This is a genomic window from Leptospira weilii (assembly GCF_006874765.1).
Taxonomy (GTDB): Bacteria; Spirochaetota; Leptospiria; order Leptospirales; family Leptospiraceae; genus Leptospira; species Leptospira weilii.
The window spans coordinates 2,657,501-2,715,050 of record NZ_CP040840.1; the positions used below are offsets into that span (position 1 = coordinate 2,657,501).

At 41.7% G+C, this 57,550-nt stretch carries 56 protein-coding genes and 2 tRNA genes (2 of these 58 cut by a window edge); 24 read left to right on the forward strand and 34 right to left on the reverse strand.

Going from position 1 to position 57,550, the window contains the following annotated elements:
- The 5 genes in view from bioA to FHG67_RS12790 are tightly spaced (at most 27 nt apart) and all read right to left on the reverse strand, a layout consistent with a single transcriptional unit that may run on beyond the window.
- A protein-coding gene (gene bioA / locus FHG67_RS12770; protein WP_004499898.1) for an adenosylmethionine--8-amino-7-oxononanoate transaminase crosses the window boundary here: on the reverse strand, positions 1–484 show its 5' portion. It extends 818 nt beyond the left edge of the window; only the first 484 of its 1,302 coding nucleotides appear in the window; it begins with the start codon at positions 482–484; the stop codon falls past the left edge of the window.
- Entirely contained in the window at positions 481–1,146 is a 666-nt protein-coding gene (gene bioD, locus FHG67_RS12775) for a dethiobiotin synthase (RefSeq protein ID WP_004501443.1), read from the reverse strand. The genes bioA and bioD overlap by 4 nt, the downstream gene beginning before the upstream one ends.
- Positions 1,146–2,276, reverse strand: a complete 1,131-nt coding sequence (locus tag FHG67_RS12780) for an aminotransferase class I/II-fold pyridoxal phosphate-dependent enzyme (RefSeq protein ID WP_004501464.1) — start codon at positions 2,274–2,276, stop codon at positions 1,146–1,148. The genes bioD and FHG67_RS12780 overlap by 1 nt, the downstream gene beginning before the upstream one ends.
- 19 nt (positions 2,277–2,295) lie before the next feature.
- Complete coding sequence (locus FHG67_RS12785; protein ID WP_002623513.1) at positions 2,296–3,276, reverse strand: malate dehydrogenase; 981 nt, start codon at positions 3,274–3,276, stop codon at positions 2,296–2,298.
- 27 nt (positions 3,277–3,303) lie between these two features.
- On the reverse strand, positions 3,304–4,350 hold the full coding sequence (locus FHG67_RS12790; protein WP_002623536.1) for a DsbA family protein: 1,047 nt from the start codon (positions 4,348–4,350) through the stop codon (positions 3,304–3,306).
- Between the two features lie 272 nt (positions 4,351–4,622).
- Between FHG67_RS12790 and FHG67_RS12795 the strand changes: the two genes are divergently transcribed.
- Positions 4,623–4,934, forward strand: coding sequence for a hypothetical protein (locus FHG67_RS12795; RefSeq protein ID WP_004503530.1), 312 nt, complete (start codon positions 4,623–4,625; stop codon positions 4,932–4,934).
- A 67-nt stretch (positions 4,935–5,001) separates the two neighbouring features.
- Complete coding sequence (locus FHG67_RS12800; RefSeq protein WP_172616532.1) at positions 5,002–5,592, forward strand: hypothetical protein; 591 nt, start codon at positions 5,002–5,004, stop codon at positions 5,590–5,592.
- A 22-nt stretch (positions 5,593–5,614) separates the two neighbouring features.
- On the opposite strand, the gene thrB is transcribed toward FHG67_RS12800, so the two are convergent.
- On the reverse strand, positions 5,615–6,580 hold the full coding sequence (thrB, locus tag FHG67_RS12805) for a homoserine kinase (RefSeq protein ID WP_036086726.1): 966 nt from the start codon (positions 6,578–6,580) through the stop codon (positions 5,615–5,617).
- Positions 6,581–6,814: 234 nt separating this feature from the next.
- Between thrB and FHG67_RS12815 the strand changes: the two genes are divergently transcribed.
- Entirely contained in the window at positions 6,815–8,290 is a 1,476-nt protein-coding gene (locus FHG67_RS12815; protein WP_004498232.1) for a sodium:solute symporter, read from the forward strand.
- Here FHG67_RS12815 and FHG67_RS12820 read toward each other — a convergent pair.
- The 4 genes from FHG67_RS12820 to FHG67_RS12835 are packed head-to-tail and all read right to left on the reverse strand — an operon-like array spanning position 8,247 to position 12,982.
- Positions 8,247–9,077: an alpha/beta fold hydrolase gene (locus tag FHG67_RS12820; protein ID WP_004499928.1), complete on the reverse strand. Its 831-nt coding sequence runs from the start codon at positions 9,075–9,077 to the stop codon at positions 8,247–8,249. The two genes, FHG67_RS12815 and FHG67_RS12820, sit on opposite strands and share 44 nt — an antisense overlap.
- Positions 9,065–9,997, reverse strand: coding sequence for a hypothetical protein (locus FHG67_RS12825; protein ID WP_002623519.1), 933 nt, complete (start codon positions 9,995–9,997; stop codon positions 9,065–9,067). The genes FHG67_RS12820 and FHG67_RS12825 overlap by 13 nt, the downstream gene beginning before the upstream one ends.
- A gap of 3 nt (positions 9,998–10,000) precedes the next feature.
- Complete coding sequence (locus FHG67_RS12830) at positions 10,001–11,218, reverse strand: pyridoxal phosphate-dependent aminotransferase (protein ID WP_004498237.1); 1,218 nt, start codon at positions 11,216–11,218, stop codon at positions 10,001–10,003.
- A gap of 54 nt (positions 11,219–11,272) precedes the next feature.
- A complete protein-coding gene (locus FHG67_RS12835) occupies positions 11,273–12,982 on the reverse strand; it encodes a DNA repair helicase XPB (protein ID WP_002623540.1) in 1,710 nt (569 codons plus the stop codon).
- Between the two features lie 246 nt (positions 12,983–13,228).
- Here FHG67_RS12835 and FHG67_RS12845 point away from each other — a divergent pair.
- Positions 13,229–14,301 (forward strand): IS3 family transposase gene (locus FHG67_RS12845; protein ID WP_250185454.1). Its coding sequence is split into 2 segments (ribosomal slippage): positions 13,229–13,466 and positions 13,466–14,301, totalling 1,074 coding nucleotides; the frame shifts between segments, so codons are not numbered across the junction.
- Between the two features lie 96 nt (positions 14,302–14,397).
- Here FHG67_RS12845 and FHG67_RS12850 read toward each other — a convergent pair.
- Complete coding sequence (locus FHG67_RS12850; protein ID WP_002623493.1) at positions 14,398–15,297, reverse strand: aldose 1-epimerase; 900 nt, start codon at positions 15,295–15,297, stop codon at positions 14,398–14,400.
- A 189-nt stretch (positions 15,298–15,486) separates the two neighbouring features.
- Here FHG67_RS12850 and sppA point away from each other — a divergent pair, with 189 nt between their 5' ends.
- The 6 genes from sppA to FHG67_RS12880 all read left to right on the forward strand — a co-directional run bounded on the left by sppA (position 15,487) and on the right by FHG67_RS12880 (position 21,278).
- The gene (gene sppA, locus FHG67_RS12855; protein ID WP_004498119.1) at positions 15,487–16,479 is read left to right on the forward strand and encodes a signal peptide peptidase SppA; all 993 of its coding nucleotides are present in this window, start codon (positions 15,487–15,489) and stop codon (positions 16,477–16,479) included.
- A 39-nt stretch (positions 16,480–16,518) separates the two neighbouring features.
- On the forward strand, positions 16,519–17,940 hold the full coding sequence (locus FHG67_RS12860; RefSeq protein WP_142499812.1) for an MBOAT family O-acyltransferase: 1,422 nt from the start codon (positions 16,519–16,521) through the stop codon (positions 17,938–17,940).
- A 47-nt stretch (positions 17,941–17,987) separates the two neighbouring features.
- Positions 17,988–18,611: a hypothetical protein gene (locus FHG67_RS12865; protein WP_002623501.1), complete on the forward strand. Its 624-nt coding sequence runs from the start codon at positions 17,988–17,990 to the stop codon at positions 18,609–18,611.
- Complete coding sequence (locus tag FHG67_RS12870; RefSeq protein WP_002623526.1) at positions 18,608–19,588, forward strand: PP2C family protein-serine/threonine phosphatase; 981 nt, start codon at positions 18,608–18,610, stop codon at positions 19,586–19,588. The genes FHG67_RS12865 and FHG67_RS12870 overlap by 4 nt, the downstream gene beginning before the upstream one ends.
- 2 nt (positions 19,589–19,590) lie before the next feature.
- A complete protein-coding gene (locus FHG67_RS12875; RefSeq protein ID WP_002623534.1) occupies positions 19,591–19,884 on the forward strand; it encodes a hypothetical protein in 294 nt (97 codons plus the stop codon).
- A gap of 98 nt (positions 19,885–19,982) precedes the next feature.
- Positions 19,983–21,278, forward strand: a complete 1,296-nt coding sequence (locus FHG67_RS12880) for a hypothetical protein (RefSeq protein WP_016760747.1) — start codon at positions 19,983–19,985, stop codon at positions 21,276–21,278.
- On the opposite strand, the gene glpK is transcribed toward FHG67_RS12880, so the two are convergent.
- The gene (glpK, locus tag FHG67_RS12885; RefSeq protein WP_002623523.1) at positions 21,272–22,762 is read right to left on the reverse strand and encodes a glycerol kinase GlpK; all 1,491 of its coding nucleotides are present in this window, start codon (positions 22,760–22,762) and stop codon (positions 21,272–21,274) included. The two genes, FHG67_RS12880 and glpK, sit on opposite strands and share 7 nt — an antisense overlap.
- 67 nt (positions 22,763–22,829) lie before the next feature.
- Entirely contained in the window at positions 22,830–23,786 is a 957-nt protein-coding gene (locus FHG67_RS12890; protein WP_002745677.1) for an MBL fold metallo-hydrolase, read from the reverse strand.
- A 198-nt stretch (positions 23,787–23,984) separates the two neighbouring features.
- Between FHG67_RS12890 and FHG67_RS12895 the strand changes: the two genes are divergently transcribed.
- From FHG67_RS12895 to FHG67_RS12940, 9 genes are all read left to right on the forward strand, one after another.
- Positions 23,985–24,299: an STAS domain-containing protein gene (locus FHG67_RS12895; RefSeq protein WP_002626623.1), complete on the forward strand. Its 315-nt coding sequence runs from the start codon at positions 23,985–23,987 to the stop codon at positions 24,297–24,299.
- Positions 24,300–24,464: 165 nt separating this feature from the next.
- On the forward strand, positions 24,465–25,118 hold the full coding sequence (locus FHG67_RS12905) for a hydroxyacylglutathione hydrolase C-terminal domain-containing protein (RefSeq protein ID WP_139356630.1): 654 nt from the start codon (positions 24,465–24,467) through the stop codon (positions 25,116–25,118).
- A gap of 68 nt (positions 25,119–25,186) precedes the next feature.
- A complete protein-coding gene (locus tag FHG67_RS12910; RefSeq protein ID WP_039941571.1) occupies positions 25,187–26,569 on the forward strand; it encodes a dihydrolipoyl dehydrogenase in 1,383 nt (460 codons plus the stop codon).
- Between the two features lie 18 nt (positions 26,570–26,587).
- The gene (locus FHG67_RS12915) at positions 26,588–27,505 is read left to right on the forward strand and encodes an ABC transporter ATP-binding protein (RefSeq protein ID WP_142499813.1); all 918 of its coding nucleotides are present in this window, start codon (positions 26,588–26,590) and stop codon (positions 27,503–27,505) included.
- A complete protein-coding gene (locus tag FHG67_RS12920) occupies positions 27,502–28,275 on the forward strand; it encodes an ABC transporter permease (RefSeq protein ID WP_002626637.1) in 774 nt (257 codons plus the stop codon). The genes FHG67_RS12915 and FHG67_RS12920 overlap by 4 nt, the downstream gene beginning before the upstream one ends.
- Positions 28,276–28,290: 15 nt before the next feature.
- Positions 28,291–28,560: a BolA family protein gene (locus FHG67_RS12925; protein ID WP_004498227.1), complete on the forward strand. Its 270-nt coding sequence runs from the start codon at positions 28,291–28,293 to the stop codon at positions 28,558–28,560.
- A 97-nt stretch (positions 28,561–28,657) separates the two neighbouring features.
- The gene (locus tag FHG67_RS12930; RefSeq protein WP_002626639.1) at positions 28,658–28,885 is read left to right on the forward strand and encodes a BolA/IbaG family iron-sulfur metabolism protein; all 228 of its coding nucleotides are present in this window, start codon (positions 28,658–28,660) and stop codon (positions 28,883–28,885) included.
- Positions 28,882–29,199 (forward strand): Grx4 family monothiol glutaredoxin, encoded by a 318-nt coding sequence (gene grxD / locus FHG67_RS12935; protein WP_002626627.1) that lies wholly within the window; start codon positions 28,882–28,884, stop codon positions 29,197–29,199. The genes FHG67_RS12930 and grxD overlap by 4 nt, the downstream gene beginning before the upstream one ends.
- Complete coding sequence (locus FHG67_RS12940; protein ID WP_002626641.1) at positions 29,199–29,447, forward strand: glutathione S-transferase N-terminal domain-containing protein; 249 nt, start codon at positions 29,199–29,201, stop codon at positions 29,445–29,447. Before grxD ends, FHG67_RS12940 begins: the two co-directional genes overlap by 1 nt.
- Here the strand turns inward: FHG67_RS12940 and gshAB are convergent.
- The 7 genes from gshAB to FHG67_RS12975 are packed head-to-tail and all read right to left on the reverse strand — an operon-like array spanning position 29,444 to position 38,133.
- Entirely contained in the window at positions 29,444–30,475 is a 1,032-nt protein-coding gene (gene gshAB / locus FHG67_RS12945) for a bifunctional glutamate--cysteine ligase GshA/glutathione synthetase GshB (RefSeq protein WP_004499949.1), read from the reverse strand. The two genes, FHG67_RS12940 and gshAB, sit on opposite strands and share 4 nt — an antisense overlap.
- Positions 30,463–32,025: a glutamate--cysteine ligase gene (gene gshA / locus FHG67_RS12950; protein ID WP_004498220.1), complete on the reverse strand. Its 1,563-nt coding sequence runs from the start codon at positions 32,023–32,025 to the stop codon at positions 30,463–30,465. The genes gshAB and gshA overlap by 13 nt, the downstream gene beginning before the upstream one ends.
- Positions 32,022–33,755 carry a gamma-glutamyltransferase gene (gene ggt, locus FHG67_RS12955; RefSeq protein WP_002626646.1) on the reverse strand — a complete coding sequence of 578 codons (1,734 nt, stop codon included), beginning with the start codon at positions 33,753–33,755 and terminating at the stop codon, positions 32,022–32,024. Before ggt ends, gshA begins: the two co-directional genes overlap by 4 nt.
- 20 nt (positions 33,756–33,775) lie before the next feature.
- Positions 33,776–36,013, reverse strand: coding sequence for an ATP-dependent Clp protease ATP-binding subunit ClpA (gene clpA / locus FHG67_RS12960; RefSeq protein ID WP_004498198.1), 2,238 nt, complete (start codon positions 36,011–36,013; stop codon positions 33,776–33,778).
- Positions 36,010–36,345 carry an ATP-dependent Clp protease adapter ClpS gene (gene clpS, locus FHG67_RS12965; RefSeq protein WP_002626657.1) on the reverse strand — a complete coding sequence of 112 codons (336 nt, stop codon included), beginning with the start codon at positions 36,343–36,345 and terminating at the stop codon, positions 36,010–36,012. The genes clpA and clpS overlap by 4 nt, the downstream gene beginning before the upstream one ends.
- Before the next feature lie 3 nt (positions 36,346–36,348).
- Positions 36,349–37,545, reverse strand: coding sequence for a GNAT family N-acetyltransferase (locus tag FHG67_RS12970; protein ID WP_002626635.1), 1,197 nt, complete (start codon positions 37,543–37,545; stop codon positions 36,349–36,351).
- 33 nt (positions 37,546–37,578) lie between these two features.
- The gene (locus tag FHG67_RS12975) at positions 37,579–38,133 is read right to left on the reverse strand and encodes a sigma-70 family RNA polymerase sigma factor (RefSeq protein WP_004498195.1); all 555 of its coding nucleotides are present in this window, start codon (positions 38,131–38,133) and stop codon (positions 37,579–37,581) included.
- A gap of 310 nt (positions 38,134–38,443) precedes the next feature.
- Here FHG67_RS12975 and FHG67_RS12985 point away from each other — a divergent pair, with 310 nt between their 5' ends.
- Positions 38,444–39,070, forward strand: a complete 627-nt coding sequence (locus FHG67_RS12985) for an NrsF family protein (protein ID WP_004498138.1) — start codon at positions 38,444–38,446, stop codon at positions 39,068–39,070.
- 1,103 nt (positions 39,071–40,173) lie between these two features.
- Here FHG67_RS12985 and FHG67_RS13000 read toward each other — a convergent pair.
- From FHG67_RS13000 to FHG67_RS13040, 9 genes are all read right to left on the reverse strand, one after another.
- Complete coding sequence (locus FHG67_RS13000) at positions 40,174–42,087, reverse strand: AAA domain-containing protein (RefSeq protein WP_004499880.1); 1,914 nt, start codon at positions 42,085–42,087, stop codon at positions 40,174–40,176.
- Positions 42,084–43,085 (reverse strand): PLP-dependent cysteine synthase family protein, encoded by a 1,002-nt coding sequence (locus FHG67_RS13005; RefSeq protein ID WP_002630937.1) that lies wholly within the window; start codon positions 43,083–43,085, stop codon positions 42,084–42,086. The genes FHG67_RS13000 and FHG67_RS13005 overlap by 4 nt, the downstream gene beginning before the upstream one ends.
- Before the next feature lie 15 nt (positions 43,086–43,100).
- Positions 43,101–43,721, reverse strand: a complete 621-nt coding sequence (gene leuD / locus FHG67_RS13010) for a 3-isopropylmalate dehydratase small subunit (protein WP_016758886.1) — start codon at positions 43,719–43,721, stop codon at positions 43,101–43,103.
- Between the two features lie 22 nt (positions 43,722–43,743).
- Positions 43,744–45,141, reverse strand: coding sequence for a 3-isopropylmalate dehydratase large subunit (gene leuC, locus FHG67_RS13015; RefSeq protein WP_004502017.1), 1,398 nt, complete (start codon positions 45,139–45,141; stop codon positions 43,744–43,746).
- 169 nt (positions 45,142–45,310) lie between these two features.
- The gene (locus FHG67_RS13020) at positions 45,311–46,750 is read right to left on the reverse strand and encodes an FHA domain-containing protein (protein WP_004499943.1); all 1,440 of its coding nucleotides are present in this window, start codon (positions 46,748–46,750) and stop codon (positions 45,311–45,313) included.
- Positions 46,751–46,770: 20 nt separating this feature from the next.
- Positions 46,771–47,538: an ATP-binding cassette domain-containing protein gene (locus FHG67_RS13025; RefSeq protein ID WP_004499866.1), complete on the reverse strand. Its 768-nt coding sequence runs from the start codon at positions 47,536–47,538 to the stop codon at positions 46,771–46,773.
- Positions 47,539–47,548: 10 nt separating this feature from the next.
- A complete protein-coding gene (locus tag FHG67_RS13030; protein WP_002630958.1) occupies positions 47,549–48,136 on the reverse strand; it encodes a D-sedoheptulose 7-phosphate isomerase in 588 nt (195 codons plus the stop codon).
- A gap of 1 nt (position 48,137) precedes the next feature.
- Positions 48,138–48,911: an LBBP_01157 family protein gene (locus tag FHG67_RS13035; protein ID WP_004499888.1), complete on the reverse strand. Its 774-nt coding sequence runs from the start codon at positions 48,909–48,911 to the stop codon at positions 48,138–48,140.
- Complete coding sequence (locus tag FHG67_RS13040; protein WP_004499953.1) at positions 48,901–49,773, reverse strand: glycosyltransferase family 2 protein; 873 nt, start codon at positions 49,771–49,773, stop codon at positions 48,901–48,903. Before FHG67_RS13040 ends, FHG67_RS13035 begins: the two co-directional genes overlap by 11 nt.
- A 108-nt stretch (positions 49,774–49,881) precedes the next feature.
- Here FHG67_RS13040 and FHG67_RS13045 point away from each other — a divergent pair, with 108 nt between their 5' ends.
- Positions 49,882–52,059 carry an O-antigen ligase family protein gene (locus FHG67_RS13045; RefSeq protein ID WP_004499884.1) on the forward strand — a complete coding sequence of 726 codons (2,178 nt, stop codon included), beginning with the start codon at positions 49,882–49,884 and terminating at the stop codon, positions 52,057–52,059.
- Positions 52,060–52,232: 173 nt separating this feature from the next.
- Here the strand turns inward: FHG67_RS13045 and FHG67_RS13050 are convergent, their stop codons facing one another.
- From FHG67_RS13050 to FHG67_RS13060, 3 genes are all read right to left on the reverse strand, one after another.
- Positions 52,233–52,856, reverse strand: coding sequence for a hypothetical protein (locus FHG67_RS13050; RefSeq protein WP_004499876.1), 624 nt, complete (start codon positions 52,854–52,856; stop codon positions 52,233–52,235).
- Between the two features lie 100 nt (positions 52,857–52,956).
- A tRNA-Leu gene (locus FHG67_RS13055) sits at positions 52,957–53,042 on the reverse strand.
- Positions 53,043–53,433: 391 nt separating this feature from the next.
- A tRNA-Cys gene (locus tag FHG67_RS13060) sits at positions 53,434–53,504 on the reverse strand.
- A gap of 121 nt (positions 53,505–53,625) precedes the next feature.
- On the opposite strand from FHG67_RS13060, the gene FHG67_RS13065 reads away from it, so the two are divergent.
- A complete protein-coding gene (locus FHG67_RS13065) occupies positions 53,626–54,066 on the forward strand; it encodes a DUF4505 family protein (RefSeq protein ID WP_004499934.1) in 441 nt (146 codons plus the stop codon).
- Positions 54,067–54,203: 137 nt separating this feature from the next.
- Here the strand turns inward: FHG67_RS13065 and guaA are convergent, their stop codons facing one another.
- Positions 54,204–56,015, reverse strand: a complete 1,812-nt coding sequence (gene guaA, locus FHG67_RS13070; RefSeq protein ID WP_036075985.1) for a glutamine-hydrolyzing GMP synthase — start codon at positions 56,013–56,015, stop codon at positions 54,204–54,206.
- Here guaA and queF point away from each other — a divergent pair.
- Together queF and FHG67_RS13080 are read left to right on the forward strand one after the other, a co-directional pair.
- Entirely contained in the window at positions 55,971–56,513 is a 543-nt protein-coding gene (gene queF / locus FHG67_RS13075) for a preQ(1) synthase (protein ID WP_016758882.1), read from the forward strand. The two genes, guaA and queF, sit on opposite strands and share 45 nt — an antisense overlap.
- 16 nt (positions 56,514–56,529) lie before the next feature.
- Positions 56,530–56,796, forward strand: coding sequence for a SemiSWEET transporter (locus FHG67_RS13080; protein WP_002630953.1), 267 nt, complete (start codon positions 56,530–56,532; stop codon positions 56,794–56,796).
- A 420-nt stretch (positions 56,797–57,216) separates the two neighbouring features.
- Here the strand turns inward: FHG67_RS13080 and lsa33 are convergent, their stop codons facing one another.
- Positions 57,217–57,550 carry the final stretch of a surface adhesin Lsa33 gene (gene lsa33, locus FHG67_RS13090; RefSeq protein ID WP_004499929.1) on the reverse strand. It continues 596 nt past the right edge of the window, so the window shows 334 of its 930 coding nt (coding positions 597–930); its start codon lies beyond the right edge, outside the window; the stop codon is at positions 57,217–57,219.

Here is a 57,550-nt window from a genome sequence, read left to right on the forward strand (position 1 = left end):
CCGTCGGAAACATCAGCCCTTGAAAAACCCGATTGAACACCGAATTTCCGCCTACGCTCATAGCTCCTATCGTATCTCCGTGATAGGAAGTATTAAACTTTATGAATGTTCTACGATCCGTTTCTCCCGTATTCTGAAAATATTGATATGCAAGTTTTATCATGATCTCGACGGCTGTGGAACCGTTGTCCGAGTAAAGAACCCTATGAAACAAACCATCCGTAATTTTTAAGAGTTTACTCGCGAGTTTTTCAGCCGGGTCGTGCGTAAATCCGGCAAGTAAAACGTGATCGAGTTTATCCAATTGATTTTTAACGGCTTGAATCATTTTAGGATGGTTGTGTCCGTGAATACTGACCCACCAAGAAGAAACCGCGTCTATATAAGAGTTTCCGTTTTCGTCATACAAAAATTCCCCTTTTGCTCTCTCGATCTTTAAGGGAGGATCGGGTTCGAACTGAAGCGTAAACGGATACCAAATCATACAAACATTTTCTTTATTATTTCGCACTGATCGAATCGGGAAAGGCATTCGATTTGAAAACGTTCCCGGCTCATTTTCTCTTTTGAATTTAGAAAGAAATTTCCAAGCAAAGGCACTCCGCTCCATTCCGTAATCGTTCGAATATTATCTTCCGTGGTTTTATCAGGAACACCTATGAAATAAATTCCTTTTAGATCAATCTTTCGATTTTGCACAGCTTCGATTGAAAGAAGGGTTTGATTGATCGCACCCAAAGAAACAGGAGCCACTAAAATAAGAGGAATATCGGATTGTCGGATCAATTCCAGGGTAAGAATTTTTCGAGTTAACGGAACGAGCAGACCACCAGCTCCTTCCACGATGATTTTTTCGTCTCGAATGCTGTAGAGATGTCTGGAAAGTTCATCCGAATCGATCTCAATCCCTTCCAATTCGGAAGCATAATGGGGAGATCCAGCAAAAGACAAGGAATAATAGTTTTTGAGAAAATAACTTTCGTGAAGACCCGTAAGATTCATCAAAGCGACCCGATCGCTATCATGTCCGGTTTGAACAGGTTTGAAATACTTGAGCCCTAAGGACTTTCCGTATTTTCCCAAGATGAGAGAACTAAAGAGAGTTTTACCTATATCCGTTCCAGTAGCTCCGATAAATACTGCCATCAGAACTCCGGCAAAAGAGAAATCAATTTTTCTAATACAGATTCCGTCGTATCGGAATGAATACTGATTCGAAGTCTGGGAACACTCACGGTCGGAGGACGAATCGCTTTAACATAAAGTCCGTTGTTTTTACAAATTTCTGCGGAATCCAAAACGGTTCTTTCGGAAGGAAATAGAATGGGAACAATCTGAGATTCTGAAGTCGTCTTCGGATAATTTTTCACCTCAAGAGAAATACGAAAGCGATCCGCGCGTTTTAAAAGATCCTCTCTTTCCTTCTTCATGGACCGCACGATTGAAATGGAAGTCGGAACCGCATGTGCGATCGCAGGCATAGGCGCCGTAGAATAAATAAAGGTCCGCATCTTATTGATCAGAAACTCTTTTCCGATCCGGGAAGTTCCAATCCAAGCACCTTCCAAACCCAAAGACTTCCCGCCCGTATAAGTAATAAAATCCACCTCTTCCATTCTTTCGGGACCTAAAACCTGAGCCACTCTACCTTCTCCACTTTGCCCAAAAACTCCGATTCCGTGAGCATCATCCAAAATCAAAACCGCGTCATATTTATTTTTGAGATAAAGAAGATCCAAAATCGGCGCGAAATCTCCATCCATACTGAAAACGCTTTCGGATATGATAATCTTTTCCTTTTTTTTGGATTTCCGGAGAAGCTCTTCGAGATGATTTAAGTTTAGATGTTTATAATATGTTTTTTCTGCGCCCGAAAGACGAATCCCGTCCAAAATCGAAGCGTGATTGAGTCGATCCGTGAAAATCTCCGACTTCGCATTCGCGATACAAGAAATCAACCCTAGATTGGCGGCATAACCATTGGCAACCCACAGAGAAGCTTCCGTTCCAACCCATTCGGAGCAAGTTTGTTCCGCAATTTCAAAGGAATTTCTATGTCCACAGACCAATCTGGAAGCGCCGGAACCGGCCCCGTAAAGATCCAAACCTTCTTTCAGACTTTCGACAAGCTTAGGGTGGCGGGTAAGACCAAGATAATCGTTAGAGGATAAATCAACCCCAAAAGGAACTTCCAGGGATCGAAAAAGAAAATTCTCTTTCAGAGATTTCAAAACAAAAGAGGTTTTCTGAAGAAACGTAGACGGATTCAGGTTCAAAAAACCTCTCTTTTGAATTCTATAACATTTCCTTCACTTCATTTCTTTCCGAAATGAGTTCATCGTGAGTGATTTTGAATTTTTCCTTCGCAAAATCGTTGAATGAAAGGCCCTGGACGATTTCCACTTTTTTTCCGTCCGACTTCAAAGGAAATCCGAAGATCAATCCTTTTTCAGTTCCGTAAGATCCGTCGGAAGCGATAGCCGCCGAAAAGGCGTCTCCGGAGACGGTCGGAGTGATAATTGCACGAACGGTATCCACAACCCCGTTTGCCGCACTTGCCGCTGAGGACGCCCCTCTCGCTTTGATAATCTCAGCTCCCCTTTGTTGAACATTTTTAATGAAATCACCCTTTAACCATTCATGATCGGAAATTACGTCAGTGACCGGTTTACCGGAAATTTTTGCATTGTAGAAATCAGGATATTGGGTAGAAGAATGGTTTCCCCAAATTCCCAAATGGGTTACCTCTTTTACCGAGACGCCCGCTTTGGAAGCAAGCTGCGACTTCGCTCTGTTTTCATCCAGTTTAGTCATTGCGAACCAACGATCCGCTGGTATTCCTTTTGCGTTGTTCATTGCGATCAGACAATTCGTATTACAAGGGTTACCAACCACGAGAACTCTTACATCGGAGGCAGCGTTCTTTTCGATCGCCTTTCCCTGATTTACGAAAATTCCTCCGTTAATTTTGAGAAGATCCGCTCTTTCCATTCCCGCCTTTCTAGGAACGGAACCGACTAACAACGCCCAATTGATATCCTTAAAAGCAGTATCCAAATCGGAAGAAACGGTTACTTTTTGCAGAAGAGGAAATGCGCAGTCTTCCAGTTCCATAATCACACCTTTTGCCGCGGGTAGCACCGCTTCTAACTCAAGCATTTGAATTTCCACCGCAGTATCGGTGCCGAACATCTGTCCGGAAGCGATTCTAAAAAGAAGCGAATATCCAATTTGTCCCGCAGCGCCTGTAATAGCGACCTTCACCGTCTTACCCATATTTTGACTAGCTCCTATTTTCCAATTTTAATTTTTAAGTTCCTGATCGATCACTTTCGTAAACGCTTCCATCGGTTGCGCGCCTTCTATCATAATTCCATTGATAAAAAAAGCGGGAGTTCCACTGACACCGTATTTTTCACCTTCGGCTATATCAGCCTCCACTTCTTTACGAACCGAGGCATCGTTCACACATTGGCTGAACGTTTTCATATCGAGACCCAAGCCTCTTGCCAAATCCAAAACTCGTTCTCTCGAAAGGTTTCCGGAGTTATCAAAAAGCACTTTGAAAAATTCCCAGTATTTGCCCTGAGATGTGGAACAATTTGCGGCGATATGCGCAAACATTGCGTTTGGGTGAAAAGAAAGCGGATAATCTCTAAATACCCAACGAATCTGATCCTTGTATTTTGCCCTTAACTGAGCGTTCACATCCTGACTTCTTTTGCAAAAAGGACATTCAAAATCGGAAAACTCGATGACGGTAACTTTTGCGTTTTCCGGTCCGATGGAAGGGTTGTTACCCGCAACAATCGTATCGTCTCTGAGAGGAGGCAACTCTTTGACTTTTACGGAAATATTGTATTGATTTCGGAGTTCAGAAAAAAGAGAATTTCTCGCTTCTTCCTTCTTTTGGGAAATAAGATGATTTTCAATTTCGGTTTTAACCTGATCGAAAGACTTGCCTTGAAGCGCTGGAGAATTTTTATATTGCTCATAGATAGCGCGCATTTCCTCGACGCTCGGAGGTTGGATCGAAGGTTCTAAAAGATCTTTTTCGGAAACTTTTCGCTCTTTTGCGGCGAGTGAAACTACCTTTTTGCTCGCAAATTCGGAAAGTACACGGTAAAGACGATCGTTCGTTTCCGCATAAAACTTACGAGCGACTCGAGGATTGTCTTTTTCGACATCTTTGATGGTATAATTTTTACCGTTAATTTGAACGAATCCATCCGAAGAAAAATAAGCAACAAGCGGAAAAATTGTAAGCAGGATGTAGATAAAAAAAACGGCTGAGAGAATGAGAATAGGCCTGAATTCTCTTGCTTTTAATTTTTCGATTATGTCTTGCATGGAACCATTCCCCTCCAAAGGTTGAGAAACAGCGACTTAGTTTCCCTTACTGCCAATTTAGAAATTCGAGGCAGAGTGGCAAACGATAAATTCAGACTCTTTTTTTCACTCTTCTCTGAAATTTTTCTTTCTCTTTGGGCTTTGAGATTCCGATGGAAAATAATTCTAAAGAAATAAAAAATCCGAAAAAAAGCTAAAGTGAATCCTCTATTACCGATAGTTTTAGTAGAGAGATTTTCGGATCAATCCGGATTTCAAGGAGGTTCGGGTTTATGAATGTAACAGGAATTTCAATCCAATCTTTTTCGTTTTCCTGGCCCCAGTTTAGCAAAGAAGTGGAACCGGAAATACAAACCCAAGAAAAGGACGCAAAAATTCCAGAATCGATTCCGCGGGCAAAACCCAAATCGACAGTGAATGAAATCAAACCGGAAGAGCTTGTCATGAAACCTTCCCCCGTATCCTTTGAAGAAAGAATGAATCAGGTAATCAGTCCCGAACAGATGAAAGACCTTCTTTCCATGATGGTACGTTCCAGAATGAGTGAAAATCCGACCGACCACAAAATCGACGTAAAAAGATAGAGAAGAAAATTTGTTTTTTATTCCCGGTCTCATCTACACAGTCGGTTTAGACGTTTTTTTGATCTCCATGGGTTTGATCGCGTTTACCGGTCTCGCCTTTCTATTTTTCAAGGAAATCATCTATCCCGCGATAAAAAAAGAAAGCGCCGGAGTCGGGAGTCCTCCCGAAGAAGGAGATAGATTTTTACTAGTAGTTTCCGAAAGTCAGAGGAACGTTCGATTCAGCATTGGTCAAACGTCCGGAAACATTCGAACCTACTGCAATGCGATCTCCGACAATCATCTTGTATTTAATCTAAAAAAAGCGAAAGATTCGGAAGATTATGAAATTCAAATATTACGGAATTCTTTCGTATTGTTCAAACCTCCTGGAATGCCTACGTTCTCCAAAATGGAATCCGCGGAAAAACTGGATAGTTACGAAGTGATCGGTAAAAACGCGGACTTTCGAATTTCAGACAAGGTGGTCAAAGAAAGAATGATCCAATATTTCGAAATCAGTCTTTCCTCTGAATTTTTTATCAATAATTTCGGAAAAGAAAGAATGCGATTCATTTTCACGATCACAAAAATACATCCCGGTCTCAATCGAAGAACTCCGGTTAAAAAAGGGTTATATGGATTTGGGAAAGAAGAAAAGGAAGAACCGGAGGAATAGATTGATTTTAGTGCGTATCACTTTATAAAATTTGAATATTTTTCCAGGATTCTAAAATTCCGTCCTCCTCCACTTTTAAGGAAAGGAGTTGACAATCGAAATGAGTTTTTTGAACGAACTCGGCGACTTTTTCTTTGAGAATCTTTTCTATTCGAACCGCTTTGTTTCTCTCGGAAAACAAAAGAACGGAAGGACCGCTTCCGGAAAGCGAATGTCCGATTAAATTTTTACTTATCTCGGTCAAAAGAGGCTTCAGTTCAAACCCGGAATGTATTCGATACGGAGTATGAATTCGATCTTCCAAAGCGAGTTTCAAAAGAGAAATTTTACCCGAATCTAAAAATTCCATCCATGTAGCGATACGGCTCATATTAAAAATCACATCCTCGGCGGAATAAGAACCGGGAAGAGCTTTTCTAGATTGATGTGTGGACGTTTCCAAATTCGGTACGATCAAAAAACAACGTATCTTCTTTGGAAATTTCTTTTTGACATATTCCAAACGGTTTCCATTGAAATAGGCAAATACAAAACCGCCCAAATAAGCAGGGATCGTATTATCCGGATGTCCTTCGATCTGACCGAGATGAAACAGAAACTCGTTTTCTTTAGGGAGAGGAATCCTAGAATAAAAATTCTTATGTGCAAATCTCGCGGCACAAACTCCGGCTACGGCCGCACTCGCACTAGAACCAAGCCCCCCTTTTATCGGAAGTTCTAGATCCATAAGTAGGGAATATGGGAGCGGTTCAATGCCAGGTAAAAATCTTTTAAAATAGGATCGGTACGAAAATAGAACAAGATCCTCATCGGGACCGAAAGGAAGTGTCTCCATCCCTTTTACAGAGGTTTTGAATTCCCTTTCGGGAACGAATTGAAAGTGAAATCGGTTATAGACCCGAAACGCAAGACCAAAAAGATCAAAACCCGGTCCTAAATTGGCCGAGGTTCCCGGAACCCGAATGGAATATTGTCGAATCGAAGACATAAAAAAATGAAGGCAGATCGACAAAACGATCGTAAAAAGCTACGACCACAATTTCTCTACGAATCAAACCGTCATTTGATTTTCGCCTTCCGAAATCCAGATTTTCGAATCGATTCACTTCAAATAACTGTAAAAACGAAATACATGAGTGATGCTCAATTCCGAAATGTTAAGAAGCGGATTCTAAGGGAAAAAGAGTTTTCTTGATCTTATCGGAGCGCATTCTGCCTGATTATGCACTTTTCAGTTTTGGATCTAATCGTTCTGCTTTTGTACATAGCATTGGTTCTTTTTTCTGGATGGCTCACTTCCAGAAAAAAAGACAAAGATTCCTCTTCTTATTTTCTCGCGGGTAAAGAAATTTCCTGGATCGCGTTGAGTTTTTCGATTGTTGCCACAGAAACTTCAACTCTTACCTTTTTGAATATTCCTGGACTGAGTTATTCTGGCAATCTCGCCTTTCTCGGGCTCGGTTTGGGTTTTGTTTTGGGAAGAATCATCGTAGCCGAACTTTTTATTCCAATGTATTACAAATCTGGATTTATTTCCGTGTACGAATGGGTGGGAATCCGTTACGGAAAAATTTCCCAAAAAACGGTTACCTTTCTTTTTAAACTCACTCGAATCTTAGGAGATGGAGTGAGAATGTACGCATCCGCGATTCCGGTCGCGATCCTATTGAAAATGTTCTTAAAACAATACAGTGCGATGGAGATAGTGACTCGTAACGCAGAAATTCTGAGCCTTCTTTTAATTTCGGGAATTACGGTTCTTTATACGGTTCAAGGTGGGTTTCGTTCCGTAGTTTGGGTGGATTCGATTCAATTTTTAATTTACGTTGCGGGAGGAATCTTTACATTTTTCTATTTAGGAAACTTACTTGTAGAAAAAGGTTTCAACGTTTCCGACCTGATTCAGAATGCGTTTCAGGCAAATAAGTTCAAAATTTTCGAATGGAATGATTTTTCTTCCGCATACTTTGCACCGATTGCGATTTTAGGAGGAATTCTTTTGACTTTAGGAACCCACGGAGTGGATCAGATGTTCGTACAAAGAGTTCTTGCTTGCCGATCCGAATCGGATGCCAAGAAGGCGATGATCTTTTCGGGAGTTTTTGTTTTCTTTCAGTTCGTATTATTTTTAAGCATCGGAATTTTATTATATTTTTATTATGAAGGTTTCGTTATTCCCCAAGATAAGGTTTTTTCCAAATTCATTATGGAAGAAGTACCTTCTCCGATCACTGGATTTTTGTTGGCCGCCATTTTGGCTTCCGCAATGTCTACCTTATCGAGTTCGATCAATTCGCTTTCCTTAACGACCAAGGTAGACTTAGGAATTGATAGGTTCGGTTCGGGAACATTGAGTTTATTTTGGGGAACGATTCTTCTTTTAAGTTCCCTCCTTCCGCTCTTTTTAACAACGGGAAAAACGGGTCTAGTGGAACTAGGTTTGTCGATCGCTTCCTATACGGTCGGTCCGATTATCGCGATTTTTTTAAGCGGGAAAATCCGAAGATTTTCTTATATGCAGAATTTAAAAGATAGTTTCGCGTCTCTGTCCATAGGATTGACTCCTGTTCTGACTTTGATCTTCGGAAAATGGACCGGCTTCGGTTTTACTCTGCTCGTTCCTTTTGGAATCGGAACCTGTTTCTTGATTGGATTCAGTTTATTGCGAATTCAGAATCGTCCAATTTCTCAAAAATAGATTCTAAAATTCTTTTAAACTCAGACATCTTCGTGAAGTGGATATAATGATCCCCACCCGGAATTGCGTAAAATTGAGAGTTCGGGAAAAAATTTCGAGTAAGTTCAATATCTTCCTTACGAAAATATTCCGAAGCTCCGCCGGTTATAAAATACGTTTGCCCCGAATACGGACTTTCTACATATCTGCTGAAAAAATCCTGCAACAGTCTGGGAGAATTTGCAATCCCCTCTACGTTCAGCTTCCATCGATAACCGCCGTTTTCAAGTCGTTCCAAATTCATCTCTAAAAAGTTTCTAATAAACGAATCGGGAAGAATTTCCGTCAAAGCCGCATCAATCTCCTGTCTGGATTTAAAACCGGAAACGTCAGTCCGAAGACAAGCAAGCTCGCTCTCATAATGAAACGGATAATCCTTAGGTGCGATATCCTCCACAAATAATAAAGACGGAATATTCTGATTTTTTAATGCAAAGCCCATCGTCACGAGCCCGCCCATGGAATGCCCCAAGATCGCCGGTTTTTCGATTTTTTGCTTTGTAATCCATACTTCCAAGTCTTCCACCATAGAAGCAAGAGAATGCTCGCTCGAATGAGGAGAATCTCCGTGATTTCGAAGATCCATCAGATAAACGTCTGCATATCGACTTAGAAAATCGCCCGCGCTTAACCAATTTTTAGAGGAACCGAAAAGTCCGTGTAAAACTAAAATCGGGCCACAAATCGGAGAAAAAAACTTCCCGCTTTGAAAATCAATCTTACGAAAACTTAAATCTACTGCAGGCATTCTTTCTGGATTTTTTTGAGAAAACCGTGGTATTTTTTGCCGTATCGATAAGGAAGAAATTGCAAATCTCTGCGAAAAGACTCATAGATTTCCTTCCGCGCTTCTCCCTTGCCGCATTGAATCGTTTCGAGATCTTTTGTTAAGACTTCGAATCTTTTGGAAATCTGATTGGCAAATATGCTCGCATAGTTTCCGTTCGGATTGAGTTGCAGATAACGAATCCTTCTCTTTCTTTCGTCGCCGATAAAACAAAAAACGTCCCTTTTACAATTTGCCTCCGGAGTGTGTTTGACTCCTAAAAATGCGGCAAAATCTCCGGGGCCCTTGTCTTTGAATTCTTCCGCGATCTTCCAGAATACATTCGGATTGATTTTTGCATGGGTTCCTTTTTCTCCGGGAATGATGTCCTCGGGGTTTTTGGAAAGATATCCTAGTAACTTGGATTCCATACGTTTGTTTTCGCCTTCTTGCAATATTTCTAATATTCTGGACAAAACGATCGCCCTTCTGATTTTTAGATAAAGATATTCGTCCGAATGATAAATCCCGTTTTCTTCCAGGGAATTTAAGTAGTGAAAAACGGATTCGAATTCGTTGAGGCCGGTACTCGCAGAATATAACATACGATCGATGGAACGTAAAACCGTCTTATACGCGCCCTTTCCCTCCAAATCGAAAAGCACTTGGGCCTCCACCCAACCGCTCAATCCGGAAGAATCGGATACGAAACGAAAGTTACGATCGTTTTGTTTTTCGTTTTTGCTCTGAACGATTTCCCCAAAACCTAGGCGACGAAGAATTTCCGATTTTTTATCCGGAAATAAATAAAGGGGGGAATTCGGCTTAAGAACCAACCGATCCCCTCCCCAAAGATACGGGACAGCCATAAAAAAGATGAGGACCAGAACGATCCGTCTCATTGTTTACTTGCTCAGATCCCGTATCATTTCGGCGATTCTTTCGACTCCGCGTTTTATATCCGTTTCACCCATCGCATAGGAAAGTCTAAGAGCGTGGTCTTCTCCGAAGGCGATTCCCGGAACTCCCGCTACTTTATACTTTTCTAATAGAACACTGCAGAAGATTTTACTCAGAGATGTTTCAGAAGTTTCCTTTTTTAGTTTTTCAAAACCTGGAGTTTTATATACTTCCGTTAAATACGGAAACACATAGAACGCTCCTTGGGGATGATTGCATTTCACACCCGGAATTGAATTTAAAAGGGAAACGATCAAATTTCTTCTCTCTTCAAAAGCCTTTCTCATCTCTTCCACACAAACCTGATCTCCTGCAATCGCTGCTTCCGCCGCCGCTTGGGAAACCGAAGAAGGATTGGAAGTGGACTGACTTTGAATCGTTTCCATATTCTTTACGATGTCGATATCGCCCGCGCCGTAACCGATTCTCCAACCGGTCATGGAATAGGTTTTGGAAACCCCGTTGACGATAAAAGTTTGTTTTTTAAGTTCGGGAGACAACATTGCAAGATTGGAAAACGTAAATCCGTCGTAGACGATCTTTTCATAGATATCGTCACTCATCACTTGAATTCCAGCAGAAAGTACGATTTCTCCCAAAACTTCCAAATCCTTTTTAGAATAACCGGCCCCCGTCGGATTGGAAGGGGAATTTAAGATCAAACATTTTGTCTTAGGAGTGATCGCCTTCTTCAATTGCTCCGGAGTGATTTGAAAGTTACTTTCCGGAGTGGTAGTAACAATCACAGGGACGCCCTCCGCCAAACGAACGATATCCGCATAACTGACCCAATACGGCGCCGGAATAATGACTTCGTCTCCCGCGTTTAAAGTTGCCAAAAAATAATTGTAGATAACTTGCTTTCCGCCCGTTCCAGCGATGACTTGATTTTTTTCGTAATTGAGCCCGTTATCTCTCTTGAATTTATGAACGATGGCTTCTTTAAGTTCAACCGTTCCAGAAACAGCCGTATAACGCGTCATTCCCTTATCAATCGCTTTCTTTGCGGCGTCTCTGATATGGGACGGAGTTTCGAAATCGGGCTCCCCAGCTCCGAAACTGACAATATCTTCTCCCTTTTTTTTCAACTCGTTCGCCTTAGCGGTAATCACGAGTGTGGGAGAAGGTTCGATGACGTTCAGCCTTTTTGCGCTGAGATCCATTCTGTTCCCCTTTTTATATTTTTGACTTTGATTCTTTTTTTCTAACGGAAAGAATCAGACATTGTTCAGTTGCAGCTGAGCCAATTCTTCCTGAGCTTCTCTAAATTGATCCAAAGTATAAATTTCGTATTCGTATCCCTGTTCGGTGAGAAACAACTGGCGATTCTGACCGAAACGCTCCTCATTCGTATCCCTCGATATAAGAGAATAAAATACGGCCGTGTTATCATGTCCCTTGGGTCTCAGAATTCGGCCCAATCTCTGTGCCTCTTCCTGTCTAGAACCGAAAGTGCCCGAAACCTGAATCGCAATATTCGCATCCGGAAGATCGATCGAAAAGTTTGCCACCTTACTGACTACGAGAGACTTGATCTTACCGGAACGAAAAGAATCGTACAAAGTCTGTCTCTCCGGAAGCGGAGTTTTACCCGTAATCAAAGGAATATTAAATTTCTTTGATATTTCTTCCAACTGATTGATATATTGTCCGATCACAAGCAAATGAGACTCGGAATGTTTTTTCATGATGAGATCGATTGCTTTCATCTTTTCTGGATTTTCGGAAGCGAGTCTGAACTTCTCGCGGTCGTCCGCAATGGAATACTTCAAGCGTAGATCATCTTCCATACTCACTCGGATTTCCTTACACTTCGCCTCCGCGATCCAAGATTTACTTTCGAGCTCCTTCCAAGGAACGTCGTATTTTTTCGGCCCAATAAGAGAGAATACGTCTTCTTCCAGACCATCTTCTCTTACGAGAGTCGCGGTCAGTCCGAGTCTTCTTTTTGCCTGAAGCTCAGAAGTCATTCGGAACACCGGAGCGGGAAGCAGATGGACCTCGTCGTAAACGATAAGTCCCCAGTTATTCGCACTGAATAGATGAAAATGTGTAAAATCCCCGCCCTTCTTTTTTCTATGGGTGAGAATGTTGTACGTCGCGATTGTAATTGGACGGATTTCTTTGACTTCACCGGAATATTCCCCGATGTCCTCGGGAGGAATATCGGTTTTATCCAAAATTTCGTTTCTCCACTGACGGATCGAAAGTGTGTTCGTAACCAAAATCAAGGTCTCGGCTCCGACGATTTGCATTACACCAATTCCCACGATGGTCTTACCGGCCCCGCAAGGAAGTACCACAACGCCAGAACCTCCCTCGTTACCGCCTCCCGCATGGAATACTTCCACACAGGCTCTTTGGTAATCTCGCATCCCAAACTTTTTACCGGTGTTACTCGTAGGTTTCAGGTTAAAGCCGTATTTATTTCCCTCGTCGTAACCGGCAAGATCTTCCACGGGAAAACCGATTTTGATCAACGCTTGTTTTATGTGACCGCGGTATTCTTTTTTGATATAAATTTTATCGGGAAAAACAGTTTCAATAAACGGTTGTACCGCTCTATGATTTCCGATCTCTTGAAGAAATCCTTTTTCATTCGATAGGATTGCAAGCTCTCCAGACTCTTCCTTGACGAGTTTTACCTTACCGTACCTACTAATCTGTTCGCGGATTTCATTTACGATGTTTTTCGGGACGGAATATCTGGAAAACTTCTCCAAACATTCTACAATTTCATCCGCAGTCATTTTGATCGATGCCGCATTCCAAAGGGAAAGTGGAGAAATTCTGTATGTGTGAAGGTATTCCGGACTTTTTTCTAACTCAGCAAATTTGGAAACTATACTTTGGCAGGCTTCAAATTCCGGATTATCTACCTCCAAAAGCATAGTTCTATCACTCTGAACGATTAAGGGTTTACTCATTTGTGTCTGGTTTCCTGTTTGTTTAGACTGAAAATCGACCCCTTTCTGTCAAGAAGAATGCGAACATAAGAATCCTCACGGAATTTATCGAAAACCCGTAGAAGCTTTTGAGTTACTCCCGAGTTTTCTCAATATGTCATAACATCTTTTTCATTCCATCGACAAAGAATCTGACCTAGCCCCCGAATTTAGAACCAATTAGAATGTTTGAAATCCTCTGAAAAGCATATAATTTTGGAGGAAAATATGAAGAAACGTTTCAGTGAAGATCAAATTCACAAGATATTGAAGGAATCGGAATCAGGGGCATCGACCTCTGATGTTTGTCGTAAGTATGGAATCAGCGGAAATACTTTTTACCGTTGGCGTTCGAAATACGGAGGTTTAGAACTGAGCGATCTGAAGCGAATGAAGACTTTAGAGGAAGAGAACAGTAAGCTAAAGAAACTATATGCAGAATTAGCTTTAGAAAATGAAGCGATCAAGATGTTACTCGAAAAAAAGTGGTGAGCCGCGAGCAGAAACGAGAGGCAGTTATGTTGATCAAAACGAAACTTGGAGAACGAAAATCCTGTCGTCTCTTGCAAATTTCCAGAACCGTCTTTCGGTATCGTTGCGGACTTCAAGACAAAAACAAGGAATTAAAGGATCGAATTCGTTCTTTAGCGTATAAACATAGAAGAGCGGGATATAGGCAGATCCATTCTTTCATTCGTCAAGGAGAGCATGTAAATCATAAACGAATCTATCGCCTGTATTCCGAATTGGGCTTAAAATACCGAATCAAGCGAAAACGAAAGAGGCTGTCATTGCCTACTGTTCCAAAGATTGTTCCTAAGAAATCGGAGGAAAGATGGTCAATGGATTTCATGTCGGATTCGCTCTATTCGGGAAGAAGATTCAGAATTTTGAATATTATCGATGACTTCGGTCGATTCGCAGTCGTAACGAAGGCGGAATTCTCAATTACTTCAGAAAGATTAGTAAGGATTTTGAATGAAGTATCCGAAGTCCGTAGTCTACCAAAACAAATTGTTGTGGATAATGGTCCCGAATTCACATCAAAAACATTTTTACGATGGGCTTTCGAAAAAAGAGTCGATATTCATTTTATCACACCGGGCAAGCCTACTGAAAATGCCTTCATCGAGAGCTTTAACGGAAAAATGCGAAACGAATGTTTAAATGAAAATTGGTTTAAAGATATCGAAGAAGCCCGGCGCCTCATCGAAGAGTGGAGAATCTTCTACAATTCAGAAAGGCCACATAGCTCACTCGGGGGATTAACTCCGGAGGAATATTTAAGACGCTCTGCTTAAGAGGATTTTCACACATTACGCTGGTACTAAAAATGGGGGCATGTCAAATCGAAGAATACAGAAAGTGATTTCTTTCGCGGAAGTTCTAAGAAAAGATCACAGTATGGAAAGCAGAATTTGAAAACTTCCGCTCTTTTCTTCTTCCGGAAGAACAGTCGTCAAAGCAAAATCGTTTAAAAACGCATTCCCCGGAGCGCTCATCGGTTCGATTGCGATTCGATTTCCCGCAAAGTCCGTATAAATTTGAAAATACGAAAGCCGTATATCGTTTCCCCTCGAAACGTTCGATCGAATTCGAACTTGATAGGAATCATCCGGAACTTCCAATAACACCCACGCATCTTCTCCAAAAAATAAAGAATCCAACACGGGGATATTCTTCAAAGTAAATCGATCCGTTTTCGTTCCGTAAATGGGATAAACCGGAGTTAAATCTTCTTGTAAGGGAATCTGTTTCCTAAGGTTAGACCGGAGAAGACACTGATCGGATTTCATTCTAAAATAAGGATGATAACCGTAACAAAATCGGAACGGATAAGAATTGAGATTTAAAAAAGAAGTTTCGAGAGTAAGAACTTCTTCGTTCAAAATTCTCCTCAGTGAATACGTTTCCCGAACGATTACCTTCCCCAAAGAAGATCCTAATAAAATTTCTTCCGGACAAAGTTCGAACTCAATCAAATCATTCGTCTTTCGAACGATCCTGCGTTTCCAAGAATAGGCAAGCCCATGAGAAGGGTATCCGTTCCTATCTTTAGTTCCGATAGAAGAAAGTGAAATCCACTCTTCTCCTAAACGAATCCGATCATCGGCGTGACGATTGACCCAAGGATACATCAAATACGAACCGGAACAAAAAAACGGTTCTTTTGCGTCATACCCGGAAATAATCTCAAGCCATTCGCCACTTAAGGAATGCCTCCAACTCCAGGAAAGAATTTGTTCCCCGTTATCCGTAAATTTTAATCGGGAACAATCGCTAAAAATTTCCGACACTTCCGCACACTTCCTGAAAATTCCGAATCTTTTCCATCTATTTTTGGACTCCCTCGTTTTAATATCGCATGTAGAATTCCTGAACATTCAAAGCCTGGCCGCGAATCATTCAAAAGTGTTCCTTTAAAATAGATGGAAAGGAATTGAAAGCCTGTTCAACTAGGGAAAACTGACGGTAGGAGAATTCCTTTGAAACACTCGATTCTAACTTGGACCCATATTCTTTTTTTAAGTCTTTTTCTTTCCAATTGTTATATTCCGGTAAATGCGAACTTAGGCGCTCCCTCCTCGAAAACCGCTGAATTGAGGGAAAAACTCCTCTCCGGTAAAAACGAAGACAAAATTCTCATCATTCCCATAGACGGGGTAATCAGCGACGAAGGAGAAAAAACCTTTTTCGGAGGCCAAGAAGATTCGATCTTAGCCGGAGTCAAAAAACAACTCGAACTCGCCGAACTGGATCCAGAGATCAAAGCCGTGATCTTGAAAATCAATTCACCAGGAGGTTCAGTAACCGCAAGCGACATTCTTTACAAAGAGATTCTTAAATTTAAAGCGAAAAAGAAAATTCCTGTGGTCTCTTTGTTTATGGATACTGCGGCGAGCGGTGCGTACTATATTTCGATGGCGACCGATCTCATAATCGCACATCCTACTTCCGTAACCGGTTCCATCGGAGTGATTCTTTCCGGAATCAATGTGAAAGAGGGTTTGGACAAACTCGGAGTTAAGGACCAGTCGATCCGTTCCGGAGGAAATAAAACCATCGGCTCTCCCTTGGAAGATCTATCTCCCGAACAAAGAAAATTGCTTCAATCTATCGTGGACGATCTATTCGAAAAATTCTTCGAAGTCGTAAAGAACGGAAGACCCGGAAAAAATCCCGCTGAACTTCGTAAGATTGCCGACGGAAGAATTTTCACCGCGTCTCAGGCCCTCGGGCACGGGCTAATCGATAAGATTGGTTATTTTGACAACGCGGTTCAAGAGACGATGGCCCTCCCGAGTTACAGGAAAACTCCGGGAAGCAACAGCCCGAGAATCATTTACTATTCTCAGAGCACGGATAAAAGAGCGAACTTTTATCAGATTCAATCTCCCGAGTTAAGACAGGATTCCACGATCTCGAAAATTCTCGGAACAGGAAGACAGGTTCGTTTTCTATACATCTGGTCTTACTAAGTTCCATTAGAAATTTAGAATCCATTTTCCGGTATATCAATGTTATTCAATTCTTTACCCTTTCTTTTCTTATTTCTAATCACATATTTGATCTACTGGAACGTAGACGGACCCGCGAAAAAAAGAGTACTTCTCGTTTCGTCGATCATATTTTACGGATATTCCCACATTGCGTTTTTGATTCATTTTCTTCTCGTGATCGGAATGAATTATTATTTCTCGCTCAAACTCTGGAAAAACAGGGAAAATGGAAAACCGACAGGTCAACTTCTGAAGTGGGCGGTTCTTGTAAACGTAGTCAATCTCGCTTTCTTCAAATATTATTATTTTTTAATGGATTTCATGGGTTCCCTTACGGGAATGGAATTTTGGCAAAAACTCGGAACCTCAGTCGAAATTCTTCTTCCTTTAGCGATCAGTTTCTATACGTTTCAGCTGATCGCCCTCCAAGTGGACATCCACAGAGGAATCATTCCGCAAAAAATCGGCGCAAACGATTATTTTTTATTCATCCTATTCTTTCCCCAATTGATCGCGGGTCCAATCATGAGATCGACCGACTTCTTGCCAAAACTCGATCATCCCGAGATCGACAAACATAGGATGACACAAGGGATCTTTTTATTGATCTTCGGTCTGTTTAAAAAATCGGTTCTCGCAGATTCCATCGCCGGGATCATATCTCCTCTTTATCTAGAGCCGGGGGAATATCATGCGGCCTCCGTTTATATTTCGATCCTCAGCTTTGCTTGTCAGGTTTACTGCGATTTTTCCGGTTATACCGACATAGCCCGAGGCTCCGCATTCCTACTTGGATACGAGATTCCGGAAAACTTCCGCGGTCCTTTTTTATCCCTCTCTTTTCGCGAATTTTGGGGCAGATGGCACGTGACTCTTTCCACTTGGTTACGAGATTACATCTACATTCCTCTCGGCGGAAGCAAAAAGGGAGAATTTAGATCCCAGTGGAATATGTTTCTTACGATGTGTCTGGGAGGGCTTTGGCACGGAGCCAATATCGCATTTGTTCTTTGGGGAGCGTATTTGGGTTTGATCCTTGCGGTGGAAAGAATCTTAGAACCAAAACAAGTTGAGAAAATTGGCTCAGGTTCTTCCAAAATAGTCCGACTATTGAGAACCGCAGTGACTTTGAACTTATTCGCGTTTTCAGGTATTTTCTTCCGAGCGGGCTCTGTGGGAAAGAATTCGGTTCCGTTTTTGCTGGATCTGATCGGCGGTTTTAAGAACTTTTTTTCCGGAAAAATTCTCCCTCGTTGGGAAGAACTGCTTCTGTTTATATTTTTAACCATCGGCTTAAATTCTTTTCAGTATTTTCCACAACTGATGGAAAAGATTGAAAAACGTTCCAAAATCTTAATTCCCGCTTTGAGTATCCTATTACTTCTACTTCTGGGAGTTTTCGGAGACGGCGGTGGGGAATTTATTTACTTTCAGTTTTGAAACCTCCCTTTAAAAAAGGGGATTAGAACGCCGAAAGGAGGGCTTATTTGGATCTTAGAAAACTCTCTTTTCTTCCAAATCTAAAACCTCTTTTTCTTACATCCGTCCTTTTGTTTTGCTGTTCCCCCGAATGGATTCGAGAACTTCCTCCAAATTCCACTTTAGAAACGGATTCCGGAAAAATTCCGGGCGGAATTTATGTACGAAATCGACCGGAAAGATCGCATCGAAATACCCTCTTTTACAAAAATACGGTTCGGGAAAGAATTTTTCTAAACCCGGAAGACCGCACGTTCGAAAAATCTATGAGGCGGGAAGTGAAGGACAGAAACGAGTACACAACTCATATCATAAGCGGAAAAGGAAAGTATTCCGTATCGGGAAATTGGGTCTTACTCGAAACAAATCGGAAAGGCGAAGTATTCTTTCAGGGAAATGGAGAAGCATTTCAAATCGAATATCTTCCGTTTCATCACAAATTGTTGTATCATTATGATTCTTCTACAAAAACTCTCGTCCCATTATTGTATGAGTCGGGATATCAGGAAAAAAGATACGGGCTCTTGGACGGAGTAAGTAGGCCTTATTTAGAAGATAAATATTTTCAAATAGCGAGAAAAAACTTTCTTAAGAAGGAATTTCAATTTCACGCTTATTTTTACAAACCATGAATTTAACGGATCATATCAAAAGCTACTTTCAAAGAGTCGGCTGGCTTTTGCTTAGTATAAATCTGATTTGTTTGACAATCGCCATCGTCTTTCTGCAAACCCGATCGTTTTCTTCGAAAGTAAGAATCGTCCTCTATTTGATCATTCTCATTTTTATTTATTTAGTAAATTATGTTTCTTTTATATTATTTTCAACCGAAAAAATACTTTCGAAAGATGAAGTCCAGGAAAAGACAACGAAACGTTACCGTAAAGGCGACTATAGAATGCAGAATTATCTGTTTCCTATACCGATAGACGATGAAAACTACGAAATCCAAGGAAGAACCCTCACTTATAATCCGATCGGAGGCGATTTTTATAATTTTTTAACCGATCCGCAAGGAAACTATTGGATCGGAATCGGAGATTCCGTCGGACACGGTTATCAGGCAGGAATTTTCAGTATGATGATTTTCCAAAAGATGGCCTTATTGGTAAAACACGACTCAAATCCTTACAAAGTGATAGAAGACATCAACGAAGATCTTCTCAAAAGGACAGAACAAAATCCAACGATCAATTCCAATTTATATGCGACTTTTCTTTTGATCAAAGCCGATAAACAGGGAAACGTGGAATATTCGGGTCTCCATCCGAGTTTTGTGATCTATAAAAAAAGAACCGGAGAAAACCGAATTATGGAAACCGACGGGAAATTCATATCCACCACCATGAACGCATGTTTGAAAAACGTGCAAAGCAAAAACTGTTTTCATCTGGAATCCGGAGATATCGTATTTTGCTTTACAGACGGACTCTACGAACAGAAAAATAACGGAAACTTGTATTTCGGAGAAAGTTTGTTTCGCTTTTTGGAAGAGGTTCCCAAAAACCATCTCGGAGAAATCGCCGATGATCTTTTTGCCGAAATTTTAAAACATACAAACGGAAGAATTCAAGACGACATGACCATCCTAATGATTCGCAAGAAGTGATAATGCTTGAACTGAACGAACTTGAAATCAAAATTCTAAATCTGATCCCGCTCGAAGTAAGGGATGTGCGCAAATTGGGAAGAATTCTCCACGACGTTACCTTGGTTACAGGAATGACTGAGGAAGAAATCATAGAATTCATTCCATTTGGGTTGGAGGATGAAGTTCGCATTCTAAAAGTTGAATACAATTTCAACGATTTCAAAAAAGCGCTCGTGTCCAAACTCACAAAAAAGAACTACCACTCTCCGGGGCTTTCCGCTCCCATTCCAGATACGTTACGCCAATCCTTTTAAAAATCTGTTTATCCCGTAAAACGGGGCCCGTAGTTTTTCAATAAAACGGATTTTCCAATTGAAATCGCAAATCAATGACAAGCCTTCAGTAAACTAACGTGCTTTTAGAAGAAGGAACAAATTACATTTTCGTTCTGGCAAATCCAGACTCGATCGTCCGATTGAAATCGAAAATAGATCCTTTTTACGATTTTCAATCCGAGGAAATCGAGGAACTTCCATTTTTATTTGCATCCCCCGCCATCATTCCTCGATTTTTATATTTTTTAGAATGGAATCGGATTTCGTTTTCCCACAAATCGATCGATTTTATGGCTTACCTGAGTTTTGAAGAAGGAAAAATTTTTTCCAAAGGCGAACGTTTCCCCGAACCGTCCTTTGAAATCGCAAACAATACAAAATATCCGATTCAACAAAATCCATATCTTCCAGTCGGATCTATTCCTTTTCGAATTGCGAGGGGAGAATCGAATCTTACTTCCATCGGCACCGTAAAAACCGGAAACTTCAGCTTGTATCGACAAAGAAGAAACAAGATGGTTTCGACACGTTATCTGTCTTTGAAAGACATCGTAAATCCGGAATTGTCCGAACTCGAAGTGGGGAAAAAGATAGAATCCCTCTACTTCAATCCAAAACAAAAATCATACCTTTTTCGTTTGATCAAAATTCTTTTTGCGGGAACTCCCGCCGAAGAACAAACGATCGTATCCAATTTATTCAGTCACGAACCCGATTTCGCGTCATTCCTAAAGGACCAAATATTTCAGATCGAAATTCTTCCTTTGATTCACGGCCCTTTTCTAAACCGGATTTTGAATACGATGGACGAAAGGATCATCCGCTTCTCCTATTCCAAACTTTCTGTGCCGGTCAAAACAATGATTGAAAAAAACATATCCAAGAATAAGCTGAAATCCATCCTCAATTCTCCGATTAAAAAACCGGAAGCGGGGGAATCTCTGGAGGAAACGATCGAAAAGGAGATTTTTAAGAACTTTTCAAGAAAAATATATTATGAAAATGGAATATTTAAGATTTATCAAGAAAATACAGACGACTCTAAAATCGTCCCCAATCAAAAAATAAAAATCGAATTTCAAAGTCTTCCTCAAACATCAAAATTTAATTTTCAAGTCTCGGGAGTCCGTGCGATCGAGCTTTATGCGGTTACCGAAAAAGAAATCTTTTTTCAAATTTTAGAATGGGTGGAAATTGTTCGAATGGATACGCTTATTTCCAAACGAGAAAGGGACGAGCAATTCTTTTTAAAGATACCACCTGGAAGAATCCTTGAAATCCCTCTCTTTTCGGAGTTCCGAATTCTTTGCGGAGCCGGAATCAATTCCCAAAGAAAAACATTCGAATTTTGTTTATTAGGGTTCGACTATTGATCGGTGCGGATTCTTCGAACGGAATCCTTCCAGATCCGAATTTCCTTTTCCCTCTGTGCCACTTTCATCTGAGGGGAAAACTCTTTACTTACTTTGATTTTTTTCTTCAGATCCGCAACAGAGGGAAAAAATCCTCTTTCAAGTCCAGCTAAAAAAGCCGCACCCAGTACAGTCGTATCCACATTCAAAGGACGAATTACGCGTTTTCCCAACACATCGGATTGATACTGCATCAGCCAGGAGTTTCCGGTGGCTCCCCCATCCACTTTGAGAACTTTTAATTTTGAACCGGTATCGTTCTCCATCGCTTCCACAAGTTCATACGATTGAAGTGCGATCGATTTCAACGCCGCTTTCGTAATTTGTTCCGCGGTCGTATCTCTCGTCAGACCCAAAATCGCACCTCTTGCATTCATATCCCAATACGGAGCGCCGAGTCCAGTGAACGCGGGAACAAACACAACCTCGTCTTCCTTCTTAACGGAGGAAGCGAATTTTTCGGAAACCTTGGACTCTTTGAAAAACTTCAGATTATCTCTTAAAAATTGAACGACGGCACCTCCGATAAAAACGGAACCTTCCAAACAATAAACCGTCTTTCCTTCCGGGCCACATCCAAGAGTCGTAAGTAGATTGTTCCTTGAAATCTGAAAATTATTTCCAGTGTTAAACAAAAGAAAACATCCGGTTCCGTAGGTGTTTTTCGCTTCCCCCGGCTCTGTGCAAAGTTGACCGAATAAGGCACCCTGTTGATCTCCAACCAGAGAAGAAATCGGGATTCCGTCCGGAAGCCCTTTCACCTTCTCCGTTCTTCCGAAAAGAGAACTAGAGTTATGCGCTTCGGGAAGAATAGAATCCGGAATTCCAAGGATCTGAGTCAATTCCTTGTCCCATTCCTTCTTTTCTATATTGTAGATTAAAGTCCTACTTGCATTCGTATGATCCGTTTTATGCGATTTTCCGTTGGTCAGCCGATGGAGCAAATACGTATCGATGGTTCCAAAAAATATTTTTCCCTTTTCGGCTCTCGCTTTCACGCCTTTCACATTTTCCAGGATCCATTGAATTTTTGTTCCGCTGAAGTATGCGTCCAAAACGAGTCCCGTTTTTTTGCGGAAAAGCGGTTCCAAACCCTTCGACTTTAGATCCGTGCAAATTCCGGCCGTTCTCCTACATTGCCATACGATTGCATTATAAACCGGCTTGCCCGTATCCTTATCGAACAGTACGGTGGTCTCTCTTTGATTGGTGATCCCGATCGCGACCGCCTTGGAAGGACTTAATTTTCCATTACGAATCGCTTTGATGATCAGTTTTTCAGTTTTTGCCCAAATCTCTTCCGCGTCATGCTCCACCCAACCCGATTCCGGATAGTACTGTTTGAATTCGGAATAAGAACTCGAAATCACGTTCCCGGATCTGTTAAAACAAAAAATTCGAATTCCAGTGGTTCCAGCATCAATCCCGATGATATAATCGCTCATGAAAGATTCTCCCAAAAGTTTTAAATGAAAGGTTAAATCCGAATTTTAATATTAGAAAAATTGCAAGTTATACTTCCAGTTCCAGGCCTTCGTACGCCATGATGATCTCAAGCTGATTGTGCGGATCGAACATCTCTTTGTATTTTAAGGCTCTCAAATAAACCGCATCCAATTTTTCGTCGTCATAGGAAGGATCGTGATGAAACATCACAAGTTTTTTCACGTTTGCACGCAAAGCGATATCTGTGGCCATAGAAGCGGAACTATGACCCCAGTCGATTTTTTGTAAGGATTCTTCGAACGTATATTGGGTATCGAAAACGAGAACGTCCGCCCCCCGGAAATAATTTAAATAGTCCTGAATATTTTCCATCTCATCTAAATTAAACTCCGCATCCGAAGCGAAGATGAGAGATTTTCCTTCCTCCTCGAAACGGTAGGAAAAACTTCCTCCCGGATGACGAACCGACTTGGAAATCGCGGAGATGGATTCTGTTACCGGAAACGCTTTTCCTTCCGGAATAAACTTAAAATTTTTCGTGGCTCGAAATCCGTCATAAGGAACCGGAAAATGGGTAAAACTATGCTGGTACTTAAGTCGCTCTTCTAAATTGTCTACGGAACTCAAAATATCGAATGTATTCCCCGGAGCATACAGAGGAACAAAAAAAGGAACTCCTTGAATATGATCCCAATGTGTGTGAGTGAAAATCCACTTTGCCTTTCCCTTCCCTTCTAAAAAACCTTCGTGTAAAATGGAATTTCCTAATTCTCTGATTCCAGTACCGCCGTCTATGATAACTAAATTGTCTTTCTTGTCTCGAATTTCGATACAGGTCGTATTACCTCCGTAAGTGCTCCAACTGGAAAGGGAAAGAGAATCGAGAAAAGTATCGATCGCGTCGGGACTTTGTATATCTGCGGGAGTCGCGAGCCCGAGAATCTTCTGTACCTTATTTCGAATCGATTCTCCTCGAACAGAGGAGGAAATCGAGCCGCGTACACCCCAAAATTTTATGCGCATAATTTTAAAAGACAATTCCGATAAGCGGATGATTTTTAGGAAAATGCTATCCAGAATTATCGATTCTATCAGGATTTCCAGCGAATTCTTCTTTATTTACGAAAAATTTCTTATGAGTTAAGGTAGGATTAGGAAAAATTTTGTTTACCGAGTACGTCGGTCGAATAGGATTTATAACAGATTCTGGGTAATACAAACGTGGAAAGCTTTAATACAGAAATTCTCACAGAAGGCACAACTTGCACGATTCGAATTCAAGGGAGTATCAGCCTTAAAAACGCATTCGCTCTCAAAGAACTCATCATTAAAAAGCACGGCGAAGGTTTTATCGATATCGTCCTTGATTTTTCGGGAGACGCGTATCTGGATTCTTCCGGGATTGGGGCCATTTTCAACTCCCAAAAATACGTAACGGAACGGAACGGTTCTCTCAAGCTCAAAAACATCAGCAGAGACGTTATGACGATTTTGAAAATCGCGAATCTCGACAAACACCTGGATATCATTCATTAAGGTCGTTTTCTGGAAGTCTTTCGGATCTATACAAACAGTCCTCTCCGAAACTTCACCTACATTCTCAGAAACTCCGAAACCTCCGAAACCCTTTCCATCGATCCTTACGATTCCGAACAGATCGAAAAATTTCTGGATTCCAAAGGTTGGAAATTAGACCTTCTTCTGAATACACACGAACACGGAGACCATACGTCCGGTAACACGGGGCTTGTTCAAAGATACGGGTGCACGGTATATTCTCATCCCGGAGGCATCGGCAAAATTCCACACGCAACTCATCCTCTCAAGAAAGGAGATCGCCTTCTTCGTTCTTCTAAAGAATATTTGGAAATTCTAGATACGCCCGGTCATACATTTTGTCATGTATGTTTACTTCTCGTTGAAAATCAAAAAGCGAAGGCGATTTTTACAGGGGATACAATTTTTAACGCGGGAGTCGGAAACTGTCATCGAGGCGGCGACCCGGAAGTTCTTGCAAAAACGATTTTGGAACAATTCTATCCTTTGGGAGAAGAGATTCTTCTCTATCCCGGCCATGATTATCTCGAAACGAATTTAAAGTTCACACTTTCCCTTAATCCTTCCAACCAAGATGCAATTCGTACTTTGGAAGAATGTTCCCGTCTACCCAAGAATGTGGAATTCCTCACAACCAACCTCGGAAAAGAAAGAAAAATCAATACGTTTTTTCAGTGTGATAAACCTTCCCTTGAACTTCGAGAAAACGTTTCGAAAAAGATCGCTTCTAAGCAGCTTCTCGATAATGATCCGACTTCCTTTTTCATTTTCCTTCGTTCTTTACGAGATCAATGGTGAATTTACTCTAGAAATAGTTTGCCCTCTTGGCCACAAGGTTAGAATCTGTAACCGAGGCGGTTCTTTTTATGAAAGAATATGACATTATCGTAATTGGTACGGGAGGAGGAACCAAACTAATCACACCTCCTTCCAAAATCGGTTATAAAGTTGCGGTAATCGAAAAAGAATCTCCCGGAGGAACCTGCCTCAATCGCGGATGTATTCCTTCCAAGATGTTGATTTATCCAGCTGAAATTCTTTCTCTTGCTAAGAATTCGGAGAAATTTCAAATCTCATTTCCCGGCAAACCTAAAGTCGATTTTAAATCTCTCATAGAAAGAGTTTCAAAAACGGTGGACGAAGAATCTGCATCGATTCTTCCGGCGTACGATAAAAATCCGAATATCACCTACATCCAAGGGACCGCAAGTTTTGTTTCAGATAAAGTGATCACCGTAAACGGAGAACAACTGACCGCAAAAAGAATTTTTATCGCGTCAGGTGCAAGACCTTCAATCCCGAATATTCCGGGCCTTGCCGGGACTCCTTATATGACAAGTAGAGAAGCCCTTCGCAGAACCGATCTTCCAAAATCCTTGGTCGTAATCGGAGGCGGTTTTATCGCTTTGGAATTGGGTTTTGCGTACTCTGCGTTCGGAAGCGAGGTTACTTTTTTAGTTCGAAGTAAAATCCTCAAAAACGAAGACGGGGATATCGTAAACGAGTTTGAACGGGTTTTTACCAAAGAACACAATGTCCTACTCCACACAAATATTCATAAATTAGAATATAAAGAGAAAATGTTTCATATCGAAGTCGAAGCGAATGGAAAAAAATTACAACTTCAATCAGAAGCGCTTTTGGTCGCAACCGGAATCCGACCCAATACTGATCTTTTGAATTTGTCGAATACTAAAATCCAAACCGATGCAAACGGTTACATTATCGTAAACGAATACTTAGAAACCACTTCTCCCGAAGTTTACGCATTAGGTGATATCACCGGAAAATATTTTTACAGACATTCCGTAAATTTCGAAGGAGAATTTTTATTCCGCACCTTATACCAAGAAAAGAAAAAGACTCCGATCAATTATCCTCCGATTCCGCACGCAGTTTTTACACATCCTCAGGTAGCCAGAGTAGGAAAAACGGAAGAACAACTCGTTCAAGAAGGAATCGATTATGTCGCCGCTAAAAATCCGTACAGTGCCAGCGCGACCGGAATGGCGCGGCTTTCCGATTCCGGATTCGTGAAAATTCTCGTGGATAAAAAATCGAGAAAAGTTTTAGGAGCACACGCGATCGGAGACGAAGCTTCCAATGTGATTCATCTTTTTATCCTCTTGATGACTATCGACGGAAATTTAGACGACCTTTTAAGAATGATATATATACATCCTGCGTTACCCGAAATTGCACGTAATGCGGCCAGAAAAGCAAGTGAACTTTTACAAATAAAAGAATAATGGGAAAATTTAGAATCTATGAAATTTGCTCTGCAAATTGAGAATTTAGTCAAAACGTACGCAGGTGGAGTCACCGCCCTTAAAGGAATCAGCCTTAACGTGGAAAAAGGGGATTTTTTCGCGCTTCTTGGCCCGAACGGAGCCGGAAAATCCACAACGATCGGAATCTTGAGTTCTTTAGTGAACAAAACTTCGGGGAAGATTCAAATTTTCGACGCCAATATAGATACCGACCTTGCCAAAGCGAAAGCATATATCGGAGTCGTCCCTCAGGAATTCAACTTCAATGTTTTCGAAAGAGTGGATCAAATCGTAATCAACCAAGGCGGTTACTACGGTATGGATCGAAAGATCGCCACCGAAAGCGCATTGAAGTATCTGCAACAACTCGGACTCTACGAAAAAAGAAAAGAATCAGCGGGCAAACTTTCCGGTGGAATGAAACGGAGGCTCATGATCGCAAGAGCGCTCATTCACAGCCCGAAAATTTTGATCCTGGACGAACCGACCGCAGGCGTGGATATCGAACTCAGAAGATCTCTTTGGGAATTTCTTCAAAAACTCAACGTATCCGGAATCACGGTTATTCTCACGACCCATTATTTAGAAGAAGCGGAAAGCCTTTGTAGAAACATAGCGATCATAGACGAAGGGAAGATCGTGGAGAATACTTCTATGAAAGATCTTCTTCAAAAGTTAGATCATGAGACTTTTATCTTGGATTTTACGGGTCAACTCAATTCGCACAAAACGATTCCAGGTATAGATATTAAACAAACGGATAATTCCACGCTCGAAGCCTCCATCTACGGAGACGCTTCTCTCAACGATTTATTTAAGCTCCTTGATGGAAACGGGATCAAGATCAGTAGTATGAGAAATAAATCCAACCGCTTGGAAGAACTCTTCCTTAAATTAGTGGAGAAAAAATTATGAATTTAATCGAAAAATACAACGCATTCAAGACAATCGTCATCAAGGAAACGATTCGAATTCTACGCATCTGGATTCAAACAATCATTCCTCCAGGAATCACAATCACGCTTTACTTCATCATCTTCGGAAAATTGATCGGTTCTCAAATCGGCAGTATTGGAAATCACACCTATATCCAATTTATCGTTCCGGGCCTTGTGATGATGTCGGTGATCATCAATTCGTATAACAACGTAGTTTCCTCCTTTTTCGGGGCAAAGTTTCAAAAGAACATAGAGGAGATTTTGGTTTCACCCACTCCTCCCTCTTTGATAGTACTCGGCTTTACGGTCGGCGGAGTCATTCGAGGAATGTCGATCGGAGTCCTCGTGATCGCGATTTCCCTCTTCTTCACAGAATTGGAAGTGTATCATTTCCCGATGTTAATCGCCACCGTGTTTTTAAGTTCTCTTTTGTTTTCTTTAGGGGGATTGTTAAATGCGCTCTACGCAAAAAAGTTCGACGACGTGACAATCATCCCAACTTTTATTTTAACTCCTTTAACGTATTTAGGGGGAGTTTTCTATTCGATCCAAATGCTTCCTCCATTTTGGCAGAACGTTTCCAAGTTGAATCCGATTTTATATATGGTGAACGCGTTCCGTTACGGATTTTTAGGAGTGAGCGATATTGAACCGTGGTTCGCTCTTTCTATGATTGGAGCAGCAACCTTATCGTTATATATTCTCTCCGTACATTTATTGAAAAAAGGGATCGGAATCCGAAATTAACCAATCCTCCAGGCTATGAGCGTCTCCGAAGAAATCCGTTTCCTTTTAAATTCTTCCTTGAATCCTCACAGGTTGGAAGTCGAAGATTTGAGCGCGGAACACGCAGGCCATACTGGAAATCCGGAAAATAAACCGGAAGGAACTCATATGAAAATCGTATTGGTTTCCTCGAAATTTTCGGGAAAATCAAAAGTAGAGCAGCATAGAATGGTATATTCCATTCTCAAACCATGGATCGACCGGGGTTTACACGCGATCGTTCTCGAAACAAGAGAACAGGACTAAATTCTGGATTGTAACAAAAAAGGGGTACAAAATCCTAAAACTAAGAGATCTGCTGAAAAAAAAAGATCACCTAAAATTTAAGTCTAAAGAAAGAACGATGACAATCGACGAGATTAAAAATAAGATAGAATCCGGTCTTCCCGATTCCAAGGTAACGATCTTAGATCCTTATCGGGACGGAGTGCATATCAAAGCAGTTGTGATTTACAAAGGATTCGAAGGAAAATCCATTTTAGAACAACATAGAATGGTCTACGAAACTCTGAAAGAGGAACTAAAACAAGAAGTGCACGCGTTAGCACTAGAAACGAGGATACGAGAATGAACGAAGAAGTAAAACAAAAGATAAATGGTTTGATAGGAACTAGTAAGGTCTTTCTCTTTATGAAAGGAACTCCGGAAGCGCCTATGTGCGGTTTTTCTGCCGGTGTGTCTAACGTTTTAAGGAGCTTAGGAATCCCGTTCGAGTCCTTTAACGTTCTTTCGGACGAAACGATGCGCCAAGGAATCAAAGACTACGCAAATTGGCCGACCATTCCGCAACTTTATATCAACGGAGAATTCATCGGCGGCCACGATATCGTGGTGGAAATGGCAAAGTCCGGAGATCTTCAGAAAAAAATGGGAATCTCAAATTGATGATGAAGCTCTACCAGTTTCAATCCTGTCCTTACTGCGCCTATGTAAGGGACGAGTTTCAAAACATGGAACTCGTCGTAGGTAAGGATTACGAACTCGTGGAAGCCGGTCGGGGAACCCCAGGAAGGGAAGAAGTAGTGAAACTCGGAGGACAGAACCAAGTTCCCTTTCTGGTTGACGATGATATTAGGATGTACGAATCGAGAGAAATCGTAAAGTATGTAAAACTCAAAAAGAAGATTTTCTAAAAACCGAGTAAGTCTAAAATTTTATTTCCGACGTCTCTGTTTTTACCTTCATAAGGATAATTATGAATATATAAAACGGGATTGAAGTTCAACTCCAGAATTCGATAATCTTCCCGCTTTTCCAAATCTTTTAGGATTATATCTACGCCGCAAATTTTCGCACCGACCAACTGCGCCGCTTTGACCGCCAGTTCCTTATAAAACGGATGGGCCCAATCCGTCACGTCGATTGAGTCTCCTCCCGTGCTGATATTCGAATTCTTTCTTAAAAAAACTTTTTGATCCTTGGGAGGAATCGAATTCTTCGTAAAGCCGGCTTGCTGCAATACGTCCAGTTCCGTATCACCTAATTGAATTTTTTCCAACGGAGTCACATGCCCCACTCCCCGTCTTTTATCCTCGTTTTTTAAAGTAACAAGTTCTTCAATCGTATGAATTCCGTCACCGGTTACGTTAGCAGGAACCCGATTACAAACCGCAACGGTTTCCGTACCAATCACCAAAAAACGATATTCGTTCCCTTCTGCGAATTCCTCCACAATTACCGATTCAGAATGATTGAACGCGATCTTAATCGCTTTCTTTGCGTCTTCCTCGGAAGCATGCGGAGTCAAAATCGTGATCCCGATTCCAAAGTTGGTAGTCACTGGTTTTACGACGATCTTTCGATCAGAATTCTTTTTCCAGAATACGAAAGCCGATTCCGGATCTCCGAAACTATCTCCCTCGGGAACCAAAAGTCCCGACTCGTGCATTACAATTTTTGAAATCGTTTTGTTTTCCATCACAAGAAAAGACATATAGGAATCTAGAGCGGTTTTAGAGGCTTCCTTTACGTATTGAACGAATCCGTTCGAGTTTTTAAGTCTTAAAAAATGATTCTTACGATCCAAAACCTCCACTTCCAAACCCCGATTGAGAGCGTCTCGAATCACAATCTGCGTGGATATTTCCAGATCCTCGAATCCTTCCAGAGTAAATATTTCCGGGGAAAAAAATTCACCCGGCTTTAATTTCAGTGATTGCATAATTTAACGGTGGGATATTGGGTTTGGATCTCTTCTTTTTCCAATTGTTCTTTTTCTTGAAAAGAACGAACCGCTTCTTTTTCTATCTTCATCAGAGTTCCAGGAGAATATTCCAAATAAGAAAGAACGCGTCGATTTTCACGAGCGAGTTCCATTCCCTTATCTCTGAATTCAATATCACGTTTTAGAATTTCGGAAAGTAATTTTCCGGAAGGGGTCTTATCCGGATTCTTCCACTTTCTGATCTGAAAGTCGATTGCTTCCTGATACATACGTTTTTTGGTATGAAGATCCAAAATTTTTGCGTAGTGCCTCAAGGATTCCGAATATTCCGCTCCGGCTACTTGAAAATTTTTCCTGGCTCCGTTCGAATTGATTTTCAATTCCGGATTTCTTCCTTCCCAAATCACGGAATCCAGATTTTCTTTTAAAATCAGATTCTCTTCTTCGGAAATCAAAGGAGAGGGGCTAAGCAAAGAGTCCAAAAGAATCAACTGGGTAAAAGCGAGATTAAGCCTACAAACTCCCACAGGAGAATAAGGATCGATGTCCAAGGAACGAATCTCTATGTATTCGATTCCCCTTCGAAGAAGAGCGTCTAACGGTCTTTCGTCTCCCTTAGGAACCTGTTTCGGACGAATCGGGGAATAAAATTCGTTTTCGATCTGAAGATAATTCGGGTTGAGTTGAGCATCCGCATTTTGAGAAAAAGCAACATAACCAGGATACGGGGTATGAACCGCGTAACACATCCGTTCCGCATATTCTTCCAAAGAATTATAATGAATTCCTAATGTATCCTGAACCTTACTCGTATATCCGATCTCGCTCATCCTGAGCGAAGTGGCATAAGGAGAGTATAACGTAAAATTCTTATGTTCCTCGAATTTGAGATTTCCCGGATTCGGCAAAAAAGTGGAATCGAAAACAGCGGAAGATCCGGTGAGGTAGGTCAAATAATGAACCCTTCTCATAAAATTTCGAATCACATGCAGATAAAGAGAGGAGATTTCCTCTTTCGTAAAGTTCGAAATTTTTTTTCCCAAAAATTGACGAAGGAAAACTTTCGAGAAAGAAAAATTATAGTGAACTCCGGAAATAGTCTGCATTCTCCTTCCGTAACGAAGACCCAATCCGTGACGATAGATCGTTTTCCATCTCCCGGAATGGGAAGTCCCGTATTGTCCGAGAGGAATTTCGTTTTCATCCTTCGGTAGAATCGGAGGCATACTAAAAGGCCAGATGAGTTCGTTGTCCAATTGACGAAACGTATATATATGCAAATCTTGTAATTCACGAATATTCGCTTCGATCTTAGGACGAGGATGGGTCGCGTATTCGAGCTGAGGCTCCGCAAAATCGGTTTTGATATAATGATTGGTTAAACTCGAACCCAAATGCGCCGGATGCGGAGTTTTCGCGAGCATCCCATCGGGGCCTACCCTCATGCTTTCCTTTTCCAAACCGTGTTTGGCCTTTACGGCATGTCTCAAAAGAATTTCGAGGGATACTTCCTCTATTTTCGATTGAATGAGTTCCTTAGTTTTCAAAGTCCGCCAGTGGCCCCTTCCCCACGTGGATCGGAAGCCCCGTAGAGCATTCCGTTCTCTCTTTTGACCGAGAACAGTTTCGCAAAGTTCGGAGCAATTCGGATATCGTGCTTTTTCGAGGAAAGACCGTCGAACACGTTTCTTTCATTCACAGATTTTTCTATAAACACGGCGTCTGGAAAAAGCTGGTGATGAATTCTTCCCCTTGCGACGGATTCATACAAGGTTAAATTGAAATCCAAATTGTAGACTAGAGATTGCAAAACCGCGTTGACGATGTAAGCTCCTCCCGGTGCCCCAGTGGTTAAAAAGGATTCCTTTCCTTTAAAAACGATGGTCGGAGACATACTACTCAAAGGAGTCTTTTTGGGAAGAATAGAATTCGCCTCCGCACCGATCAAACCATATACATTCGGTTCTCCGGGAGCCCTGCTAAAATCATCCATCGTATCGTTCAAAACAATTCCGGTTCCGGGAGCCATAACCGAAGCCCCGAAACGAAAATTAATGGACTGAGTCGTAGATACTGAGTTTCCCTCTCGATCCATTACCGAAATATGAGTAGTCTGCGGAGATTCTGCGCCGAAGTTAAGAGTTTTTAGAAAAGAAGAACTACTAGAAGCGATTTTCGGATCGAAGTCGGAAATTTTTTCCTCCGCGTATTTCTTAGAAAGAAGACGGTTCACAGGTATTTTCGTAAAAGCGGAATCACCGCCGAAAACCGCACGGTCCGCATACCCCCTTCTCATCACTTCCGTAACGAAATGATAATACAAAGCCGGGTCTTTTTCATACGTTTCTTTGAGAGATTCCTTCTCCAACATCGATAACATCGTGAGGAGATGAATTCCAGAAGAAGGCGGAGGCATCGTATAAATCGTATAATCGCGATACGTAGTCTTTAAAGTTTTCTTTTCAATCACCTTAAAATCTCTCAGATCTTGAGAAGTTATCAATCCGCCATTGGCCTTCATCGCAGTCGTAATCGCGTCTGCGATTTTTCCGTTGTAAAATTCCTTTTCACCCGTTTCGGAAATCAACCTCAAAGTATTCGCCAAATCCTTTTGAACCAGAACACTTTTTAACTCGGGAACTTTTCCTCCGGGAAGAAAAATCCCTTTCATTTCCCGATCCATATCCTTCGAAGACTTCTGAATCGCAGACTGCAAATCAGGATACATAGGAAATCCCTTTTCTGCCAATCGAATCGCGGGAGAAATTACAGTCTTGAGAGAAAGTTTCCCGTAACGTTTTTGAATCTGAACAAGACCCGCCACATTACCCGGAACACCCACAGCTCGAAACCCAAGTAAGGAATCTTCTTTCGGTTTTTTCTTATACATATCTCTGGATGCCGCGTTAGGAGCTCTTTCCCGAAAATCAAAAGCGATCGGTTCCGAAAATTCTTTCAAATAAAGAATAAGAAAACCTCCCCCACCAAGCCCTGTCGAATGCGGTCTTGTAACCGAAATCGCAAACGAGGTTGCAACGGCTACGTCCACTACGTTTCCGCCTAACGACCCGACTTCGATCCCGGCTTGAGTGGCCTCGGGAGAATCAGTTGCGATCATAAGATTCTTACTTTCGCTGAAGTAATCGACGTGTTTTTTTCCCTGAGAAGGGCTTACGAGTAAATCTGTAGAAATCCTTTTTCCCTCGATGAGAAGAGGAGTTTCCCTACACGAGAAGAGTAAAAGTATCAGAATGATACGAATTGTAATTTGTTTCATTGGATTCCGGTATTTGAGTTTCAGGATTTTTTTCCGGATGTGAATTCCATTTCAATTCCCTCTTTTCCGGAAATCAGTTTCACTTTACCTCCGGATTTCAACGCTCCGAAAAGAACTTCTTCGGAGATCCGTTTTGAGATATGAGTATCGATCCATCTTTGAACGGGTCTTGCGCCGAACTCGGGTGTATACGCTTTGTCTGAGATGTAAACAAGTACATCATCCTGAAACTCTAGTTCAATTTGTTTAGAATTCAATCTTTTCTGCAATAGGGCAAGCTGTTTTGCAACTACTTTAGTTACATTTTCTTGATTTAGGGAGGAGAATTCGATCACTGCAGTGAGGCGGTTTCTGAACTCGGGAGAAAACTGTTTTTCGATCGCTTTCAGGCTTCTGTCTTCCAAAAGATCATTTGCAAATCCTACCGGATTTGTAGAACGTTCACGCGCTCCCGTATTGGTCGTCATCACAAGAATTACCTGACGAAAATCCGACTTTCTTCCGTTATTGTCTGTAAGCGTAGCGTGATCCATAATCTGTAATAGAATATTATAAATATCCTCGTGCGCTTTTTCAATCTCATCGAGCAAAAGCACACAATGCGGATTTCTATAGACCGCGTCCGTGAGTTGTCCCCCTTGTTCAAAACCGACGTAACCCGGAGGGGAACCTATCAAACGGGACACAGTGTGTTTTTCCATATATTCGCTCATATCAAAGCGAACGAGTTCCACACCCAAAATTTCAGCTAACTTTCGAGTAAGTTCGGTTTTACCGACACCGGTTGGTCCCGCAAAAAGAAAACATCCGACGGGTTTTCCAGGTTCGGAAAGTCCACTTCTAGAAAGTCGAATCGACTGAACCAGCTGATCAATCGCGGCGTCTTGTCCGTAGATCTTGGTTTTTAATTCTTCATCCAAGTTCTTTAGTTTTTCGCGATCGTCGGCTTTGACCGTAACCGAAGGAACTTTTGCGATCTTGGAGACTAAGTCCTCAATCTCTCGAACAGTAACCGTCTTTTTACCACCTTCTCTCAACCGAACCCTAGCTCCCGCCTCGTCCAAAAGATCAATCGCCTTGTCTGGAAGTTTCCGATCTAAAATATAACGAGCGGACAACTCCGCCGCCTGTTCTACGGCGGAAGAAGAGTATTTCACCTTATGGAAAGACTCGTATTTCCCCAAGAGACCTTTTAAGATTTCTATCGTTTCTAAAACGGAAGGTTCGCCTACTTCTACTTTTTGAAATCTTCTGGAAAGCGCATGATCTTTTTCGAATATAGATTTAAATTCTTTGTAAGTCGTGGTTCCTATACAACGAAGCTCTCCGCTGGAAAGCGCAGGTTTTAATAAATTGGAAGCGTCCAAAGAACCGCCCGAAACCGCACCCGCGCCTATAATCGTATGAATCTCGTCGATAAATAGAACGTGCTCATTCTGTGCCGTGATTTGAGTGACTACGTTTTTCAGTCTCTCTTCAAATTCTCCCCTAAATTTGGTTCCGGCAAGTAAGAGTCCCATATCGAGAGAATATACTTTCAAATTCTTTAATGGTTCAGGAACTTTTCCATCCACAACTCTTTGGGCAAGTCCTTCTACGATTGAGGTTTTACCGACGCCTGCCTCGCCTACAAAAATAGGATTATTTTTCCTTCTTCTACAGAGAATATGAATAGTACGATCGAGTTCCTCTTCCCTTCCGACCATAGGATCGAGTTTTCCTTCCTTGGCTCTCGCGGTAAGATCCACGCAAAAGGCTTGTAAAGGATCGGAAATTTTTTCATTTTCTTCTCCCAAAATTTCCTTGCTGGGCTTTTTAGAATCTTTTCGGATTCCGTGCGAGATATAACGAACGATGTCAAGCCTGGAAATATCTTGTAGTCCTAAAAAATAAACCGCATTCGATTGATCTTCCCGAAAAAGAGCGGCAAGAACGTCCCCTCCGTCCATTTTTTTATTTCTTGTCGACTGAACGTGAAACTCCGCGAGTTGAAGAACATGTTGCACTCCGATCGTATAAATCGGATCCACATCGCCGGAAGATTCTGGAAAAACTTCCAATTCGCTTTCTAGATAACCGATCAGATCCTTTCGTAAACGTTCTATGTCCGCCCCGCAGGCTTCCAAAACCTCCTTACCTACCGTATCATAAGTAAGAGCGAAAAGGATATGTTCTAAAGTGATAAATTCGTTTCTTCTTCTTTTGGCTTCTTCCCAAGCCTTTTTTAGGGTACGTTCCATTTCTTCCGTGAGAATCATAATCCCTCCTCTCCTTCTTCCACTTCCATCGTGCAATGAAGCGGATATCCGTGTTGTTCCGCCAATTGTTGAACTTGTATGACCTTAGTCCTTGCGACATCGTGCGAGTAAACGCCGCATAATGCTTTTCCAGTTATGTGCGCCTTTAACATGATCTGTTGGCTTTCCGCCTTGCTTCTGTGAAAGACGAATTGTAAGATCCAAACGACAAACTCCATCGGAGTAAAATCGTCGTTGAGTATGATAACTCTGTATTTGGAAGGACGCTTCAGTTTTACCTTCTCTTTCGTAAGAGTTTGCTCTTCGGTATCGAATCGAAAGATATCGCTCATGGCTCAGTCCGAAGTTGTTTTCGTCTGAAAGTAGACATTTGTCTGCACTTCCTTCAATGGAGAATGCTCATTGGTTTCCTGGATCATTTCCTGCATGTGCAATCTTTCCTCCTTTAAGAAACGTTCAATCGCATTTCTAGCCCCAGCATGAAAAATCCGATGAGAACTATACGTAGGAACCGCGGGAAAACCTCTTAGAAATTTATGCTCACCTTGCGCACCCGCTTCGAAAACTTTGATATTTTCTCGAATCGCATACTCGATCAATTGATAAAAACAGCATTCAAAGTGAAGATGAGGATAATACTCTGTACAACCCCAATATCTTCCGTAGAGAAAGTCGCCCTTTCGAAGATTGAAAGTACCCGCAATGGGTTTTCCTTCTCGATACGCAAGAACAAGAACGATCCTATCCAAAAAACTTTCAAAAGAAGAATCGAAGAACTTTCGATTTAAATACGCCGAACCCCATTTGCGAGAATGAGTGTCCGAATAAAAACTCCAGATCGTGTCCATGTCCGAACGAGAAATTTCGTTTCCTTCCAGAATCCGAATCTCAAGTTCGTAACCGCGAACGATCTCTCTTTCCCGTTTGATTTGCATTCTCTTCTTGGATTTCATGGCGCCCAAATAATCGTCGAAGCTCGAATATCCTCCGTTGATCCAATGATACTGGTGGGAAAGCCTCGTTGCAAATCCGTATTCGGAAAGAATCTCCGCTTCTTCCTTTTCTAGAAATAAAAAATGAACTCCGGATAAACCCTCTTTTTCACAAAATTGAAGAAGTTCCGGAATCAGATAAGAACAGACTTCTTTTAAACTCAAACGAGTGTCGTATAAAATCCTTTTTCCATTGGCCGGAGTAAACGGAATTGCAACAAGACCTTTCGGATAGTATTTGAGTCCGGCTTGTAAAAAAAACTGAGCCCATTGAAAGTCAAAGATATATTCCCCGTACGAATCGAATTTCAGAAAGAGAGGAATTACGGCCGAAAGACGCTCTTCTTTCCAAAGCACACAATATCTTTGAATCCAAGAAGTGGAAGGTCCGATACAACAAGAAACTTCCAAGGATTTGAGAAAATCATATTCTAAGAAAGGACTTTTGGGATCAGAGATACAGTTCCATTCTTGTTTAGAAATCAAGGAAATAGAATCTAAAAATTCTACTCGAATGCCGCTCGGAAAATGGGAAATCATGTTAATTCTAGGACGATTTTAACGACTACTTTGTCAGAGATCGAGTGAAAAATGCTTTCGAATCTTTTGAATCGCTCGATGAGTTATGACTTTGATATTGGATTCGGAAAGACCCGTTCGTTCAGAAACTTCTCGAACACTCATTCCTTCAAGTTTGAGATGAGTGAGAATTTGTTTCTGTCTTTCATCCAAAACATTCAGCCATTTTTTGAGGATCTCTCTGGCGTTCTCCGGTTCTTCTTGGACAGGTTCTGGAGAAGCGAAAATTTCCAGATTATCCATGCTGAAAGTCCGATCTCCCACTTTCTTCTTTCTCAGATAATCAATCGTCTTGTATCTTGCAATCGCAAAAACCCAAGGCGCCGGATGACGATCCTCCCGATAAGAATTCCTAGCCTTATGAAGTCCGATTAAAATTTCCTGAACCAAATCTTCCCGGTCTTCCTGGTTGCCGATTCGTGGAATCAGATACGATCTGAGAATTCCGGTTACAATCCGGAGAAATTTTTCATACGAACCTTGATCTCCTTCTCCGGCCTTGCGGATCAATGTCGAACATTCTTCCCAGATTTCTTTTTTAGCTGACATGTAACGAACTGCTTGGAACCTTCGAAAAGATAAGAGCGTGGTCAAATTTACAATGTTACTTTCTATGGATCGTAACATTTGAGACACAAATCACCGAGCGAACTCAGGGAACACAAGTTGACGATTTCAGTTTCATCGTTTCGAGTTTTTTCTCAAATAAAAATTTGAATTTTAAGACGAGCGATAAGAACACCCCTTCGATTATGGACACATTCAAAAAAACGAAAACCGATTCCTTCCAGACTGAATTGGGAAGAAATTATTGTCCAACCATTCTCCAAAATTGGAAAATTTCCGCGTAGAGTAAACGATGTCTTACCAAGAACAAACAACCGAATCTTTAATCCGAAAAATGGCCAAAGAACCTCCGATTCGAAAAAATGGTTGGAATTGGTTTGTGATTTTAGGTGCGGTGGTTCTTATATCGCTTTTCCTTCTTTATTTACACCCGACTTCGAACCGTTTCATTCGCTTACCGACCTTATTGCCAGATTTTTTTTGGATTTCTCTGATCGCTCTTTACTCGTTTTGGACCTTATCCCAATTGCGTTTTCCGGAAGAATCCTTTACCAAAACCGCACGATTTCCGTTACTTCTCGCATTTCTTTGGATTCTTTATTCGATATGTATGTTCGTCTGGGATTTAATCGGAGGCAACGAAATTCATATTCATATCGGGAGATGTTGGATCATCCTTTCTCTTTCCAGCGCTCTTTTAGCGGGAAGCGGGGTTCTGATCCTGAAAAACGGAAAACCAGGAAATCCAGCTTTAGCGGCCGCGATTCTTTCCGTTTTCAACCTGGCTCTTGCAAATTTCTACCTCAAGTTCATCTGTGACAATCAATCCTCTTTTCATATCCTCGTTTCGCACGTTTTTACAAGTTTACTTCTCTTCTTATTCGGCTTTTTCGTATTTAAGAATATTCTAAAATGGTAGCCGAGCTACGACAAAGTCTCCCGTGAAAGGGGCGGTCCTGGCTTGGGTGGTGGAGGCGGATTCGTGGGGAAACTTGGAATTTTTTTCTATTAGAAAATTCTATTTTTTTAAAGTAACGTGAGCAGGGTCGTAAGAAATCCATGATTCATCTTTTTTGTAGGAAGTTGAAATTTGAACGCTGTAAATCTATTCTTAAAATGTGGGAATTACAACAAATCGCGATTTTACGAACAATTTTTACAAATAAGGACCCATACTTTTAGAAAATTCTTTCTCATTTTCAACCGCCGAGCTCGCGTTTTTTTAAAGTAAAACGTAAGTTTCCTGTCAGAACTTTTCCTTTTTTGATTGAGGAGTTATTCCAGAGTCTCTACGAATCGCGACAAGGTTGATTTCAACTGCGTTGAAAGTCGCTTACGAAACTCAACCTCGCTCTCTAATCAGTAACCTTATCCACAAATTAAGAAGGCTTTTGGAATAATAAGGGTCAAAAATTGATATTTTTCAAGTGTTCCGACAAGAATGAGGCTTTTTACTTGCAAAAAGTATGATTTTCTGATAGGGAAAAATCTCCCGAGTCTTCCCGCCTCCTCTCCCCGCCACCCAAAACCAGGGTGGGGCCGAGCCTGTTTCACAGAAGATTTGTCGGAATTCCGACAGATTTATCTTCGGATCCAAGTATTTGTGGGTAAATTAACGCTCTCTAAGGATCGCGACAAGGTTGATTTCAACTGCGTTGAAAGCCACTCACAACGCTCCGCTGTTCGATGGCAATTTCGCTCTCTAAGGATCGCGACAAGGTTGATTTCAACTGCGTTGAAAGCCACTCACAACGCTCCGCTGTTCGATGGCAATTTCGCTCTCTAAGGATCGCGACAAGGTTGATTTCAACTGCGTTGAAAGCCACTCACAACGCTCCGCTGTTCGATGGCAATTTCGCTCTCTAAGGATCGCGACAAGGTTGATTTCAACTGCGTTGAAAGCCACTCACAACGCTCCGCTGTTCGATGGCAATTTCGCTCTCTAAGGATCGCGACAAGGTTGATTTCAACTGCGTTGAAAGCCACTCACAACGCTCCGCTGTTCGATGGCAATTTCGCTCTCTAAGGATCGCGAAATTCCCAAGCGGTTCGAAAGATTTCTTTATCTTCTACAAATCGAATTAGCCTAGATAGAAAAGGATCCTCCAAAAGAGTGGAGCTATCGCCGATACAAAGCAAAAGGTCCTTGGCCCGAGTCATACCTACATTGATTCTTCTGGATTCCTTTAAAAAACCGGAACGACCTTCCGAGTTGGAACGCACAAATCCGAGAAGAATACAACGATTCTCTCTTCCTTGAAAAGAATCGATCGTAGAAACTCCGATCTTGGTCAGTCCCGCTTCCCTCAATTTTTCGGAAATCAACCGAACCTGCGCTCGATAGGGAGAAAGAACCGTGATCTCTTCCTCCGACCAATTGTTTTCCAGGAGCAGAGTACAAAGACGAACCTGAAGATCCGCTTCGAAGGGATTGGTAAGACTGTCGTCAACAGCGACTTCCTCACTATCGGTTCCAGCCGTATCGATCCATTGGAGCGCATTCCCAAATGGAAAAGTTTCCGGAAAGTTAGAAATTCTTTCCGGCTCCGGACGACCTGAATTCAGCCGATTCGAATAAAATTCCATGGAAGGAAAAGAAGAAATCTCGTCCTTCATTCTATACTGAGTATCGAGCAAAAAAACCCGACCGGACGTTTCCAATCTTTCCGCGGCCTTTTCAAAAAGCGTAAACTCCAGAGAATTTTTTTCGGAAAATAAAGACGGAGGCAACTGCTTATGATCGCCGGCAAGAATCACTCGATCCGATTTTAAAATCGGAATCCAAAAAGCGGGTTCGAGTCCTTGAGAGGATTCATCTAACACGCAAAAGTCGAATCGCCTTCCTTCCAAAACGGAACGTGCGGACGCAACCGGAGTGGAAACGACCACAGGGTGGGAAGAAACCAAACTGTCAATCAGTCCTTTTTCCATGGATCGGATCGTTTTTTTCAGCTCTTTCACTTCCTGAAAAAGATTCTTTCGTTCCTCTTTTTCCTTTTCTCCGAAATTCCGTTTATATTTTTTTGCCTGTTTGGAAATTTCGATTACGTCCCTTCTGTATTCGCTTAACAATTTTCCGTCGGGATGATGAAATAGTTTATAGTCCAGGGTCGCATGCAGCGCAGCGTCGCTGATTCGAGCGGGATGTCCCAGTCTTAAAACGGGAATTCCTCTTGTGGAAACCGATTCCACGAGAAGGTCGCAAGCGGAATGTGTGGGAGCGGACACAAGAATTCGTTTTCCCTCGGCGACGAGTTGGCTTATAATTTCGGTTAACGTGGTTGTTTTACCGGTGCCGGGCGGTCCGTGAATGATCGTCACGTCTTCTGAAAGAACGGCTTTGATCGCCGCCTTTCGTTGTGACTCGTTCAAATTGCCGGTCATTCTCCCTAAAATTCGAGATCGATCCCCGTCTCGAATTATGATCGGATCCGGTTTTCCGTACCCCAGTAAAAGCTCGCGGTTTACATACAGTCTGGTTCCTTTCGTTGCGCCGATAACTGCGTCTAACGCGTGAAACATTTCCTTATAGGAAGTCTCGTCGGGCAAAAGGTCCAGAAAACATTTTCCGTCTTCGGTCCATTCGGGAACCTCGTCGATCGCGATCCGAATTCTTTCTTTGTGAAGAGAAACTAATATAGCCCGAACCCGATCTTCGTTCTTTCCGATTTGAACTGGAGCGCCGGACTGAAATTTGGAAGGATACTCCTCTTGGTTCGGAAAACGAAAGGTAAGGATCCAACTTCCCTCTCTGCCGAAAGACTGTTCTTCGTAGACAAGAGGGTATAACGTGATTCCGAGCTTAACCCGATCTTGGATAGAACGGGAAAGCCAGTCTTTGGAAAAGAGGGAATCCTCTTCCTTCTTTTCCCTTTCGAGTTCAGCCCGGACAAATTCCAACTCTTCGATCGAGCCGGAGAATTTTCTTTCTTTCAAAATCGGTCGGGGGAAAGGACTACGATTCTATAGACCTGGGACTTTTGGTCGTCTCTTGCGGGGAGTCCTTCCGCAAATCGAATCGCACTCGCAAGAGTGGTTCCGGTTGTCTGTCCCGCAAAAATTCCTTCTTTTTGATAGAGATCGGATTGGTATAAAAGCGCTTGTTCCCGATCGACTCCGACGTATTCGTCTACGATCTTAGGGTCAAAGGATTCAGGAAGATAAATGGAATTTTCCTTTTGAACCATCTTGCGAATAAATCTGGATTTTTGGCTGACTCCCATGATTATCCGAATTGAAGATTTTTTGGATTTTAAAAATCTACCCACACCTGAAAGAGTTCCGCCGGAACCTCCTCCAGCTACAAACGCGTCCACGCTTCCACCGAGATCTCTCCAGATTTCAGGCCCAGTAAAAAGATAATGTGCGTTTGTGTTGGCCATATCTTTGTATTCGTTTAGAATCACTACGTTCTTTTCTTTTTCTTTGATTTCCTTCGCTTTCCTCAAAAGGATTTCATCCCAATTTCCTTTCGCTTCGGAAACGACCTCTACATGAGCCCCGAAGGTTTGGAGATCTTTGATCTTTTGCGGATCGGTATCGCCAGCGACCAAACAGCGAAACTTATATTGTCGAATCGTACAAATCCAAGCAAGACTGATCGCAGTTGTGTTGTAACCGGGTTGAACGACCTGTCCTTTGGGTTTTAATTCTCCTCTTCTTTCGGAAGAAAGAAGCATGGATAATGCGGTTCTGTCTTTTACGGAACCGGTAGGATTACAGAATTCCGCTTTGAGATAGAACTCTATGTTAGGGATATGAGAGCCGATTTGATTCAGACGAATGAGCGGAGTATTTCCAATCATCTGCAGGATCGTTTCTTTAACGGGTTTTGCTACGCTAAGTTCCCGCCCAAAAGATTTCTGAATGTTATTCAGAGCGCCAAGAAAACTATTTCCAAATTCGTCAATCGAACGGGATATTTCATCAAACATAAATTTTCGGCAGAATTATATAGAGTACAGCCAAGGTTCAACCTCTTTCTGTTTTTTTTCAAATTCCCCGATTTTATTTTCCTGTTTGAGAGTGAGGCCGATGTCGTCAAGTCCGTTGTAAAGACAATATTTACGGAAAGAATCCACTTCGAACGTATATATTTTTCCAGTCGGGCCGGTTACGGTTTGTTTGTTCAGATCAATCTGAAGCTTAGCTCCTACATTGTCTGAAACAAATCGGAACAACTCCTCTACTTCCTCCGACTTTAAAACCACGGGAAGCATTCCGTTTTTAAAACAATTATTGAAAAAGATATCCGCGTAAGAAGGAGCGATGATCGACCTGAATCCGTAATCCTCCAAGGCCCAAGGCGCGTGTTCTCTGGAAGATCCGCAGCCAAAGTTATCTCTCGTCAAAAGAATGGAAGCGCCCTTATATCTTTCTTGGTTGAGGGAAAATTCCGGATTGAGTTTGGTTCCGGCGTCGTCCAAATATCTCCAATCATGAAATAGATGAATCCCGAATCCGGTTCGTTCGATCTTTCGGAGGAATTGTTTCGGAATAATCTGGTCCGTGTCCACGTTCGGCCTATCGAGTAGCGCGGCGATTCCGTTCAATACAGTAAATGGCTTCATAATATTCTAATTTACCTCTTGATTATTTCCAGCTTCGGATATCCACAAAATGCCCTTCCACCGCCGCAGCCGCAGCCATTTCCGGTCCTACGAGGTGAGTTCTTCCGCCCTTTCCTTGACGGCCTTCGAAGTTTCTATTCGAAGTGGACGCGCAGCGATCACCCGGTTCGAGGACGTCGTCGTTCATCGCAAGACACATGGAACAACCGGGATTTCTCCATTCAAAACCCGCTGCGGTAAAAATCTTATCCAGACCCTCTTGTTCCGCTTGTCGTTTTACTCTTCCCGAACCCGGAACTACGATCGCTTGCACCTTGGAGGAAACTTGTTTGCCTTTGATAGTAGCGGCGGCGGCTCTTAGGTCTTCGATTCTGGAATTAGTGCACGAACCGATAAAGACTTTGTTGATCGTAATGTCTTCGATCTTCTCACCCGGAGTTAAACCCATGTATTTGAGTGCGGATGAAATTCCGATTTTGTCGATCGGATCGGTCGCATCGTTCGGGCTTGGAACAACTCCTTTTACGGAAACGACTTGACTGGGAGAAGTTCCCCATGTCACCATCGGGGTAATTTCGTCCGCATGAAGAACTACGGTGGTGTCGAACTTCGCACCTTCGTCAGTTACATAATGTTTCCACTTCTTAACCGCGAGATCCCATTCCGCTCCTTTCGGTGCGAAATCCTTTCCTTTGATATAATGGAACGTGATTTCGTCCGGTGCGATGAGTCCCGCTCTCGCTCCGGCTTCGATCGACATATTGCAGATCGTCATTCTCGCTTCCATGCTCAGGGCTTGGATCGCAGAACCGCGATACTCGATCACATAACCGGTAGCGCCCGCGGTTCCGATTTTACCGATGATCGCGAGGATAATGTCCTTTGCGGTCACCTTGTCGGAAAGTTTTCCGTCGACTCGAATCTCCATCGTCTTCGCTCTTTTTTGAACGAGAGTTTGAGTCGCGAGAACGTGTTCCACTTCGCTCGTTCCGATTCCGAACGCGAGAGCGCCGAACGCTCCGTGAGTGGATGTATGAGAATCTCCGCAGACAATCGTCATACCGGGATGAGTCAGACCCATCTCGGGAGCGATCACGTGAATGATACCTTGGTCCGGATTTTGAAAATCATAAAGACGGATTCCGTTTTCATCGCAGTTCTTTTTCAGAGTGTGCATCTGAATCGCGGAAATCGGATCGGCTAAACTTAAATCCCGAGTACGAGTGGAAACGTTATGATCCATAGTGGCAAAAGTCGCCTCCGGGCGGCGAACCTTTCTACCCGCGATTTTGAGTCCTTCAAAAGCCTGGGGGCTTGTAACTTCGTGAATAAGATGACGATCGATATAAATTAGATACGATCCCGCATCCAGTTCTCCCACCAGATGATCTTCCCAGATTTTTTCGAACATTGTCTTCATTGAATTCTAATACTCCTCCGAAAGAAATTCTTTCGGAATTTGTGAATTGGATTTGTTTCTCGAAAAGAGAAAAGATATCCGCCTGAATTTCCATCGTCGTGATATCGGGTCTTTTCGTCCACCCGGATCTATTTTAAGGGATGGAGAGCGAATTGGGAAGATTGAAATCCTAACGAGCCCGAAAAACGTACACCGTTTTTCCGAGGCTGATTTCGTCAAAATCGTACAGAACCCGAGGTCTAAGAATTTTTTTACCGTTCAAGTAAGTTCCCCCGTCGGAAATCAAATCGTATAAAACGAAACGGTTTTTGATCTTACGAATTCTGGCATGGAGTTTACTAACCCCCGGATCGGAAACCATAACATCAGAAAGCTCTCCATTTCCGAGAGTGGTCTCGGGCTTACGAATCGGAACTTGTTTACCAGGAGATTTGCCTTCTTTTTGAATCAGAGTCGCAAGATCGTAGGTTTCCGCAGTTTCAAACTCAGACTCGTTCACTGGAAGAGAACGAGAAACAGAAATTCCTTCCGAATCTGCATACGGAGAAAAAAGAAACTGATCTCCGTACATTCTCTGATAGACTTCTCTTTCCTCTCCTCTTGCATGAAACCTTTTCTCCGCCTCTCCTAACGGCTCGTCCGCGTCTCTTTCTTTCCGAAATAAAAGGAGCAATGCGATCAAAGTGAGAATGAGTAAAAAGCCCATCGTAGGAAGAAATATTTCAGGACTTAGAAAAATGAATCCAAACTGCTTTGCGATTCCGGGTTTGTATATGTAAGTAAATTTTCCGCCTTGGGAAGATTGCCAGTCTCCTCGAATGAAATCTCCTTCTACTTTCCAAAAATCGTTTCGAAAGGGAGAATCGTACCGAACCTCCGCGGGATATTTGTGAAAATATTCCAGGTCGGTTAAAAACTTAGAAAGAAAATCCGTAGAATTTATCTCGTAAAATTCTCCCCCATAAATCCGAACGAGTTCAAGGTTGGAGAAGTTGCGTCTACCGATCACATGAATCGGAAGGCCGGATGTGGACAAACCTTGTCTGAGTCCCGGAGGCAATTTATAGTCATTGTCGGAAACAAGTAGAGAAAGATAAGAATCCCTCGTCAAAATCGAATTCACTTTTTGGAATACAAGATCCAGGTTGGTTCCCGTATTACGATTACTGAGCGAACCCGGAACTCTAGCTTTGGAAAGAGCAGTCTGCCTGTCCAAATCCTTTTCAACCACAAGCAAGTCGTCCGAAAAAAAGATAAAACTGAAATGATCTTCCTCTCCGGAAGACTGAACCGCTTTTTGTAAAAATTTTGTGTTGAAATTATTCTCTTCGAGAGATGTTCCCGACTGGACTAAAAAAACGGAATGAACGGATCTGCTTCCTTCTTTACGAAGAACTTTCTGTTGCAGTACCGTTCGGGTTTCCGATCCTCTGGATTCTCGAATGAGAAAATTCTCTCTTTCAAGTGGAAACTGTTTTTTATCTCGAATGAAAAGTTGAACGGAGGGAAAGGAAGAAGGGTCCGCGTCCTCCAGGATAAACGGCGACTTTTGTGAAAAAAGCGGAGAGGAAAATAGAATCAGTGTTAGGAGAAGCGCATAACCCATCATTCGCACCCGACTATCTTAGATCAACTTCCTTGTTCAAACAGTTTTTTTCCATACTCTGAGTTTGGAATCAATTCGCCTTCGTTGGACCTCGTAAAAATTTCGGCCCAATTTCCCCGATAGAGGATACTTATAGTATCGGCCAAAGCCCTGACGATAGAGATTTCGTGCGTAATAAAAATGAGAGAAAGTCCCTTTTCCTTTCTAAATTTCATGAGAAGTCTGAGGACTTCCGCCTCGCTGATCGAATCCAAAGCCGCAGTCGGTTCGTCCGCGACCACAATCTGAGCACCGGAATAAACGGCTAATAGAATCAGAATCCTCTGTCTTTCCCCTCCCGAAAGTTGACCCGGCAGAGAATCGAATACTTTTTCCGGCTCCGCTATATGAATAGATTCTAATAGAGGAAGAATTTTCTTTTTTTTCGCAATTTCTCGATTGGAAATAGAAAATGCTTCTAAAATCTGAGAACCAGTTTTACGATAAGGATGAAAACCCCAAATCGGATTTTGAGGAACCAAAGCGATCCTCTTTCCCCGAAAAACCCGCCATTCTCTTTCCGTAAGATATCGAACATCCTGACCTAAAAGTGAAAACCGATCGAATCTCTGAAAAAGCTCCCTGTCCGTCATTCCTAAAAGGCAAGACGCAAACGTAGATTTGCCGCTTCCCGACTCTCCCACGATACAATGCACTTCTCCGGAACGAAGAGTGAAATCGATTCCTTTCAGGATAGAATGACCGGGCGCGGAAACCTTGAGACCCGTGATTTCGACTACAGGAGAACCCACGAAAAAACGATCATTCCATCTTGAAAAGATTATATTCCACGATACTACAAAGGATATGTCCGATTAAAATATGAGACTCCTGAATTCTAGCGGTCACTTTGCTCGGAACAATCACGTCAAGATCGGAAAGATTTTTTATCCGACCTCCGTCTCCGCCTAACAAGGATATGGTTTTGACTCCTCTGGTCTTCGCTTTTTCCAAAGCCAACAAAACATTCCTCGAATTTCCGCTCGTAGAAAGTCCGATGAGAAGATCTCCCTTTCTACCGAAAGCCTCAATCTGCCTAGCGAAAACTTCCTCGTAGCCGTAGTCGTTCGAACAAGCCGTCAATACCGCAGAGTCTCCGGAAAGGGAAAGCGCGGGTAACGCTTTTCTTTCGTTTCCGGATTTATATCTTACTACGAGTTCCGCGGCGATATGGGAAGCGTCGCAAGAAGAACCTCCATTTCCACAAAGATACACCGTGTTGCCGCTTTGTAAAACCTTGGCAACCATTTCCCCCGCTTTGACGATATCACCCAAAATCGAATCGATACATTTCTGCTTGGTGGCGATGGAATCCCGGATTTGACCGAGAGCAATTTCTTTCATATCCATTCTAGTTTGTTCCTCTTTTTTTTCGAATCTGTTCGATCACTTGAAAAAATTCCACCTTCGCTTTTTCGAAATCCTGAAGGGAAAGATTTTCTGTATACGGAGAATTCTCTTTTTGATTTCCACTCACATTTAAAAAATAGAGTTCGTCCGAAATGATATTCCTCAGCCGTTTTGTAGAGTTAGACTGAAAAAACTGTTCGAACTCGGTTCCCATATACACGAGGAGAATACAAAGAACACTCGGCTTTAAACGCACAAAAATCTGTTGTTTCCAAAACGGCTCCCAATTGTAAAAATCTTTCCAACTTTCCTGAGAAAAATTCGGGCCTCCGTATAAAACTTTCAAGTCTTCTTCGATTCCTTCGGGTTGAAATCTGGAAAATACACTTTTAAGATTGGAATGTTCGTAGGAAAGAATTCGGTTTAACTCTGCTTCCGGAATGAAAACGACACCGGAAATTTTATCTCCCTGTTGGCTTAAAAAATTTCCGGTCGAGACAACAAGGGAATATTCTCTTCCGGATTTTTCCTTCCCTTCCAATCTAAAAAGTTTAGGGCCGTTCTTTAGGATTTTATAATATTTTGTTTGATGAATCAATCCGCCGTTTTTTTTTCGAGTCACAAAAAAACGATCCGCTTTTTCCCGGAGTTCGGCCAATTCTCTTTTATAGCCGAAACTTTCACGGACCGGAAGAGCCTCCTCGCCCGAATCTTTTTTTGTTTTTTTTCCTTTAAAAAAAGAAACGATTTTTCCGAAAAAAGACCTAACGCCCATAGCCTTCTTTCACGTTGGAAGGACGCTCTATCATTTTTTTCTCCAATTCGTACTGTTTTGCGTCCTTTAGAAATGTGGAATACGCCGAAGAGACCGCAATCACCCAACCCGGAAAGCCGTCCAAAAATCCGAACTTGAAAAAATAAGTCTCCATAAATTTAGAGAAAGGCTTGTAGATGGTTCTGAAAAATGAAAATCTCCTTCCCTTTCTCTGCCTCGTATAAGCGACAATCGAAGAGAATTGATTGATCGTATTCACTTGGTGCGTTAGATCCCGAAAACTATAATGAATGATATCACCGTGAATCTTACTTCCGTTTCCTTCGATGCTGATGGTATCGTGCGGATTCTCTCCCATCCAAACAGCTTTTCCTTTCCGAAAAATACGGTAACGATACTGAGGATACCAACCGGAATAACGGATAAATCTTCCCAGATGATAGGTTAGACGGGAAACTTGAAAACCGTTAATATCGTCGTCGGGTTTTCGTTTAAACGTAAGAATGGAATTCTCAAGTTCGGGAGAAATCCTTTCATCCGCATCTAAAGAAAGAATCCACTCGTATTTGCAAAGAGAGATCACGTCATTTTTTTGTTCGACATGACCCTTGAATCTTTGTTTATAAAATCTTACGGAAGGAAAAGACTTAGAAATCTTTTCGGTTTTGTCTGTACTGATCGAGTCGAGAATTACGATTTCATCCGCTACGTTCAGACAAGACTCGATACAGTCTCTTATGTTTCTTTCTTCGTTGTAAGTGATGATTGCAACTGAGAGTTTTTTTTCGATCGAAGTGGACTTCGGGAGTGTTCCCTGTTTTTCCGACGTCTTCTTTTTCTTGACTGGAATTGATTTTCCCATTGATTCGATTGATTCCTGGAATCTGTTCTTTTTTCTAATGGTAGAATGAATTCTTTCTCTGTCATTGGTTTTTTAAGGGAATTTTTAAGAACTTAGGAGAAGAATAAATTGAAAGAAAGGTTCCTCAAAAAACTCAAAATCATATCCTTATTTTCTCTCGGTTTATTCTTCCTCAGCTTTCCCCAATCTGTGAGTGTGTCTCAATTTTTCGGAGGACTCACGATCGTAACCGGCTTTCCCTTGTTTTTTTTAGACGAAGAATCTAGAAAAATCTGGAAGCGAGTTCAAAACCCGTTTTTAACCTTTTTCGGAATTTATATCCTTCTCTTCTTGTCTTCTTTGTTTCACGCGGAAAACTATTCCTCTTTTTTAAAGAAATTTCTGAAACAATCCGAGTTCGGGGATTTTTGGATGTTACTTCTATTTCCCGCGTCCTTCCTCATAGCCTCTCAGGAAAAAAATCAAACGATCTTAAGGAGATTTCTGTTCGCGTCCGCTTCGATTGTTATTTTGCTCGGTTGTATCAGCCTATTTTCGGAAGTCCGGATCGGCAAGTTCGTCGCAAACGGATTCAAATACGCTCCCGGAGATAGGCTTCAACATTTTTCCGGAAATATAGGTCCGATCAAACTTTATCTCCCCATCGGAATGATGAATACACACCTAACGTTTGGGGGACTTTTAGGTTTATTCTTACCCGGACTTTTTGTGGATTGGTTTCAATCCACAAAAAAAAAGAAAAATCTCGTTTTCGTTTTAAAAACGCTTTTGGTACTTGCAGGATTTATCATACTTTTCTTCAACCAGAGTCGATCGATTTGGTTGGGAATGTTTGTAGTTCTCTTACTGCTCCTTTTAAAAGGAACGTTTTCGATTCGAAAAAATCCTTTTCATGTTTCCACCAAGGCAAAAATCTTGGCGGGAATTTTCTTCTTAGGATTACTTTTGTCTGCAGGTTATTTATTTAAAAACAGCTGGCTCATCCAAAGATCCGTTTCTCAAATATTCGAAGTTCATAATACGGAGAATCAAAGATATTATATTTATAAAAACACCATTCCCTTGATCCGGAAACATTGGTTTGCGGGAATCGGAGGCGGAAACTACAAAGAATTCCACTGGACAGAATCCTCCAAAATGATCGAAAAAGAGGAACAGCTCTGGTACGAACTCTATATCACTCCGAGGGGACACGCTCACAACGATCTTCTTCACTTTTTAGTTACCGGAGGAATTATAGCCGGAATTCTTTTTATCCTTTTTTGGGGAAAGCTGTTCGATTTCTTTTTTCAAAACGATTTCAACTCTTTAACCGGAATTCCGATTCTTACGATCGGAATTTTGAGCTTGTTTCCGGCCGGTTTTTTTCAGTGTTATCTTTTGGACGACGAAGTAGTCCTTCCTTTTTTCGCGTTCTGCGGGATTTTTCTAGGAGGAAAATTAGAACTTATCCCCAAACCTCAAATCAACGAAAGAACGAACTTATTGCCGAAACAATACCCAAAAAAGATCCGGAAAGGTTTTTTCTTTAAAAAAACAACTTGTCACTGTTTAGAAAATTACACTCGATTTCTTAAAACATTCTGCGCAATTGCAATTCCGATTTTACTTTACTGGCTTTTCTGGATTTTGAAACTCAATTTAGAACCTTTAGAAGTTTACAACCGAAGAGTCAGATCTTCCGATCTCGCTCTTACACGAGAAGTACAAAAGAATATTCTAAAGTACGAAATCGTTTCAGATGAAGTCCACTCTCCTTTAGACCCGAGTACGACGTCTTTCGAGAAAGATCCGACTTCGTCGCCACAATCGAATATTCGACAAAATTCCGAGTCTTCCACTAAGTTTCTTCCTTCGGCACTAAACGTTCAACAAGCGTCCCTTCCCTTTCAAGTGGAAGGATGTCTAACGCATCGCTATCACGATCCTCCTTATCCGAGAAAAACCCCGTTTAGCTTTACAATTTATATTCCGGAAAATTCCGTAAACGCCCCTAAATCGGCCACGATTACCGTCGTTTCCAGGGATTCTTTCGACCAAGATCAGCTCTATTGGGCGCACGGAGAAACCGATTTAGGAACGATTCAAGTCGATTTACGAAAAGGAAAAAATCCGATTCTCATTTCAAATTTTCTTTTGGAGACGACTCCGAACGCGTTTCCGGAAGGGGTTTTCTTTCGCGATTTTAAAATCGGATATTCGGGTTTTAGAAAAGGGGAAAAAATCGATTTTCCAAAATTGTATTTTGGAAAGATTTGCGATACGGTGATTCCTCTGACTCAATGAGTCTACTTTCCATAAAATATAAAAATTCTACATCGAAATTGGACGAAGTTAATTTAACGTGAGTTCAGTGTAAGAAAATCTGAGCGAATCACTCGCAGATTTCATAGTGGACTGGCTCACTTTCGTATTTGTTATACCGAATTCACGTTAATTAAATCATTCATTAATAAATTCTAATATAGATTACCGTTATCTCCGCTTCTTTTTCCAGTTAGTAATTGCAATGCCAAAGTTCCGACACTCAAATCCACCGGATTCTCCGGCCAATCGCAGAGCTCATGTGAAAAAAAGTATAAGCAAGGTTCGTTGTTAGAATTCTTCTTCACTGGATGATAGAGCCAAACGTTTCCATACATTACGATCGGAGATAATATTTTTCGTCCGTTTTTTATTTGGCTCCAACCTTCTAAATCGGTTCCACACTCTTCGATCAATTCTTCTCTTATACTGCTCCAATCCCAATCTTCCGGATCAAAAATATCGGTTCCACCTAAACAAAAATTACTTCCATATTCTCTTAAAAACTCATGACGAATTAACAATTTCTGATATGACTCCGGCCAATTCTTATATTTAGATAACTTAGTCGCCGGAGGGGAAGCCGCAAAATGTTTACCATCTGAAAACTTAAGATTTAAATCCTTATCCCAGATTGTAACTTCTTTTACTTGATCCATCCATTCTCTCAATAATTGTTTGGACTCTTCAGATTCTGCAAGATAAGAAAAATGATCTACCAGAGCATTTCGAAAATCGTGAGTGTTTACAATTTTTTCCCATTCTTTTTTATAATCCAAAATAAACTCCTATTCGTTTTTTGAATTGAAACATTTCTCAATTTGATTCCGTTTTCCAGAACAATTCCGTTAAACATAATTGCGAATGAGAAAAAGAAATTGGTACCTGGAGCGAGACTCGAACTCGCACGAGATTGCTCTCACAGGATTTTAAGTCCTGGGTGTCTACCATTCCACCATCCAGGCGTTTTAGGAATCAGTGAATAGGAGTCAGATGTCAGGAAGTTTTTCTGTAATTCGGAAGTTCTTACTTTTACAAAAAAACATCTATCCACTATCCACTATCCACTATCCACTATCCACTATCCACTATCCACTATCCACTATCCACTATCCACTATCCACTATCCACTATCCACTATCCACTATCCACTATCCACTATCCACTATCCACTATCCACTATCCACTATCCACTATCCACTATCCACTATCCACTATCCACTATCCACTATCCACTATCCACTATCCACTATCCACTATCCACTATCCACTATCCACTATCCACTATCCACTATCCACTATCCACTATCCACTATCCACTATCCACTATCCACTATCCACTATCCACTACTACATAGGCGTCGCCCGGATTCGAACCGGGGATCAAGCTTTTGCAGAGCCATGCCTTACCACTTGGCCACGACGCCGTTATAAGGTATGATTTTAAGAGAAAGATCAGTGTCAATAGAAAAGTCTTTACAACGTGTCCCGGAACTTAGTTTTACTATTATCAAATAGATCGGCTGCTCCCGATCGGGGCAGGTTCTTATGAGACAAAGAAGAACCTATTTTTATCAACTGGACGGAAGAGGAAAACTCTATCATGATTTTTCGGAGTTGAAAGATCCTGAGTTTTTGGATTTTTTCATTTCAAGAATTCGTAAGAACGACACAGGAGAGCATCCCGAGTTTCCTTATCTTGCAGTCTGTAATGGAGAATGGAATTTTATTCAACCTGCGACTACGATTTTTATCTTTCGCAAATTAGAAAACGAGAAACTATTTTATTCTCCCGGCTTGGCCGTTCCCTTTCAGCCTGAAAATCTAATAATCTTTCGAGAGTCCTTAGCTCATCCGGCGCTTCTCGGAGAACTGGGCTCTTTTTCCAGCGAACTCCTTTTGGATTTTTCTAAGAGCATTTTTCAAAGAGAAAATCAACTCGTCTTTGAGTATCTTGGAAAGGAATTTTTGATTTCGAAAGAAAAGTAAAAGTTCATTCTACAATCTCCGTCTTACGTCTGAAATATGGAACCACTCAATCCAATTTTTTAGAAAAAATCTTGAATGATCGATTGTAAAAACAAAGAACCTAGACACAAAACCGCTCACAATCAAATCTTAATTTGTCACTCCCATTCGATTGTTCCGGGAGGTTTGTTCGTAAGATCGAAAAACACATAACGAATCCCGCCAATCTTGGAAACTACGTTTTTGATTTCCTGCAACAGAAAACGTTCCATCGGAAAGAAGTTAGCCGTCATCGCCTCCTGAGATTCAACCGGACGAAGAACGATACTCTTTTCATTCTTCCTTTCTCCGATGGGCAAAAGAACGACGGGCATCTGCCAAATCTTATCGTAAAGACCGGCCCTGCGAATCGCGGACTCAACCGCATAATCCGCTTCCCGAAGCAAATCGGAGCAACTTTTATCCAACTGCATTCCAGTAAATTGAAAGTTCAATTTTTTGACGTTGGTCTCGAAAGGCAAAAGAACCACACGATTGATAAAGGAAAACTGATTGGAAAGATGTGTGGCTACCCGATCCAAAGTTTTCCAATTCGCTCCGATGTCGCTTAACACTACACAGTTTGCATAGGATCTTCGATCTCCTTTAACGCCTACGCTGGCAATGGGAAGGATTTTGCCGGACAATCCTTCCTGAGTCGCAAGATAAGAATCCACCGCATTCTGGTCCTCACTTGTTCCTTCTTTTTCAACCGCTAGCATGCGCACCACAAGCCCAGGCCCCGGAAACGGATGACGACCTACCCATTCCGGTTCCAACCCAAGAATAACTCCCAGATCTCTGACCTCGTCCTTATAAAGATCTCGGATCGGTTCAATGATCTTTCCCTCTTCGATCAGTTTTTGAATTGCTTCGACTCGATTATGATGCGTTTTGATCGTATGAGAATGTTTCGTCCCACCGGATTCGATCGTGTCCGGATAGATAGTTCCCTGACCGAGAAGCCAATCCCCGTGCTCCAGATCTAAATCCTTTACAGCGCGATCCCTAGCTTCCAGAAATAAGTTTCCGACGATTTTTCTTTTTTCTTCGGGATCGGATTTCCCTTTTAAACTTTCATAAAAAAGATCCGATTCGTCTCTTACCGTTAGGTGGATATCCCGGAGAGCGAGTTTTTCTTGAAGATGAAGAACTTCCCCCTTTCTCATAAAACCTGTATCGACTAAAAATCCGAGAACTTTTTCCGCACCGAGAGCTTTACACAGAAGAAGGTAGGAAACGGTAGAATCCACCCCACCCGAAACGAGCATAAAAATCTTTTGCTCCGGTTTTACGGTTTCTTGAATTTCTTTGATCTTTTTTTTTAAGAACTGATCGATTCCCCAGGTTTTGGAAGCTCCGCAAATTTGAATAAAATTATCAAGAAGAAGAGAACCCTTTTCGCTATGACTTACTTCCGCATGAAATTGGATTCCGAAAATCTTTTTGGAAGAATTCTCCACAACCGCGTAACCGCAATCTTTCGAAGAAGCAATTCTAGAAAAACCTTCCGGAAGTTTTACGACTTCGTCGGCGTGATTCATCCAAACCCGTTCCCCTCCTACAAAATTCTTCAAAAGAAAATTTCCGTTGGAATCATGAATTTGTAAAGAAGTAGGGCCGTATTCTCCGGTTCCGGAACGTTTTACGACTCCGCCGAGAAGTTTCATAATCAGCTGATGACCGTAACAAATCCCTAAAACTGGAATTCCGAGTTCGAAAATTCGAGTCGTAATCGTTGGAGAATCGGGCTCGTAAACGCTTTCCGGTCCTCCAGAAAGAATAATACCCGCGTATTTTTGATAATTGGAAAGAGGTTCTTCGTTAGAAAGAATTTCCGTATAAGCACCTAATCTTCGAATTCTGGATGCTATCAAGTGAGCATATTGCCCACCGAAATCAACCACGGCAATTTTCTTCCGGACTTCCATTCCACCCCTCTTTGGGACTTTGATACGGATTCCAATTCGGGAAAAAGAATTTTCGCGGAGAAGAGATCGAAAAATCTGGTCATCAAGGAACTATTCATGGAAACGAATCATCCAGAGACTTACGATGGAAGACAAGATCACATCCCTTCTCTGAAAACTCCCGAAATCGAATCTTTCACCAATGTTTACGAAGGAAAGGATTATACAATCGATTTTACAGTTCCAGAATTTACGGCGGTTTGCCCGAAAACCGGACTCCCCGATTTCGGAGTGATTTTCATTTCTTATATTCCCACCGGCCGTTGTATAGAACTCAAGTCCTTCAAAGAATACATTCTAAGTTATAGAAACGTCGGTATTTTTCACGAATTTTTAGTGAATAAAATCATGGAGGACCTGGTCGCGGCCATCGATCCGAAATACTTAAAAGTGATCGGAGATTACAATCCTAGAGGCGGAATCAAAACCGTCGTCACCCGAGAATATAATAAGAGTTAATCGAATTTAATCCGACATGGACTCTATTACGTTTTTAGGTTATATCGCTTCCCTTCTCACGACGGTTTCCTTTTTGCCTCAGCTCATCCGTATCGTCATGGGTGGAGATACAAAAGATATTTCCAGAAACATGTACATCGTGTTGGTTACGGGTGTGGCTCTCTGGTTTATCTACGGTTGTCTCAAACAAGACTTCCCGATCATCCTTGCTAACATTTTCACGTTCCTATTCACTTCGATCATTTTATTTTTTAAGCTGAGAAACGATTCTCGAAACAAATAAAACCGTTTTATAAAAAACAGAGTTCAGGAAGTTTTGTAAAACGGTAAAGAGGAAATCGTTTGAAATTTAAAGCGTAAAAAAGAATCCATATCCGGATTTGTTTCTCAAGTGCCAAATTCAAAAAAGACCGACGCTTGAAAACCGATGTCTTGTTTTTTATTTAACGGTCGAAATCCATTCGAAATTGTTTTCGCCTTTTCCATGAATTTTTGCTTATCAATCGCATTCGATTCCGCTTTTTCTAAGAAAGCAGGATATCGAAAATCTCCGGAACGGGCTTTTTCTTTAAACCCTCCGGTAAAGACACACAACCAGACATGCAAATTAATTTAAAGACGAGTTTAAGATATAGTGTGAAAAACCCCGACTTCGCTTAACAAATAACGAAACCGGGGTGAAAAGCTTGTCTGATTACCTTTTTTACTGAGGTTTGACCTGATCTTTGAGAGATTTTCTAGAATTTTCTAGGGCTTCCCTATCCTTGTCAATACCGGACTTGATGTTTTTTCTTTCTTCATCAGCGGCGCTTTTGATGGCTTCCTTTTCAGCCTTTCCGGATTCTTTGACTTCGTCGATCATTCTACGATTTTCCTCTTTCGTAGCATTGATGAGTTCTTGGTTCCTTTGTTTTTGTTCCTCCAAACCTTGAAGAATTCTCTCCTTGTTTTCTTTAAAGTCTTTTAGGATCTCTTCAATTCTTTGTCTTTGCTCTTCCGTAATGGACTGAACGGTGGCTGCGTCTTCTTGCAATTCT

What these genes read in the sequence shown, in the direction of transcription:
- FHG67_RS12820 (WP_004499928.1), bottom strand. Translation starts at nt 9,077, where the DNA reads ATGCCTGCAGTAGATTTAAGTTTTCGTAAGATTGATTTTCAAAGCGGG.
- clpS (WP_002626657.1), bottom strand. Translation starts at nt 36,345, where the DNA reads ATGAGCGATATCTTTCGATTCGATACCGAAGAGCAAACTCTTACGAAA.
- FHG67_RS12890 (WP_002745677.1), bottom strand. Translation starts at nt 23,786, where the DNA reads ATGCGCATAAAATTTTGGGGTGTACGCGGCTCGATTTCCTCCTCTGTT.
- FHG67_RS13065 (WP_004499934.1), top strand. Translation starts at nt 53,626, where the DNA reads ATGAGACAAAGAAGAACCTATTTTTATCAACTGGACGGAAGAGGAAAA.
- FHG67_RS12920 (WP_002626637.1), top strand. Translation starts at nt 27,502, where the DNA reads ATGAATTTAATCGAAAAATACAACGCATTCAAGACAATCGTCATCAAG.
- FHG67_RS12825 (WP_002623519.1), bottom strand. Translation starts at nt 9,997, where the DNA reads ATGAGACGGATCGTTCTGGTCCTCATCTTTTTTATGGCTGTCCCGTAT.
- FHG67_RS12985 (WP_004498138.1), top strand. Translation starts at nt 38,444, where the DNA reads ATGTCTTACCAAGAACAAACAACCGAATCTTTAATCCGAAAAATGGCC.
- FHG67_RS13005 (WP_002630937.1), bottom strand. Translation starts at nt 43,085, where the DNA reads ATGTTTGATGAAATATCCCGTTCGATTGACGAATTTGGAAATAGTTTT.
- gshAB (WP_004499949.1), bottom strand. Translation starts at nt 30,475, where the DNA reads ATGCAATCACTGAAATTAAAGCCGGGTGAATTTTTTTCCCCGGAAATA.
- glpK (WP_002623523.1), bottom strand. Translation starts at nt 22,762, where the DNA reads ATGAGCGATTATATCATCGGGATTGATGCTGGAACCACTGGAATTCGA.
- guaA (WP_036075985.1), bottom strand. Translation starts at nt 56,015, where the DNA reads ATGGAAGTCCGGAAGAAAATTGCCGTGGTTGATTTCGGTGGGCAATAT.
- FHG67_RS12835 (WP_002623540.1), bottom strand. Translation starts at nt 12,982, where the DNA reads ATGAGTAAACCCTTAATCGTTCAGAGTGATAGAACTATGCTTTTGGAG.
- FHG67_RS12870 (WP_002623526.1), top strand. Translation starts at nt 18,608, where the DNA reads ATGAATTTAACGGATCATATCAAAAGCTACTTTCAAAGAGTCGGCTGG.
- bioD (WP_004501443.1), bottom strand. Translation starts at nt 1,146, where the DNA reads ATGGCAGTATTTATCGGAGCTACTGGAACGGATATAGGTAAAACTCTC.
- FHG67_RS13080 (WP_002630953.1), top strand. Translation starts at nt 56,530, where the DNA reads ATGGACTCTATTACGTTTTTAGGTTATATCGCTTCCCTTCTCACGACG.
- FHG67_RS13030 (WP_002630958.1), bottom strand. Translation starts at nt 48,136, where the DNA reads ATGGATATGAAAGAAATTGCTCTCGGTCAAATCCGGGATTCCATCGCC.
- FHG67_RS12785 (WP_002623513.1), bottom strand. Translation starts at nt 3,276, where the DNA reads ATGGGTAAGACGGTGAAGGTCGCTATTACAGGCGCTGCGGGACAAATT.
- FHG67_RS12910 (WP_039941571.1), top strand. Translation starts at nt 25,187, where the DNA reads ATGAAAGAATATGACATTATCGTAATTGGTACGGGAGGAGGAACCAAA.
- FHG67_RS13040 (WP_004499953.1), bottom strand. Translation starts at nt 49,773, where the DNA reads ATGGGAAAATCAATTCCAGTCAAGAAAAAGAAGACGTCGGAAAAACAG.
- FHG67_RS12970 (WP_002626635.1), bottom strand. Translation starts at nt 37,545, where the DNA reads ATGATTTCCCATTTTCCGAGCGGCATTCGAGTAGAATTTTTAGATTCT.
- thrB (WP_036086726.1), bottom strand. Translation starts at nt 6,580, where the DNA reads ATGTCTTCGATTCGACAATATTCCATTCGGGTTCCGGGAACCTCGGCC.
- FHG67_RS13035 (WP_004499888.1), bottom strand. Translation starts at nt 48,911, where the DNA reads ATGGGCGTTAGGTCTTTTTTCGGAAAAATCGTTTCTTTTTTTAAAGGA.
- FHG67_RS13020 (WP_004499943.1), bottom strand. Translation starts at nt 46,750, where the DNA reads ATGATGGGTTATGCGCTTCTCCTAACACTGATTCTATTTTCCTCTCCG.
- FHG67_RS12925 (WP_004498227.1), top strand. Translation starts at nt 28,291, where the DNA reads ATGAGCGTCTCCGAAGAAATCCGTTTCCTTTTAAATTCTTCCTTGAAT.
- FHG67_RS12815 (WP_004498232.1), top strand. Translation starts at nt 6,815, where the DNA reads ATGCACTTTTCAGTTTTGGATCTAATCGTTCTGCTTTTGTACATAGCA.
- leuD (WP_016758886.1), bottom strand. Translation starts at nt 43,721, where the DNA reads ATGAAGCCATTTACTGTATTGAACGGAATCGCCGCGCTACTCGATAGG.
- FHG67_RS12930 (WP_002626639.1), top strand. Translation starts at nt 28,658, where the DNA reads ATGACAATCGACGAGATTAAAAATAAGATAGAATCCGGTCTTCCCGAT.
- FHG67_RS12790 (WP_002623536.1), bottom strand. Translation starts at nt 4,350, where the DNA reads ATGCAAGACATAATCGAAAAATTAAAAGCAAGAGAATTCAGGCCTATT.
- grxD (WP_002626627.1), top strand. Translation starts at nt 28,882, where the DNA reads ATGAACGAAGAAGTAAAACAAAAGATAAATGGTTTGATAGGAACTAGT.
- FHG67_RS12875 (WP_002623534.1), top strand. Translation starts at nt 19,591, where the DNA reads ATGCTTGAACTGAACGAACTTGAAATCAAAATTCTAAATCTGATCCCG.
- FHG67_RS12800 (WP_172616532.1), top strand. Translation starts at nt 5,002, where the DNA reads ATGGGTTTGATCGCGTTTACCGGTCTCGCCTTTCTATTTTTCAAGGAA.
- leuC (WP_004502017.1), bottom strand. Translation starts at nt 45,141, where the DNA reads ATGAAGACAATGTTCGAAAAAATCTGGGAAGATCATCTGGTGGGAGAA.
- ggt (WP_002626646.1), bottom strand. Translation starts at nt 33,755, where the DNA reads ATGAAACAAATTACAATTCGTATCATTCTGATACTTTTACTCTTCTCG.
- FHG67_RS12830 (WP_004498237.1), bottom strand. Translation starts at nt 11,218, where the DNA reads ATGGATCTCAGCGCAAAAAGGCTGAACGTCATCGAACCTTCTCCCACA.
- FHG67_RS12795 (WP_004503530.1), top strand. Translation starts at nt 4,623, where the DNA reads ATGAATGTAACAGGAATTTCAATCCAATCTTTTTCGTTTTCCTGGCCC.
- FHG67_RS12860 (WP_142499812.1), top strand. Translation starts at nt 16,519, where the DNA reads ATGTTATTCAATTCTTTACCCTTTCTTTTCTTATTTCTAATCACATAT.
- FHG67_RS12940 (WP_002626641.1), top strand. Translation starts at nt 29,199, where the DNA reads ATGATGAAGCTCTACCAGTTTCAATCCTGTCCTTACTGCGCCTATGTA.
- FHG67_RS12975 (WP_004498195.1), bottom strand. Translation starts at nt 38,133, where the DNA reads ATGTCAGCTAAAAAAGAAATCTGGGAAGAATGTTCGACATTGATCCGC.
- FHG67_RS12915 (WP_142499813.1), top strand. Translation starts at nt 26,588, where the DNA reads ATGAAATTTGCTCTGCAAATTGAGAATTTAGTCAAAACGTACGCAGGT.
- clpA (WP_004498198.1), bottom strand. Translation starts at nt 36,013, where the DNA reads ATGATTCTCACGGAAGAAATGGAACGTACCCTAAAAAAGGCTTGGGAA.